At 45.6% G+C, this 57,671-nt stretch carries 60 protein-coding genes and 1 tRNA gene (1 of these 61 running past the window's edge); 18 read left to right on the forward strand and 43 right to left on the reverse strand.

Features of this window, described 5'->3' with window-relative positions; genetic code table 11:
* Positions 1-288 precede the first annotated feature (288 nt).
* Complete coding sequence (locus K0A89_03480; GenBank protein ID MBW6517545.1) at positions 289-1,281, forward strand: trypsin-like peptidase domain-containing protein; 993 nt, start codon at positions 289-291, stop codon at positions 1,279-1,281.
* Positions 1,282-1,291: 10 nt separating this feature from the next.
* Here K0A89_03480 and K0A89_03485 read toward each other — a convergent pair whose 3' ends face one another.
* Genes K0A89_03485 through K0A89_03495 form a run of 3 tightly spaced genes read right to left on the reverse strand, consistent with a single transcriptional unit; the run spans position 1,292 to position 4,810 of the window.
* The gene (locus tag K0A89_03485; GenBank protein ID MBW6517546.1) at positions 1,292-2,179 is read right to left on the reverse strand and encodes a DMT family transporter; all 888 of its coding nucleotides are present in this window, start codon (positions 2,177-2,179) and stop codon (positions 1,292-1,294) included.
* Positions 2,180-2,226: 47 nt separating this feature from the next.
* Complete coding sequence (locus tag K0A89_03490; GenBank protein ID MBW6517547.1) at positions 2,227-3,087, reverse strand: 2-oxoacid:ferredoxin oxidoreductase subunit beta; 861 nt, start codon at positions 3,085-3,087, stop codon at positions 2,227-2,229.
* Positions 3,080-4,810: a 2-oxoacid:acceptor oxidoreductase subunit alpha gene (locus K0A89_03495; GenBank protein MBW6517548.1), complete on the reverse strand. Its 1,731-nt coding sequence runs from the start codon at positions 4,808-4,810 to the stop codon at positions 3,080-3,082. The genes K0A89_03490 and K0A89_03495 overlap by 8 nt, the downstream gene beginning before the upstream one ends.
* 201 nt (positions 4,811-5,011) lie before the next feature.
* Here K0A89_03495 and K0A89_03500 point away from each other — a divergent pair, with 201 nt between their 5' ends.
* From K0A89_03500 to K0A89_03510, 3 genes are all read left to right on the forward strand, one after another.
* A complete protein-coding gene (locus tag K0A89_03500) occupies positions 5,012-5,560 on the forward strand; it encodes a nitroreductase family protein (GenBank protein MBW6517549.1) in 549 nt (182 codons plus the stop codon).
* Between the two features lie 165 nt (positions 5,561-5,725).
* Positions 5,726-6,202, forward strand: coding sequence for a hypothetical protein (locus K0A89_03505; GenBank protein ID MBW6517550.1), 477 nt, complete (start codon positions 5,726-5,728; stop codon positions 6,200-6,202).
* A gap of 437 nt (positions 6,203-6,639) precedes the next feature.
* A complete protein-coding gene (locus K0A89_03510) occupies positions 6,640-7,398 on the forward strand; it encodes a hypothetical protein (protein ID MBW6517551.1) in 759 nt (252 codons plus the stop codon).
* A gap of 179 nt (positions 7,399-7,577) precedes the next feature.
* Here the strand turns inward: K0A89_03510 and K0A89_03515 are convergent.
* From K0A89_03515 to purD, 3 genes are all read right to left on the reverse strand, one after another.
* A tRNA-Leu gene (locus tag K0A89_03515) sits at positions 7,578-7,662 on the reverse strand.
* Positions 7,663-7,772: 110 nt separating this feature from the next.
* On the reverse strand, positions 7,773-8,699 hold the full coding sequence (gene argF, locus K0A89_03520; protein MBW6517552.1) for an ornithine carbamoyltransferase: 927 nt from the start codon (positions 8,697-8,699) through the stop codon (positions 7,773-7,775).
* 35 nt (positions 8,700-8,734) lie between these two features.
* A complete protein-coding gene (purD, locus tag K0A89_03525) occupies positions 8,735-10,042 on the reverse strand; it encodes a phosphoribosylamine--glycine ligase (GenBank protein MBW6517553.1) in 1,308 nt (435 codons plus the stop codon).
* A 250-nt stretch (positions 10,043-10,292) separates the two neighbouring features.
* On the opposite strand from purD, the gene K0A89_03530 reads away from it, so the two are divergent.
* Positions 10,293-10,622 carry a hypothetical protein gene (locus K0A89_03530; protein MBW6517554.1) on the forward strand — a complete coding sequence of 110 codons (330 nt, stop codon included), beginning with the start codon at positions 10,293-10,295 and terminating at the stop codon, positions 10,620-10,622.
* A gap of 15 nt (positions 10,623-10,637) precedes the next feature.
* Here the strand turns inward: K0A89_03530 and K0A89_03535 are convergent, their stop codons facing one another.
* Positions 10,638-10,943: a hypothetical protein gene (locus K0A89_03535; protein MBW6517555.1), complete on the reverse strand. Its 306-nt coding sequence runs from the start codon at positions 10,941-10,943 to the stop codon at positions 10,638-10,640.
* A gap of 99 nt (positions 10,944-11,042) precedes the next feature.
* On the opposite strand from K0A89_03535, the gene K0A89_03540 reads away from it, so the two are divergent.
* The gene (locus K0A89_03540; protein MBW6517556.1) at positions 11,043-11,330 is read left to right on the forward strand and encodes a pro-sigmaK processing inhibitor BofA family protein; all 288 of its coding nucleotides are present in this window, start codon (positions 11,043-11,045) and stop codon (positions 11,328-11,330) included.
* A 50-nt stretch (positions 11,331-11,380) separates the two neighbouring features.
* Here K0A89_03540 and K0A89_03545 read toward each other — a convergent pair whose 3' ends face one another.
* The 3 genes from K0A89_03545 to K0A89_03555 all read right to left on the reverse strand — a co-directional run bounded on the left by K0A89_03545 (position 11,381) and on the right by K0A89_03555 (position 13,425).
* Positions 11,381-11,878: a hypothetical protein gene (locus tag K0A89_03545; protein MBW6517557.1), complete on the reverse strand. Its 498-nt coding sequence runs from the start codon at positions 11,876-11,878 to the stop codon at positions 11,381-11,383.
* Between the two features lie 12 nt (positions 11,879-11,890).
* Complete coding sequence (locus tag K0A89_03550; protein ID MBW6517558.1) at positions 11,891-12,310, reverse strand: DUF22 domain-containing protein; 420 nt, start codon at positions 12,308-12,310, stop codon at positions 11,891-11,893.
* Positions 12,311-12,375: 65 nt separating this feature from the next.
* Positions 12,376-13,425, reverse strand: coding sequence for a hypothetical protein (locus tag K0A89_03555; protein MBW6517559.1), 1,050 nt, complete (start codon positions 13,423-13,425; stop codon positions 12,376-12,378).
* A 430-nt stretch (positions 13,426-13,855) separates the two neighbouring features.
* On the opposite strand from K0A89_03555, the gene K0A89_03560 reads away from it, so the two are divergent.
* From K0A89_03560 to hisG, 3 genes are all read left to right on the forward strand, one after another.
* On the forward strand, positions 13,856-14,494 hold the full coding sequence (locus K0A89_03560; protein ID MBW6517560.1) for a DUF116 domain-containing protein: 639 nt from the start codon (positions 13,856-13,858) through the stop codon (positions 14,492-14,494).
* Positions 14,487-15,107 (forward strand): DUF116 domain-containing protein, encoded by a 621-nt coding sequence (locus K0A89_03565; protein MBW6517561.1) that lies wholly within the window; start codon positions 14,487-14,489, stop codon positions 15,105-15,107. The genes K0A89_03560 and K0A89_03565 overlap by 8 nt, the downstream gene beginning before the upstream one ends.
* 125 nt (positions 15,108-15,232) lie before the next feature.
* Positions 15,233-16,108, forward strand: a complete 876-nt coding sequence (gene hisG, locus K0A89_03570) for an ATP phosphoribosyltransferase (protein ID MBW6517562.1) — start codon at positions 15,233-15,235, stop codon at positions 16,106-16,108.
* A 37-nt stretch (positions 16,109-16,145) separates the two neighbouring features.
* On the opposite strand, the gene tpiA is transcribed toward hisG, so the two are convergent.
* From tpiA to K0A89_03585, 3 genes are all read right to left on the reverse strand, one after another.
* A complete protein-coding gene (tpiA, locus tag K0A89_03575; GenBank protein MBW6517563.1) occupies positions 16,146-16,814 on the reverse strand; it encodes a triose-phosphate isomerase in 669 nt (222 codons plus the stop codon).
* 230 nt (positions 16,815-17,044) lie between these two features.
* Positions 17,045-17,500 (reverse strand): hypothetical protein, encoded by a 456-nt coding sequence (locus K0A89_03580; protein ID MBW6517564.1) that lies wholly within the window; start codon positions 17,498-17,500, stop codon positions 17,045-17,047.
* Between the two features lie 204 nt (positions 17,501-17,704).
* The gene (locus K0A89_03585) at positions 17,705-18,115 is read right to left on the reverse strand and encodes a hypothetical protein (GenBank protein ID MBW6517565.1); all 411 of its coding nucleotides are present in this window, start codon (positions 18,113-18,115) and stop codon (positions 17,705-17,707) included.
* A gap of 451 nt (positions 18,116-18,566) precedes the next feature.
* On the opposite strand from K0A89_03585, the gene K0A89_03590 reads away from it, so the two are divergent.
* Entirely contained in the window at positions 18,567-20,054 is a 1,488-nt protein-coding gene (locus K0A89_03590; GenBank protein MBW6517566.1) for an indolepyruvate ferredoxin oxidoreductase, read from the forward strand.
* Positions 20,055-20,090: 36 nt separating this feature from the next.
* On the opposite strand, the gene K0A89_03595 is transcribed toward K0A89_03590, so the two are convergent.
* Positions 20,091-21,254 carry a homocitrate synthase family protein gene (locus K0A89_03595; GenBank protein MBW6517567.1) on the reverse strand — a complete coding sequence of 388 codons (1,164 nt, stop codon included), beginning with the start codon at positions 21,252-21,254 and terminating at the stop codon, positions 20,091-20,093.
* Between the two features lie 190 nt (positions 21,255-21,444).
* On the opposite strand from K0A89_03595, the gene K0A89_03600 reads away from it, so the two are divergent.
* Together K0A89_03600 and K0A89_03605 are read left to right on the forward strand one after the other, a co-directional pair.
* Complete coding sequence (locus K0A89_03600; GenBank protein MBW6517568.1) at positions 21,445-22,686, forward strand: 3-isopropylmalate dehydratase large subunit; 1,242 nt, start codon at positions 21,445-21,447, stop codon at positions 22,684-22,686.
* Positions 22,687-22,750: 64 nt separating this feature from the next.
* Positions 22,751-23,038 (forward strand): signal recognition particle protein Srp19, encoded by a 288-nt coding sequence (locus tag K0A89_03605; protein ID MBW6517569.1) that lies wholly within the window; start codon positions 22,751-22,753, stop codon positions 23,036-23,038.
* A 114-nt stretch (positions 23,039-23,152) separates the two neighbouring features.
* Here the strand turns inward: K0A89_03605 and K0A89_03610 are convergent, their stop codons facing one another.
* Positions 23,153-23,761, reverse strand: a complete 609-nt coding sequence (locus K0A89_03610; GenBank protein ID MBW6517570.1) for a class I SAM-dependent methyltransferase — start codon at positions 23,759-23,761, stop codon at positions 23,153-23,155.
* 68 nt (positions 23,762-23,829) lie between these two features.
* Here K0A89_03610 and K0A89_03615 point away from each other — a divergent pair, with 68 nt between their 5' ends.
* Positions 23,830-24,174, forward strand: a complete 345-nt coding sequence (locus tag K0A89_03615) for a hypothetical protein (GenBank protein ID MBW6517571.1) — start codon at positions 23,830-23,832, stop codon at positions 24,172-24,174.
* A gap of 2 nt (positions 24,175-24,176) precedes the next feature.
* On the opposite strand, the gene K0A89_03620 is transcribed toward K0A89_03615, so the two are convergent.
* The 14 genes from K0A89_03620 to K0A89_03685 all read right to left on the reverse strand — a co-directional run bounded on the left by K0A89_03620 (position 24,177) and on the right by K0A89_03685 (position 42,189).
* A complete protein-coding gene (locus tag K0A89_03620; GenBank protein MBW6517572.1) occupies positions 24,177-25,586 on the reverse strand; it encodes an NAD(P)/FAD-dependent oxidoreductase in 1,410 nt (469 codons plus the stop codon).
* A gap of 23 nt (positions 25,587-25,609) precedes the next feature.
* Complete coding sequence (gene scpB, locus K0A89_03625) at positions 25,610-26,716, reverse strand: SMC-Scp complex subunit ScpB (GenBank protein ID MBW6517573.1); 1,107 nt, start codon at positions 26,714-26,716, stop codon at positions 25,610-25,612.
* Positions 26,713-27,453: a segregation/condensation protein A gene (locus K0A89_03630; protein MBW6517574.1), complete on the reverse strand. Its 741-nt coding sequence runs from the start codon at positions 27,451-27,453 to the stop codon at positions 26,713-26,715. The genes scpB and K0A89_03630 overlap by 4 nt, the downstream gene beginning before the upstream one ends.
* 65 nt (positions 27,454-27,518) lie before the next feature.
* Complete coding sequence (gyrA, locus tag K0A89_03635; protein ID MBW6517575.1) at positions 27,519-30,224, reverse strand: DNA gyrase subunit A; 2,706 nt, start codon at positions 30,222-30,224, stop codon at positions 27,519-27,521.
* A 43-nt stretch (positions 30,225-30,267) separates the two neighbouring features.
* Positions 30,268-32,160 (reverse strand): DNA topoisomerase (ATP-hydrolyzing) subunit B, encoded by a 1,893-nt coding sequence (gene gyrB, locus K0A89_03640; protein MBW6517576.1) that lies wholly within the window; start codon positions 32,158-32,160, stop codon positions 30,268-30,270.
* 31 nt (positions 32,161-32,191) lie between these two features.
* Positions 32,192-33,289 (reverse strand): DNA topoisomerase IV subunit A, encoded by a 1,098-nt coding sequence (locus K0A89_03645; protein ID MBW6517577.1) that lies wholly within the window; start codon positions 33,287-33,289, stop codon positions 32,192-32,194.
* Positions 33,282-35,153, reverse strand: a complete 1,872-nt coding sequence (locus K0A89_03650) for a DNA topoisomerase VI subunit B (protein ID MBW6517578.1) — start codon at positions 35,151-35,153, stop codon at positions 33,282-33,284. Before K0A89_03650 ends, K0A89_03645 begins: the two co-directional genes overlap by 8 nt.
* Before the next feature lie 116 nt (positions 35,154-35,269).
* Entirely contained in the window at positions 35,270-35,500 is a 231-nt protein-coding gene (locus K0A89_03655; GenBank protein ID MBW6517579.1) for an Lrp/AsnC ligand binding domain-containing protein, read from the reverse strand.
* 646 nt (positions 35,501-36,146) lie between these two features.
* Positions 36,147-36,722 carry an imidazoleglycerol-phosphate dehydratase HisB gene (gene hisB, locus K0A89_03660; protein MBW6517580.1) on the reverse strand — a complete coding sequence of 192 codons (576 nt, stop codon included), beginning with the start codon at positions 36,720-36,722 and terminating at the stop codon, positions 36,147-36,149.
* Between the two features lie 84 nt (positions 36,723-36,806).
* On the reverse strand, positions 36,807-37,532 hold the full coding sequence (locus K0A89_03665) for a 1-(5-phosphoribosyl)-5-[(5-phosphoribosylamino)methylideneamino]imidazole-4-carboxamide isomerase (protein MBW6517581.1): 726 nt from the start codon (positions 37,530-37,532) through the stop codon (positions 36,807-36,809).
* 235 nt (positions 37,533-37,767) lie between these two features.
* The gene (locus tag K0A89_03670) at positions 37,768-38,535 is read right to left on the reverse strand and encodes a DUF1828 domain-containing protein (GenBank protein ID MBW6517582.1); all 768 of its coding nucleotides are present in this window, start codon (positions 38,533-38,535) and stop codon (positions 37,768-37,770) included.
* An 8-nt stretch (positions 38,536-38,543) separates the two neighbouring features.
* Positions 38,544-39,008, reverse strand: coding sequence for a hypothetical protein (locus tag K0A89_03675; GenBank protein ID MBW6517583.1), 465 nt, complete (start codon positions 39,006-39,008; stop codon positions 38,544-38,546).
* 159 nt (positions 39,009-39,167) lie between these two features.
* On the reverse strand, positions 39,168-40,853 hold the full coding sequence (locus K0A89_03680; GenBank protein MBW6517584.1) for a hypothetical protein: 1,686 nt from the start codon (positions 40,851-40,853) through the stop codon (positions 39,168-39,170).
* Positions 40,854-40,938: 85 nt separating this feature from the next.
* Positions 40,939-42,189, reverse strand: a complete 1,251-nt coding sequence (locus K0A89_03685; GenBank protein ID MBW6517585.1) for a magnesium transporter — start codon at positions 42,187-42,189, stop codon at positions 40,939-40,941.
* 64 nt (positions 42,190-42,253) lie between these two features.
* Between K0A89_03685 and K0A89_03690 the strand changes: the two genes are divergently transcribed.
* On the forward strand, positions 42,254-43,462 hold the full coding sequence (locus K0A89_03690; protein MBW6517586.1) for a potassium channel protein: 1,209 nt from the start codon (positions 42,254-42,256) through the stop codon (positions 43,460-43,462).
* Positions 43,463-43,638: 176 nt separating this feature from the next.
* Here the strand turns inward: K0A89_03690 and rpl12p are convergent, their stop codons facing one another.
* The 8 genes from rpl12p to K0A89_03730 form a co-directional block, all read right to left on the reverse strand.
* Positions 43,639-43,947 carry a 50S ribosomal protein P1 gene (gene rpl12p, locus K0A89_03695; GenBank protein MBW6517587.1) on the reverse strand — a complete coding sequence of 103 codons (309 nt, stop codon included), beginning with the start codon at positions 43,945-43,947 and terminating at the stop codon, positions 43,639-43,641.
* A 45-nt stretch (positions 43,948-43,992) separates the two neighbouring features.
* Complete coding sequence (locus K0A89_03700) at positions 43,993-45,012, reverse strand: 50S ribosomal protein L10 (GenBank protein ID MBW6517588.1); 1,020 nt, start codon at positions 45,010-45,012, stop codon at positions 43,993-43,995.
* A 1-nt stretch (position 45,013) separates the two neighbouring features.
* Positions 45,014-45,655, reverse strand: coding sequence for a 50S ribosomal protein L1 (locus K0A89_03705; protein MBW6517589.1), 642 nt, complete (start codon positions 45,653-45,655; stop codon positions 45,014-45,016).
* A gap of 112 nt (positions 45,656-45,767) precedes the next feature.
* Positions 45,768-46,244 (reverse strand): 50S ribosomal protein L11, encoded by a 477-nt coding sequence (locus tag K0A89_03710; GenBank protein MBW6517590.1) that lies wholly within the window; start codon positions 46,242-46,244, stop codon positions 45,768-45,770.
* A gap of 42 nt (positions 46,245-46,286) precedes the next feature.
* Positions 46,287-46,757 (reverse strand): transcription elongation factor Spt5, encoded by a 471-nt coding sequence (locus K0A89_03715; protein MBW6517591.1) that lies wholly within the window; start codon positions 46,755-46,757, stop codon positions 46,287-46,289.
* Positions 46,758-46,812: 55 nt separating this feature from the next.
* Positions 46,813-47,010, reverse strand: coding sequence for a protein translocase SEC61 complex subunit gamma (locus K0A89_03720; GenBank protein ID MBW6517592.1), 198 nt, complete (start codon positions 47,008-47,010; stop codon positions 46,813-46,815).
* Positions 47,011-47,137: 127 nt separating this feature from the next.
* A complete protein-coding gene (gene ftsZ / locus K0A89_03725; protein MBW6517593.1) occupies positions 47,138-48,253 on the reverse strand; it encodes a cell division protein FtsZ in 1,116 nt (371 codons plus the stop codon).
* A gap of 29 nt (positions 48,254-48,282) precedes the next feature.
* Complete coding sequence (locus K0A89_03730) at positions 48,283-49,698, reverse strand: hypothetical protein (GenBank protein ID MBW6517594.1); 1,416 nt, start codon at positions 49,696-49,698, stop codon at positions 48,283-48,285.
* Between the two features lie 433 nt (positions 49,699-50,131).
* On the opposite strand from K0A89_03730, the gene K0A89_03735 reads away from it, so the two are divergent.
* Positions 50,132-50,353: a hypothetical protein gene (locus K0A89_03735; protein ID MBW6517595.1), complete on the forward strand. Its 222-nt coding sequence runs from the start codon at positions 50,132-50,134 to the stop codon at positions 50,351-50,353.
* Between the two features lie 36 nt (positions 50,354-50,389).
* Here the strand turns inward: K0A89_03735 and K0A89_03740 are convergent, their stop codons facing one another.
* The 5 genes from K0A89_03740 to K0A89_03760 all read right to left on the reverse strand — a co-directional run bounded on the left by K0A89_03740 (position 50,390) and on the right by K0A89_03760 (position 54,740).
* The gene (locus tag K0A89_03740; protein ID MBW6517596.1) at positions 50,390-51,148 is read right to left on the reverse strand and encodes a hypothetical protein; all 759 of its coding nucleotides are present in this window, start codon (positions 51,146-51,148) and stop codon (positions 50,390-50,392) included.
* Positions 51,149-51,283: 135 nt separating this feature from the next.
* Positions 51,284-52,276: a porphobilinogen synthase gene (gene hemB, locus K0A89_03745; GenBank protein MBW6517597.1), complete on the reverse strand. Its 993-nt coding sequence runs from the start codon at positions 52,274-52,276 to the stop codon at positions 51,284-51,286.
* A gap of 15 nt (positions 52,277-52,291) precedes the next feature.
* Positions 52,292-53,560: a glutamyl-tRNA reductase gene (hemA, locus tag K0A89_03750; GenBank protein MBW6517598.1), complete on the reverse strand. Its 1,269-nt coding sequence runs from the start codon at positions 53,558-53,560 to the stop codon at positions 52,292-52,294.
* Between the two features lie 38 nt (positions 53,561-53,598).
* Positions 53,599-54,285, reverse strand: a complete 687-nt coding sequence (locus tag K0A89_03755; protein ID MBW6517599.1) for a bifunctional precorrin-2 dehydrogenase/sirohydrochlorin ferrochelatase — start codon at positions 54,283-54,285, stop codon at positions 53,599-53,601.
* Positions 54,282-54,740, reverse strand: a complete 459-nt coding sequence (locus K0A89_03760; GenBank protein ID MBW6517600.1) for an AsnC family transcriptional regulator — start codon at positions 54,738-54,740, stop codon at positions 54,282-54,284. Before K0A89_03760 ends, K0A89_03755 begins: the two co-directional genes overlap by 4 nt.
* A 97-nt stretch (positions 54,741-54,837) precedes the next feature.
* Here K0A89_03760 and K0A89_03765 point away from each other — a divergent pair, with 97 nt between their 5' ends.
* Positions 54,838-55,212: a hypothetical protein gene (locus tag K0A89_03765; GenBank protein MBW6517601.1), complete on the forward strand. Its 375-nt coding sequence runs from the start codon at positions 54,838-54,840 to the stop codon at positions 55,210-55,212.
* Positions 55,213-55,225: 13 nt separating this feature from the next.
* Here the strand turns inward: K0A89_03765 and K0A89_03770 are convergent, their stop codons facing one another.
* Positions 55,226-55,684 (reverse strand): cytidine/deoxycytidylate deaminase family protein, encoded by a 459-nt coding sequence (locus K0A89_03770; protein MBW6517602.1) that lies wholly within the window; start codon positions 55,682-55,684, stop codon positions 55,226-55,228.
* 115 nt (positions 55,685-55,799) lie between these two features.
* Between K0A89_03770 and K0A89_03775 the strand changes: the two genes are divergently transcribed.
* Positions 55,800-56,735 carry a protein translocase subunit SecF gene (locus tag K0A89_03775; protein MBW6517603.1) on the forward strand — a complete coding sequence of 312 codons (936 nt, stop codon included), beginning with the start codon at positions 55,800-55,802 and terminating at the stop codon, positions 56,733-56,735.
* Positions 56,732-57,671, forward strand: partial view of a preprotein translocase subunit SecD gene (locus K0A89_03780; GenBank protein MBW6517604.1) — the 5' portion only. 707 nt of this gene lie beyond the right edge of the window; only the first 940 of its 1,647 coding nucleotides appear in the window; its start codon is at positions 56,732-56,734; its stop codon lies off the right edge, out of view. The genes K0A89_03775 and K0A89_03780 overlap by 4 nt, the downstream gene beginning before the upstream one ends.

Genomic DNA, 57,671 nt, shown 5'->3' on the forward strand with positions numbered 1-57,671 from the left:
ATAATGCTGAGGCAAACGGCGTTGTTGCCGGACTGGTCAGGGATATCAAAAATCTCAGGCCCCTGATGGCCGGTCCTCTCGAAGTATCATCTATGGTGGAAAGTATCACTCCCCTGCTGGTCAATCTCGCTATGTACAATAAGATGAAACACCTGGGCATAAAGTGTGTATAGTTGGACACATTTTATCCTTTTTTTGATATTCCATCGATTACGAGATGTCTGGGTAATATTAATAACACCTCGCCACCGATGTTTAAAGTACTAACACTCAAGGGGTCAGTTCATTATGTTCAATTTTGACGAGACAGTCACATCAGCAGTAGATAAAGTAATACCCAGCGTGGTCAACATCAGCGAAGTGAAATTGATAAAAGACGCTCATCTGCACATTCATCCTGTGCCGGGCGTGGGTTCGGGTTTCATAATAGACGAGGCCGGGTGTATCCTGACCAATGCGCATGTGGTACTTGGCTCGTCTGAAATAAATGTAACACTGGACGACGGCAGGACCCTGCCCGGTGTACTCAAAGGTATTGATACCATGATGGACCTGGCAGTCATCAATATTGATGCCGACGGCCTGCCTGTGCCTGAGATGGCAAAGAACAACAAGCTCAAGATAGGACAGATGGCCATAGCTATCGGAAGCCCGCTGGGTCTGGTCGGCGGCCCCACGGTCACTGCCGGGGTCATCAGTGCATTGAATCGCTCCATCCAGACCGAGATGTCATACATGGAAGGACTCATCCAGACCGATGCAGCTATCAATCCAGGCAACAGCGGAGGACCCCTCATCAACAGCCAGGGCGTGGTGGTAGGCGTTAACAGCGCCATCATACCCTTTGCCCAGGGCATCGGGTTCGCCATACCCATTGCTTCCGCCCTGTGGGTCGCAGAACAGTTGAGGGAGCACGGGGTCATCGTGAGACCCTGGATCAGTATCAATGCAGTGGACGTGAACCCGAAACTTATGGCATATTACAGTCTGCCGGTTGACAAAGGCGTGGTGGTCACCAGAATAGTGCCACAGAGCGAAGCCGATAAATCCGGTCTGGAAATGGCAGATATCATAATCAGGATAGATGATATCCAGATAAACACCGTGCAGGACATGATAAAGGTCATCAATAAACACAAGGTGGGAGATAACGTGGAAGTAGAGATATTCCGTGGCCAGGAGAAGATGCTTCTTGAGACCGTGCTGGAGAAGGCACCCACGCCACAGCTTCCCCCCTTCCCGCCGGCTGAGTCGGGTCAGCAAGGAGCGGTCCTGCCCTGAAAAAGGCAGGTCATTTTTGGACGCACTCCACACCCCGCTCCCTGCTCACCAGCATCGCACCCACTAATATCAGCCCGCCGCCCATTATTGTAGTGAAAGTGACCGGTTCGCTAAGGATGAGAAAGGCAAAGACCACAGCACTGACCGGTTCCAGCAATGCAATGATACTGGCGCTTTGTGCCCTGACATGCTTGAGAGCGCTGAGGTAAAGAATGAGAGCGGCGGCCGTTGGCAGCAGCCCGAACAGGATGAGCAGATACAGGTTATCCAGCAATACCTTGCCTGGTACGGCGATAGAATATGGCAAGAAGAGCACCATGGTTATGAACAACGCCCAGGTAGCCTGCGTCGTGCCTGTATAAGAATCCCTGAGCTGCCTGGATGTCATGATTATCGAAGCATAACACAGTCCCGATACCAGCCCCGCGGCCAACCCCATGACATACAGGGTATCCACATTCCCAAACAGGGTAGCTGGCTGAATGACCATGATAACCCCTGCGATAGAGATACCAAGAGCAAGAAGGCTGCTGCGGGAGATATATTCTTTTAGAATTATGGGCGAAAGCAGGGTAACATAGACCGGTGCCGTATAAAGCAGCAGGACAGCTATGGAAACCGACGTGTATTTTACCGAAATGAAATAAGAAAGCATAGTGCCTGCCTGGAATATTCCCAGCAGCAGGACAGAGAGCTTTTTATCCACCAGACGAAGTTCACTCAGCCGGCCACAGCATCCGAAAAAGAGCGTGATGGCAACCAGGCCGAACAGCAGCCGGTAGAAGATAATGGAACCCAGGGGCATCTGAGTTGTGAGCTTTATGAAAATACCAATAAGGCCGAACAGTGTAGCTGCCGAAGCTATCTGTATCTGGCCTTTGAAAAGCGGGGGGTGCATGGGTGATATATTGGGAATGATAGTATTTAGGAGATGGGAACGATGAACTACAAGAACTGCTCCATGGTCTTTGTAATATCCACACCTTCAACCGGCCTCTTCACCAGCGGCATATCACGAATGGTAACCACCTCATCCTCATACGTGGGCCTGCTTTCCCGATAGAACAACCCGATGGGTATCTTTTCACCCCATTCCAAAGCCCGCTCATAGGCTGCCATTTTATCAGCGGTATCGTAATTCCCGTCCTCATCCAGTTTGTACACCCTCTCCTTGTAGAATGTGTTGGTGTTCACATGATTGAAGGTAACACAGGGCTGCAGTACATCAACCAGCGCAAATCCCTTGTGAGCAATGGCATCGGCGATAAGTTTTCGCAGGTGTGGGGGGTCACCGGCAAAGCCCCTGGATATGTACGTGGCTCCTGATGACAGGGCAAGGGTCAGCGGGTTCACCGGTATCTCAATAACCCCGAAGGGGGTGGATTTGGTTGGGCGGCCCTTATCAGTGGTGGGAGAGGTCTGGCCCGTGGTCAGGCTGTACAGTTTATTGTTATGCACGATATGTGCCATGTCCATGTTACGCCTCATGGCATGTATGAAATGGCCCATGCCTATACCGTAGCCATCACCATCTCCCGCCATTGCCAGGACGCTCAGTTCATGGTTGGCAAGGTGGATACCTGTAGCAACAGGAAGTGTCCTCCCATGGATTGAGTGGAAACCATTCGCATTGACGTACTGGGTAACTGCACCATGGCACCCGATACCTGAAACTATCATCACCTGGTGAGGTTCATACCCCGAATCCGCCAGAGCGCCACGCAATGCGGTAAGTATCCCGAAATTACCGCATCCCGGACACCAGACTGGTTTTTTATCCATCCTGAAATCCTGTATCTCAGCCATGTCTAACCACCTCAGCCACACGGTTTGCAATCTCCTCTGGCGTGAAGGGTCTCCCGTTATATTTGAGTATTTTCTCGTCCACCTTCATTCCTGTATATTCCCGGATCATCCCGGCAAGCTGGGCAGTCTGGTTATTCTCCACGTCAATGGTCAGTCTGGCACTTTTGATTATCCTGGTCACTTTTTCCCTGGGGAACGGGTACAGGTTCAGTATCTGCAGGAAATTTACCGTTATATCACTGTTCTTGAGCAGCATCATTGCCTCAAGAATGGGACCCTTGGTTGAACCCCAGCTCAGCAGCGTAAGATCGGCCGTCTTTGGCCCGTACAGGTGTGGTTCTTCCAGTTCGGCTGCAAGATGTTCCAGTTTTTTCATCCGCTTGTCCATCATGGCAGTCCTGTTGAGGGGGTCTTCAAGGTAGCGCCCGTGCTCGTCGTGCTCATTGCTATTGGCTATGAAGACCCCCTTTCTATGGCCGGGTATGATCCTTGGTGAAATTCCTGAATCGGTCATTTCATATCGCTTATAATCTGTAATATTGTCCAGGTGGGCATGGTCCAGCAGCTCTCCTCTGTCCACGGGCACGGGTTCAAAACCATCTACCGTTTTATGGCTTTCTGTCAGGAACTTGTCAGTAAGAATTATCACCGGTACCTGGTATTTTTCAGCCAGGTTGAATGCATGACCTGCTGCCTGGAAACATTCCTCCGCGTCCCCTGGTGCCATGACCACCCTGGGAAAATCTCCCTGGGAAGCATGCATCACGAATCTCAGGTCTCCTGCTTCGGTACGGGTGGCCAGTCCGGTACTGGGTCCGGGACGCTGGGCTTCCATTACCACCAGCGGGGTCTCGGTCATGGCTGCAAGACCCAGGGCCTCTACCATAAGCGAGAAACCTCCTCCAGACGAAGCTGTCATTGCTCTTACCCCGGCATGGGAAGCGCCGATCGCCATGAGTATGGCAGCCAGTTCATCCTCGGTATGTTTGACAACAAGGTTATGGTTCCTTTCCTCGGCAGCAAGAAAGTGCAAAAGACCTGATGCGGGTGTCATTGGATATGCAGAATAGAACCTGCAGCCTGCTGCAAGGGCACCAAGACCTACCGCCTCATTCCCACTCACTACCATCCTTCGGAGACCATCAGCAGGTTTCACGATAATTCCCGAACCTCCTGGATGGTTGTTCATCATAAAATCATACCCGGCCCTGGCAACATGGATATTGTCCCGGACCACATCTTCGCTTTTATGTTTGAACATGTCGGCAAGCAGGTTCTCAAATAGGGACAGGTCATATCCTATAAGAGCAATGGTGGCACCAATGGCTGCCGTATTTCGCATGATAGGTTGTCCGCCCAGGTCCTTCACAATGTCGCCAAGGGGTATGGGAAACAGGCTGATATCTGCATGGACCCCGAACCGGTCTTCCGGTTCATGCATACCGTCAAAGAGTATGCATCCGGTTGGGGCCATTTCTTCTTTATGCAGGTGGATGGTCTCTTCGTTCAATGCCACCAGCATATCAATATATCCGGTATGGGAATGGACTTCCCTGCTGGCAGTACGTACCATATAGGTGTTATGGCCTCCCCTGATAAGGGAGGGGTATTCTATGGCATCGAATACATGAAGCCCTCCGCGCGCAAAAGTTTTAGAAAGTGTGAGACCCGAGGCCATTATCCCAAAACCTGCTTCCCCACCTATCATCCATGAAAATTCCAAGTATTATTCCTCCATTTTATGAATGGACTCTATCCCGATGTCCCCGGTACCCCAGTCCCGTAATTTGATACTGGATTATTCCCAACTTCCCCGGTTGGTCACGTGTGCATTAATGGAACAATGTCCCAAAGATTAATTAAATGATAAAGGTAATATGACGTTAAATAATTTTTCAATGGAAATTAAGGGAAAGTGGTACTTTTGGAAATTGCAGATGCAATTAAACAGCGACGTGTGATCAGGGAATTCAAGCAGGACCCTGTACCTGATGATATTCTGTACCGTATCATAGATTCGGCACGCTGGGCTCCCAGCCCGTTCAATACCCAACCGTGGGAGTTCATAATAATCAGAAATAGTAAAACGCTCAAGAAATTAGCTAAATGCGCTCCCACGATCGAATGCAATGCGCCTATGGCCATCGCGGTGGTCATTCTTCCCATCACAGCCAGATACCCGTTCCACCAGCAGGTAGGTGAACCCGGGCATGCGGGGGCCATGGCTGTCCAGAATATCATGCTGACGGCATGGGAGCTGGGCATAGGTACGGCGTGGACCACTATTGAGAAGGACAAGGTCAAGCAGATACTGAACATACCAGAGGAATTCGATGTGCTGACGGTCATACCCATGGGCTATCCCATGGAAGAACCGCCGATGCATAAAGAAACTGACCGACTGCCGGTGGAAGACCTGATGAACTTCGAGAAATTCACCGGATTATCTGAAGGCAGGATAATGGTATATTAGTACGGTTGATTGGTGTGAAGAGGAGGAAAAACACCAGGGACATTCATAATAGTCTTTGAGGATAGGATGTTCATCTCCGCAACATACTAAAAAAACACGCTTCTGCCGATAACATTATTAGGCAAAAATATAATTATCAACTTAATAAATAGGAGTGATGAGAATATGGTTAGAACAGTTTTGATTTCATTGTTGATTATCTTATTAGTATCAATGTCCTGTGTTCCGGTGGCTTCAGCAATAACTGAAGATGAGGCAATGCATTTTTTCCTGAATATCTATAATCCTCTTCTGGATAAAATAGTCAAGGATATTCCACTTATTGATACGGTATTCGGAGGACAGGTCATCCATATAGTGGTCGAAAAACCTGAAGGGAATATCGAGCTGGGAGCAGTGACCAATTCGGATGGATATATCACTGAATTGACCAGCGGTAAACCGGATAATCCAACCCTTCGGTTGATTTCGACCGAAGCTGTCGTAGAAAAGGTCAGAGCATCTGATGACCCGGTTGCAGAAACGAACAAAGCGCTAAAGAATGGAGATATTTATTACGAAGGAATCGGCGTCAAACAGGAGATAGGGGTTACCATTGTAAAAGTAGTATTCTTCTTTGCAGACCTGTTTGGTATCATTTGATTATGGGTGAATATTAAGGGATGGACATACTATTTACCATCTCATCTTTTTTATACGCCTGTTCTCCAGTAAGAACATCAAATACCTATATAGGTATGATTTTCTTATTCAATTCAAGAGAGGATTTCGATAAAACTCACAAGAACGTTTACTCTTAAATGACATGCAGTATCGGCAGTTTTGTATCGGATTAGTAGATTATTATTTTGAATTGAAAATATATTGCGGGCATAGACCAAATATATATACTATTAATAAAATGAATAATTACTAAAAATAGAATTAATAACCATAAAAGTAAGTTATTAAAACAGGCCTCTTGTAAATAATAATTAGAATAAAATATTATTTGCCAGATGTTTGTTTTAATATCTCATTTTTATTATTACTGGTTCTTTTTGTTTTTTGATTTATTTCAAAATACACGAGGAAAATATATGATATTGAATAATGACTTAACGGTAAGAGATGAAGATTTAGAAAAATTTCAAAATATAATTGGTATCAAGTTTAATAATCCAAAATATTTGATACACGCTTTGCTGCACGGATCAACATTTAGTGGAGACAAAACGCGATTAGAACATTTTAAAAATATAAATAATCTCGATGCTGACAATTATGAAAAACTGGAATACCTTGGGGATTCAGTTTTGGGTTTGATTGTAGCTGAATATTCGTATAATCAAAATGAAATTGAAGAATACGCAAACATAAACAACAAAACAATAGAGGGCGTTTTAACTGAGGTTAAGAAAGTACTGGTATCCAATGATAGTCTAAAATCTCTGGCAGACACAATACAACTTGATAAATATATAATATATGGCAGCGGCCTGGTAAATATTGATACTATATATCCAAATGTAATAGAAGCGCTTATTGGTGGTATTTATCTTGATCAGGGGTATCCTGAAGCGAAGAAATTTGTCTACAAATATTTTGACATAAAAGGCGCTTTAGGTAAAATAGGTGACTCAAATCCCATCGGAAAATTTCAAGAGGAAGCAGTTAAAAGAGGTTATAATAACCCGATATACAGAGAAATAGAACAATGGGGCCCTGACCATGACAAACATTTCAAACAAGGGTTATATTTGGATGGCAATAAAGTAACTGAAGGGGAAGGAAGTACTAAAAAAGAGGCAAATAAAAAAGCTGCTGAAATTGGACTGATAAAAATGGGATTTTCATAATTTTTTCTCATTCCTTGCCCGAGCAGAATCTTTTCATCCCGCAGGGTCCGACCCCGTCATGTAACAGGCGGGGCATCGGGATGATTGACGGGTCACCGGTATATTTAGACAAACTGTCCAGGGCCTGTATAGCCATTTCAGGATCATATCCCGTTATTCCCAAAAATGAAGTAAGATTATGCGGGGGAAGGGATTCGAACCCTCGAACTCCTACGAGACTAGGCCCTGAACCTAGCGCCTTTGACCTGTCTGGGCGACCCCCGCATTTTGTTTACTTATTATGTTTATGTATTTGTCCATACTGTGCGCTTGAGCGCAAGCACCAAGCTGTCAATGGATACGGAGTCTGAATATCGCTAATTAGATTTAAGCCTTTATGTTGAACCCATCAATTTTATCAACAAAGCTTTCTGTGCATGCAACCTGTTCTCAGCCTCATCCAGTATAGCAGAATGGGGGCTGGTAAGCACCTCACTGGTAATCTCCTCGCCACGGTGTGCGGGCAGGCAGTGCAGCACAATAACATCATCCTTTGCCACATCCAGCAATGCATCATTGATCTGGTACGGCCCCAGGTCGCGCATCCTCTGTTCCCGCTCATCCTCATCGCCCATGGAGACCCACACATCAGTGTACAGGATGTCGGCATTCAGGGCAGCAACCTTCGGGTCCGATACTATCTCGACCGAGCCGCCCAGCTCCCGGGCACGTTCCACACTACCATGGTCAGGCTCGTACCCTTCAGGACAGGCCACGCTCATCTGCATTCCGGTAATGGCTGCAGCGAGTATCGCAGAATTGCACACATTGTTCCCATCCCCTATCCAGGCGAACTTCAAACCTTCCAGCTTTCCCTTATATTCCCGGATGGTCATAAGGTCCGCCAGCAACTGGCACGGGTGTTCCAGGTCTGACAGGGCATTGATAACAGGCACACTCGCATAGTGGCCCAGTTCAACGAGAGTATTGTGACTGTTCACCCTTGCCATAATCCCGTGCACATACCTTGACATCACCTGGGCCGTGTCACCGATGGTCTCTCCTCTTCCAAGCTGAAGGTCACGGTAGTTCAGATACAGGGGGTGCCCCCCCAGTTCATTCATTGCCACTTCAAAGGAAATGCGGGTCCTGGTCGAGGATTTTTCGAAGATCATGGCAAGGCTCTTGTTCTTGAGCTTTTCCACCACCAAACCACCGGCTCGTTTGGCTTTCAGTTCGTCTGCCATATCCAGCAGCTCAATAATCTCAACACGCGACAGGTCACTCATGGATAATAAATGGGACAAAATATCACCTTTCATTTAGTAAATCACAGTGTCAACAAGTCTATTTATTATTATCCCCTCAGGCTCTTCATGTGGTCCACACGCTTTTGTATCAATGCCTGGGTACCGATATCATGCCTGCTTTCCAGCTGACCTCGCAGGCTGTTGAGAGCCTGCTCGGCAATCTGCTCGGCTTTTTCAATGGTATCGGCAATGCCCACAACAGCAGCAGCCCTTGACCCGGTCGTATACACCACGCCGTCCTTTTCATAGACACTGGAATAGAACAACAATGCATCTCCGGTATCGCCTACCTGAATGGGAGCATCTTTTACGGGATTCTCAGGATAACCAGCAGGTACCGCATATTTGCATACACTGGCCTTAGTGGCAAATTGCACATCAATGGTGTCAAGAGTACCGGTGGTCATGGCCTGTATAATATCGATAAAATCAGTCTCCAGCAGCGGAAGCACATTCATAGCCTCCGGGTCTCCGAAACGGGCATTGAACTCTATCACCCTGATACCACTGGCAGTAAGTATGAACTGGCCATACAGGATACCGCGGTACTCCACCCCGGTCTCTTCTCTGACCCTGACCACAACATCATTCATGATCTGCTTTGCCTCTTCGTAATCCCTCTCGTTCATAAAGGGTAACAGAGGTCCTGCATCATTATATGACCCCATACCACCGGTATTGGGGCCAAGGTCACCCTCATACGCCCGCTTGTGGTCCTGTACTGACGGCGCAAACGCGAGATGGCTGCCGTCCACAAAGGCATGGACCGTTACTTCCTCTCCCTTCAGGTTCTCCTCAATGACCACAACGTCCCTGGCCAATAGTTCACAAACATACGCCCTGGCAGCATCCCTGTCTGGCAGCTGGTCCCCCATGACCTTTACCCCTTTACCACCGGTCAAACCTGCCGGTTTCACGGCTACATCACCAAGTTCATCCACATACCTGAGTGCTGCATCCTCCTGGGTCTTGTTAAATATCCGAAACTCGGGAAGCCCGCAGATGCCGTATTTTTTCATGAAACTGCGCGTCCATGCCTTATCGAATTCCAGTTTGGCAGCCGCGCGTTTTGGTCCGACAGAAGGGATACCTGCAACGTCAAGAGCATCTGCAAGTCCCGCTGCCAGCGGGCCCTCAGGGCCGATAACAGCAATGTCTATGCCGTTCTTTATAGCGTATTCGGTTACTTTTTCCACTTCGGTTTCCGCATTGATGAGGAAATCCTCACAGAGCCCTGCAATTCCCGGATTCTTTTTCGACATCACTGCATACAGTTGATAATCGTGCTTACTTCCGGAGATGGCATGTGCAATAGCATGTTCACGCCCTCCTCCGCCAACTAATAGTATTTTTATCATTCCAAGTCCTCGATATGAATCCGTTCAAAAATTGTATAGACACTGATTCAATAATATCCATTAATAAGGTTGTGGTTTTTTGTTCTCAATGCCCAAATGACCGGATAGAACTGTCAGAACTGTATGAACATCCGGGAATAACGGGCAGCCATTGAACGTCTTATTCTATCATTTATCGTATTTTTTGTAAAGGTTTATTACCTGTTACGTAACATAAGCGTATAATGCTTAGCGGAGGTGATGGTTAATGGAAGCAAGAGATATTATTTTTTCAGTAGGTATGATCGTGTCAGCCTTTGTATTGACCACAAAATGGATGAGCAGGTTCTCTTCATCAAATTATGCTGCAGATGCGATAGTGGTGCTTGCGGCAATGGTCTTGATCGGTTCCCTGGCAGCCATGATTCTTTCCGTAGATATGAGGATGAGACGGATTGAAGCTATGTTAGAAGCGAAAGAGCGCTCATTAAGGATCAATATCCAGAGTGTTGAAGATAATCTTGATAGAAAACTGAATTCAGTGCTCAACAAAACCAACAGTTCAATGGAAGAAATGTCACGAAGGTTGTACCGATAAGACACGTGACATTACCTAATCCAGAAAAGCCAAACTGACTATCGACTCGACACGGTTCATGGCATCGGCAGCATTATCCACATTGGTCACCCTCCTCACATCTATCCGTCCTTTGCGGTATACCATGACCTGCCAGTCTTCAAGCCTGAACCTTGCAACCCCCAAACGAATGGAACAGCGTCTCTCCGGTATATCCAGCTCATCCAGTATCCTGCAAACTATCTCCATATCCAGGCTACGGCCGAAATGTGATTCTGCTATGAAAAGGCTGGGGTCTTCTACACAGGGCCTGGCAAGTACTATATCTCTTGCTGCACACATACCTGTCTACTATATCTCAAGGAAGGTATATTATTATAGGGGATAAGGACTAAATAATATTATTTTGATAAACTAAAAAGTGTAAGGAGGACAAAAACCATGCCTTTGGATTTTATAACAATCAACGGATTGGCAATCCTTATTGTTGCCATTGCAGCATTCATAGCTGTGTTCTACGTGCTTAAAGTAATTAAATACCTGATCGTAAATTCCGTTGTGGGGCTGATATTACTTTTTGCATCAAATGTTGCGATCAAAATGTTCGACCTGGGATTTTCAGTCGATATCAACTGGGTTTCTGTCATGATATGTGCCCTGGCTGGAATACCAGGGGTTCTCATCGTCATATTACTGGGAGTTTTCAATATCCCACTGGTACCGGCATAAATTCCCAAAGAGAAAAAGAACTGGCAGGGGACGATGTGCCCCTGCATAATTTATACAAGTTTGGGGGAGTAATATTTCTTTATCACCGTACTGCACTGGTCACATGATATCATGAGCCAGTCACCCACGTTCTCTGTCTGGAAATGATAGAATATGGACGATTTGCAGCCCGGGCATACATAGTATTCCTTGAAATAGTAGTTATAGAACTCAGGAGTGTTCTTTAACCATTCCAGCGTCTGCAGCATCAGTTCAAGGTACCGCTGTTTCGGTCCCCCCGATTCCAGTTCGCTACGCAACCGGTCACCGACCTCCTGTATCTGGTGTTTTGAATCACGCTGGATCTTCTTGTAATCTGATACATACTTGCTGCTGGATTCAAGGTATCTCTGGTATCCTTTGTGGACGTCAGTTCCCTTTTGCTCTATGGTCCTGAGGAAATATTCGCTCATCAGGTCTTCAAGCAGGTCATGGCAGGTTGTGCAGATATTATATTTTGGAAAATATTTTGTATCCTGCAACTCACCGCATATCTCACACGTTTCCATATGTTCCATCTCCTACTTGACCTTCACGGGAACTGAAGCGTCCCGGGTGAACATTATCGGGAATACGTTGATAACCGCAAGCAAATCACCTTTCCTGACCTCACCTGAATCAATCCCCAGGACGTAGGCTGAATCTACCATACGGTCGAATTCCACAGGCGCAGAACAACCCCCTTCACCCCCTATTTTCACCACTGACACCAGTGCGTGGTGATTAAATGCACAGGGCAGAGCAAGGGTATCCTTTTGCATATGGATTTTCTTGATCTTGATCTTTTCAAATTTTCCCTTTCCGATAGTCATGTTCTCATCGGCGACCACCATCTCCCATTTAGCCCGTGTGGCCATAGTAAATTCGTATGGCGATGCCTGGATCTTCATGGACAGTATTTCACTATCTTTCTTTGATACTATGTTTACGATTTCTGCCATATTTATCACCTCTGAACGATATGATTTTAAGTTATTTAAAGTATATCATGTTTAATCATTATAATTTACTGCCGATCACGTATCCCTTCGAGTATTACCAAACTGGCAGAACATTTCGCACTACAATGATGCCCGTTAGATTCCAGAAGGTATAGATAGAAATCGGTTAATCGCCTTATGGCGTCTTCATCTTTGTAACCATGGTATATTTTTATGGTTTCCATATCTGAATATTCTATTTTTTCCACGAGTCCCATGTTTTCGTGAAGCAATTTTATTGTCCCAAGAAATTCCTGAAAAGGGATATCAAATATGTGTTTCTCTACAAATGATTCAATTGTGCTGGTGTTTTTGAAGGGTTTATTTGCCAGGATGTCTGCGAAATTATCGCGACCCATAGACACGATATTATAATTTGTTACCATGTGGACCCTAATCAGTGTTCGCCAGAATGTTGGCTTCCTTAATAGCTCATTTACAACCTGGTTGTTATAGCCAAAATAGTTCTCCAATCCCCTGAATCTGGTATTTAATTCTATTTTTCTAAAATCTACCCGCATGGAAGTGGCCCGAAGGTGTACGTTCTCAACATCAAGGTTCAACTTATATGCAAAAAACTGGGCAATGTGCAGGGCTACAAACTCACGCAATGCTTCTGAGCCGTCGCTGACCATAAGAGTTACGGACTCAGGTTCAAGATTATCCATTGAGAACAATGAAACTTTTATCTGCCAGCCGAATTCCTGGCAGAGTTCATTCATTTTCTGGTCAAGTTCTGATATTGTCTCAATATTCAGCGGGTCCAATACTTCTTCCAGTATTGCCCTGTCCATCAAAATGCCCCGGGAGTATTTCAGGAACCATAGCAGGGTCGGATAACTGATTACCACATTTCGACCTGACTGAATGGTTTCTTCCAGGCGAGATAATTCACGTTTGGTCTCAGTAAGGTGTGTTTTTGCCTCTTTCAGTGTCCCGAACTGGTTGATCGCCGAATCAGCAAAATCAATGGCATCCCTTACGGCAGCACTGAGATTATTGTCATTTTTCTGCAGGAGTGGTTTGAGTTTATTCAGATGTTGAGGTTCAAGTGCTATGTTCTTTCTTATTACCATATTCTTTCCTATAATCGTATACCGATTAATACTTAGTGCTACTCAATACTGCAAGAGGATATTTTATCCGGCAAAGGTTCAAGTATGTACACGATTTGTCAAGTATTTTTAATTTAAAAGTTAAATTATTACTAAATAATGCATATATATTAAAAAAAATCAGATATATACTATAAAAAACGATTTAAAATTAAATTTAATAGCCATTCCTATTACTACTATCTTCACATCTGGAGATTTCAAGTGCTACTATCAATGAATTGTTGTTCAAGTATTTTGACCATACCATTAGCAGGAAAATCCCCCTATCAGTCAGATTTACCTGCGTATTTAACGTCATACGTTAGATACAATAAAAAGGTACCATAGATTCCATCAAAACCGCTCAACCCGCGACAGTCTTAAATACCGATATAACTGTTTTCATTTGATGCTTTTCTCCTATGAACTTCTTGGCAAACTGTTCGTATTCTTTGTATTCACAGCTGCAATAGTGACTGGTGCCGCATTACTGCTTGGTGCATATAGTATCAGGAGACACAGGATAATATTTCCAAATTTTATCTTATTTATGCTCTACCTCTTTTATTCGCCTTCAAAATGGATGTGCAGGATTTTTTCCATAAAAGAAGAAATTGTTGACGAAATATTAATTGAGGTCAGGAACGCGGTGATGCTTGAAAAGTTCATAAAAAAAGCCGACAGACGCGCTCTTATCCTCCCCCAGTGTATGAGGCATCCTCAATGCAGGGCACGTTGCGATCCCATAATGGGCTACGAGTGCACTAAATGCGGTAAGTGTGACATTAAAGATATTGCCGAGGCGGCAGAGAAGCATGATTTCAAAGTTTTTATTGTTCCGGGTGACAGCTTTGTCAGGAAGATAATAAAGTCATATAATCCGGATGCATGTCTTGGAGTCGCATGTTATGTGGAGTTGACCGAATCTATGCAATCAGTTTCAAAATTCATGCCTGTTCAAGGCGTTTGCCTGATAAGGGATGGATGTTTTGATACAAAAGTAGATGTAGCAGAAGTAATTCACAAGATGGAGATATGCGATGTATAGATTGATCGGGATTGCACTGCTCACCATTGTGGTTATATCCGTCTTCCTGGCCCTTTTTGCTTTGTGGATGAGCCGGGCCAGCCTGTGCAGGAATATCTGGCTTGCAGGTTTTTTTACGGATGTTCTTGACTTTTTCTATCTTCCGATAAAATTTTTCTTCCACAAGTATTCTGATACTGAAAAACTGGAACGATGGATGGTCTCCCTCAAGAATATGGCACACATATCTGCCTTTAAAAAGACCACACACCGTTTGCTGCTGGCCCCTCATTGCATGCGTGCACTTGATTGTCCTGCAGCGTCAACAAAGTTCGGGATCGAATGCATATCATGCGGGAAGTGCATCTTCTCAAAGATAAAAACAGACGCTAAACGGTTTAACTACACCCTGTATATTGTTGCGGGGTCATCATATGTCAGGCATATCATCAAAAAAGAATCAGCTGACGGCGCACTTCTATTAGCATGCAATTACGAGCTTAACAAGGTCATGCGCTCTTTAAAAAATAAGAACATAAAGACGTATGGCATTCCTCTTTCAAACGATGGTTGTTATGCTACTGAGATCGATTACAATAAACTGCTGGAAGAGATGGGAAATTTCAGCAAATAGGATATTATCTCCCTCATTATTATGGATGGTATGGCATGAATAACATTATATCAGTTTCACCTCAATTTGACAGAAACGTTAATATCCACTGATAAATATTGTAACCCAAAACCTGAGGATTTATTATGATAGATATAGTTATACCAAAAGGTAGTCTGGAAGAACAGACATTGCTGCTGTTCAAACAGGCAGACCTTCCTATAAAGAAAACAGACAGGGAATACAACCCAAAGATAAACGACCCCCGAATAAGCAGGGTGAAGATATTGCGGCCACAGGAAATAGCCAAATATGTGGAACAGGGATATTTTGACCTTGGTATCACCGGCCGGGACTGGATACTGGAATCCAACAGTGACGTCGTAGAGGTTGCTGACCTCCCGTACAGCAAACAGGGTGCCGGTAATGTGAAGATCGTTATCGCAGTTCCCCAGCAGGACGATTCCATTAAAAGTGCTTCAGATATCAAACCGAACAGCCGGGTATCCACAGAATATCCCAACATGACGAAAGAATTCTTCGATAAACTGGGGATACCTGTGGAGATATTCTTTTCCTATGGTGCGACCGAAGCAAAGGTACCAGAACTGGTTGATGTAGTGGTTGACCTCACCGAGACCGGGTCCACGCTCAGGAAGAACAATCTTAAGATAGTGGATGTGATCGCCGAGTCCTCTACCAAGCTCATTGCTAACAAAAAGGCATGGAAAGACCCAAAAAAGCGAAAGGCTATTGAGGAGATCAAGACCCTGCTCCTTGCCGTAATAGAAGCAAGGGGGAAAGTGCTCATCGACCTGAACGTGCATGAGGATAATCTTGACGCTGTTGTTAAAGCCCTTCCTTCCATGAAGAACCCGACCGTGAGCAAACTCTATAAGTCAGATTTCTATGCAGTTGAAACTGTGGTCGATAAAAGTGAAATAAATATCCTTATACCAAAACTGAAAAGCCTGGGTGCTGAGGATATACTTGAACTGGACATATCGAAGATAGTCCATTAGATCCACACGTAAACTGATACAACTGATAAACGGGCATTCAGATGCCGCTTACCAGTTCATAGAGAGCAGCTTTTGGGTCTTTGGCTTTGACAATCCCCGAGGCCAGGAGCACACCCACACTGCCCAGTTCCAGTGCAGATTTCAGGTCCTCCCCTTTGCTGATCCCTGCACCGCACAGTACTTTTACGGAGGGGTTCACCTGCCTGACCGCTTCCACCGAGCCCGAGACCACTCCAGGGTCTGCCTTTGATACTGGTATGCCCGACCCTATAAGTTCAGGTGGTTCAACAGCTACGTAATCAGGTCCCAGTGCCGATGCTGCCCGGGTGGTGGCGATATTGTTGGTACACACGATGGTGGTCAGTCCCACGTGGCGTGCCGCAGACAGGGATGCGTCGATATCTGCCAGCCCCAACCTTCTTTCTGAATGATTGATAAGCGTACCTGTGGCGCCAGCTTCTTTTATGGTTCCTGCCATGATATGGCCGGTGAAACTTCCTGCCCCAATACCGTCGATGTGTTGCGAAAAAACAGGTATATCCACGGCAGATGCCACGCGGTGTATATCAGGTAATTGGGGTACAGCTACGATATTGGCTCCGGTATCGTTAGCAACATCTTTGCATGCCTGGGCAATTGTGACAGCATTGGCACCTGTGCCTTCAGTATATGTCTTGAAATTCAGTACTATTAAAGGTCTATCCATTGTATTTCCCCCATGAATGGTTGGTAATAGTAAATCGCCTTATAAGGTTCTTATCATTTTTGGTTATGTTGCGAGAAATACCAATATTGAGTGCGAATATTTAGAGATATGTTTACAAGATATTCTTTGTATATGGCACTTTTAAAAATTTCAATGTTGCCATTATTATCTGCGAATCGACCAATGACTCTGACTTTTTGATCCATACCTCGCATAAATTGGGCTTCATATTATTCTGAAGGATAAATAAATCCCTTTTTAACAAGTCTCCGGACTTCTTCCACTGGAAGAAGAGTGCCATTTATAGTATCTAATTTTGGGTTTGCAGGGTCAACACCATATTTCTGAATATATGTCGCACGTGCCTCTTGTTCAATTGTCATCATCTCATCCATTGTTATTACAGCATCATAATCCACCCCTTCTACTGACCCTTCAGGTGGTTCTCCAGTTTCAGTGACTATGACTCTTGTTTTTCCATCTAAAACCGTTCCATCCTTGTAGTGAGGCAACTCACCGTTTGCAAACTTGATATCATTCTCAGTTATGTTATATTTCAGGTATAGTTCATTTAACTCATTTGGTGTATAGTGAGGGAATTGAGACGTTTTATCCACACTAATTGAGTATGCAATTGTGCTTAAAAGTAATAATACAATAATTATCAAGGCAATTTTTATCTTCATTTGACTTTCACCTGCGATTCCATCTTCTTAATCCTTAAGTACTTGTGTAATATGTTCACTCGCGTCATAATTTTTCACTTCGAAATTCAAAGGTTCCGTCAGAGAATAATTTATATTATAAAAGTCCACTTTTTTTTATTATTTCCACTAATAAGCTTTGAGGTATGATTGATTTATTCCAGGACACGGTCGCCAATTTTGTGGTTAATTAGTAAATTGTAATATCCGTATGGGAACATTTTTTCCGCCCTCAGATCCGCATATTTTTCCGTCCTCATATCCACATAAAAATATACTAACCCTCCCGAATTCCTTTTTTGATATAATTGTGTCAGTAATATTATCATCTAAACGAACTTTAAATAAATAGTCTCCTCTTTTGTCAACGATTTTTTTAGAATTTATCGGAATTCCGGGGCTTGACATGTACGTTTCATTGAATATCAATTTCCCATCAGTATCAAATATTACTACAGTTACCTCATGGTTCTCAACATCATAATTAGTAATAGCAAATTCCAATGGTTTATACATAAGTAAAGGAGTATAAATTATAATCATCAATCCAATAACTACAATTCCTGCACATATGATTATTTTTTTGTTTCTTTTCATATTATCATTTCCTCTTTATTCTTTTACTCCGGAAGCATAACCAGCAATCTTTAAAAACCTTCAAATCACACCAATGCTATGCCTTCGGGTACAGTGGGATTACGGCCCGATAGATTGTCACAACGTGTCGAAACTCCCACATCCAATTTATTTGCACTGAATTGTAATATTTGTGCAATGACAACAATAATACGGAACTGTATATAAAACTATCGAGATTCATATAATATCTGTGGTATGGATATATATAAATATTAACATTTATCAATACATCGTAAAGTATAAATGTGATCTAATTATACTGATTAATAGTGAGCATATCAGCGAATTAAGACCTATGGGCTACAATGCCTGGAGTGGGCCAAATGGGGGATTAAATATCCCCCTTTCATATAATCAATGAAGTCTTTTTGACTATCCTTAAATATTACCAGCAATAAATAAACGCACGATGTCAAACTCATGTACAGGGGCCCAGGCCCTTGTGTTCGGTATCCTTGACTCGGGAGTAAGCCTTGCCACCGGTGTCCCCGGATTCCCTATTTCAGGAATAATGGAACTTCTGAAGGATTCCGGTATAGAAGCGCGCTGGTCGATAAATGAAAAAGTAGCACTCGAGGCAGCACTTGGCGCTTCAGCAGTAGGACGCAGAGCAGTGGTTATTGTAAAACATGTCGGTATGAACGTGCTTGCGGACCCGCTGGTCACATCAGTCACCCACACTATAGGAGCCGGGCTGGTAATTATTGCAGGTGACGACCCCGGAATACAGCAGAGCCAGAACGAACAGGATTCCCGGTACTATGGGTTGCTTGCGGAAGTGCCGGTCTTTGACCCGCGCGACCCTGCTATCGTTTATAGCAGCATGTGCCAGGCGTTCAAGCTCTCTGAAGAGGTGCACACACCGGTGATAATCCGCATCACTGACAGATTGAACAATGAGACTGGTTTTGTAGAAAGAACCAAGCCAGAAGTAGTGGAACTCCCAACATTTGATAGGAATGTATGGTCGTATACTATGAAAGGAAAACATCAGTTGTTCCACACCTCATCATATCCCCGGATGCAACATGTTTCTGCAGAATCTGAATTGAAAGTACGTTCTGAACGTGGTAAGAAACGTGGCATAATATCGTCCGGGTATCTTTCCACTCTGGTCGAGCAGATAATATCGGATGGAAAAGAAGATATTTCACATCTGGCACTTACGATTGTTAATCCGCTGCCGATAAAGGGAATCAATTGTTTTATCAACCGGCATGAAAGGACCTTGGTAGTGGAAGAGAGCGAAAGTGTCATAGAAAATCAATTATCCTGCAGAGGAGTGCTGGGAAAATTAACCGGACACATAGGATATGGAAAGGTAGAGGCTTCTGACATCATTCAGGCACTAAACAAGATTGACTGGGATACTATCACTCCATCGATTTCTCCTGAGACCATCGAAAGCAGGGGTTTCTCCCGGAATATATGTGATGACTGCCCCTATCATGTCCTGTACCGGGTGCTTGGAACAATAGATATACCTGTTGCAGGAGATCTGGGTTGCTCGGTCAGGACCGCCCCCCCGCCCATGGGAGTGGTGGACCTGGCATATTCACTGGGGTCATCCATTGCCACTGCTACAGGATTTGATAAAAAAGGTATAGCCCTCATAGGCGATTACGGACTGGTACATACCGGATTGCAGGGACTTATCGAAGCCGTTCATCACCATAAGGACGTACTGGTGGTGGTGCTCCAGAATACTATTGCTGCCCTTACAGGCGGGCAGGAAGTACCTGACATGACAGACGTGGTGCGGACACTGGTACCCGATACTACCCTGCTTGATATTGAGAATATTTCAGAACCGGAACTTGCCACGCTCCTTACTGCTGAACTTGAAAAGAGCGGTGTATCAGTACTCCTGGTACGCGGCAAGTGTACCATGTATTGACATGGTATGTTGCGGTATGGCTCCGGAGCCATAACCTTAATCCGGCATCAGGATCTCCTTGATAAACTCGTCCAGGCGTTTGCAGGGTATGCCTCGCTTGGCCTGGGTGCAGTCCTTCACTTTCGCAAGCAGTTCGCATAACTGGTCATGGTTCAGGTTGTACCCCATGCTCAACACAATGCCTTTAAGTGCCTTGGTGCCGGTGTGTTTCCCGATTATCAGGCTACGTTTACCGCCTACGATCTCAGGTGAAAATAGTTCATAGGTACTGGGTTCTTCCATAATGGCAGCCACGTGGATACCACTCTCGTGCGCAAAAGCAAAATCACCGACAACCGGTTTGTTCTTTGCCAGTTTCACTCCTGAGTATTCCACGACCAGCTTTGAAAGTTTGGCCAGGTTCTGGGTATTGTACCGTTCAATGCCATACTGTACCATCAGTGACATCAGTACCTCTTCCAGCGCAGCATTGCCTGCCCTTTCCCCGATACCGTTTACAGTAGTGTGGAGTTGCTTTGCGCCGGCTTCTGCTGCGGCCAGGGTATTTGCAGTCGCCATGCCCAGGTCGTTATGGCAGTGTATGCAGATGTCGGTCTTGATATCTTTCTTGATCTCACTGACAAGGTAATACGCTGTGGCAGGGTTGAGTATTCCCACTGTATCGGCAATGCTCACGTAATCGGCACCGCGCTCCTCTGCCATTTTGAATATGCTCTTCAGGGTGCCGACATCCGTGCGCGTGGCATCCTCTGCAGCGAACCGCACCGTTAACCCGTGGTCCTTGGCATATTCCAGGGCATCCATAGCACAGGTTGTGGCTTCGGCGCATGTCTTGTGATATTTATATTTCAGGTGCAGATCAGATGTGGCAATAAACATGCTCAAGATATCCACTTCACAACCAATGGCAACATCGATGTCGCTGATTATTGAGCGTGACAGGCAGCAAACCTTTGCGTTCAGGCCCATTTTTGCAATTTCCCTGACCGTATCCCGCTCGGTTTGGGAAACAATGGGGAAGCCGGCTTCGATGACTTCGACGCCGATGCTGTCAAGTTCCTGTGCCATACGTTTCTTTTCGTCAGACGTGAAGGCGGTTCCGGGGGTCTGTTCTCCGTCCCTGAGTGTGACATCACATATTTCGAAGTCACCGGGTTTTCTTCCAACAAGTTCGACCAGTTTGTTTCTGGAATACTGCATGTTATCACCTATTTATGGGTCATTAGTTATCCACATCATAAGTAAGGTTTTCTGCCAAAACGTTAATATTAATAATTATAGATATATCATTCACCTTAAAGTATTGCAGGTAACTTTCTGCTGATTCGTGCAGTTACCCTTATCGCAATATAAATAAAAACTTACCCATAAGTAACAAGGAGTAACGGTTTTGGCGACTATCAGTGAAAAGATATTTGGCAGGGCATCGAATTCCGATGTCCGTGCAGGTGATTTCGTGATTGCCGATGTGGATTGTGCCATGGCGCATGATGGTACAAGTGTACTGGCAGTGAAAGCATTTCGGGAAATGGAGGTCCCGAATGTCTGGGACCCGGCACGGATAGTCATCCCGTTTGACCATATTGTGCCTGCAAGCACTGATGTGGCTGCCAACCTGCAGTACGACATCCGGCAATGGATACGGCAGCAAGGTATCCCGAACATGTATGATGTGGGTGAGGGAATATGCCACCAGGTACTCCCAGAGCAGGGGTTTGCCCTTCCTGGCAGGCTGATAGTGGGCGCAGATTCCCATTCATGTACCTATGGTGCCTTTGGTGCCTTTGGTACCGGTGTTGGCGCCACTGACATGGCCGAGATATTTGCATCAGGCAAGCTGTGGTTCCGGGTGCCCCAGACCATGAGGGTCACTGTTGAGGGAAAACTGGGGGACCGGGTATCTGCGAAGGACCTGACGCTTAACGTGATAAAGCATATCGGTGCTGACGGCGCTACCTATAAGGCCATGGAATATTACGGTTCGGCCATTGAAGAGTTGAGCATCGCGGGCAGGATGACGCTGTGCAACATGGCCATTGAGATGGGCGGGAAGGCAGGGATCGTGCCGCCTGACACCAAGACCGATGAGTTCCTGAAAGGCCGGGCTGTGGATTCGTATACGCCGGTCTTTGCTGATGAGGATTCCGGATATTGCGAGGAGATACATATTGATGTGGGTGACCTTCCTCCGCAGGTGGCCAGACCCCACAATGTGGACAATGTATGTGATGTGGATGAGGTAGCGGGAACGGCTGTTGACCAGGTGTTCATCGGTTCGTGTACGAACGGCAGGCTGGAAGACCTGGAGGCTGCGGCACGTATCCTGAAAGGGCGCAGTGTAGCGGTACGCACCATCGTGATACCGGCATCAAGAACAGTCCTGCTTGAGGCTATCGAATTGGGATATATCACTTCCCTCATTGAGGCAGGGGCAACCCTTGGACCACCGGGCTGCGGGCCGTGCCTGGGTGCTCACCTGGGCGTGCTGGCCGAGGGAGAGGTGTGTGTGTCGACGTCAAACCGTAACTTCAAGGGCAGGATGGGCAGGGGCGGACTACTGTACCTGGCATCACCCGAGACTGCCGCTGCATCGGCGTTGAAGGGCGAGATCGCCGATCCCAGGCTGGTCTGAAAGGAACAGTTCTGTCTTTGCGGTGTAAAAACGTTCATGTTGTATGAATGATATAACTGGAGTTATGCTCCGCGACAGGGATAAGTATGTGATATGGCCCGCCTATATCGATAAAGGCAACAGCAGAAGCGGAGGGCGCATCATTTCAAGGAAGCGCTCTGTGACATCACCCGAGTTGAAGGAGATTGACCGGGCCGCAAAGGAACTGGGCCTGAATCCGGTGGTTGAGAAGGATAAGGCATATCCCAAATACTGGTGGGAGGTCAGCGGGCGGGTGCTGGTGGATAAAAAGGGTGGGAAGTCAAGGATTGCACGGGATATTGCGGGCAAGATAGGGGAGATGCGCGGGTAGCTATAAACAAGAAAATCCTCCCTGTGGTCGGATAAACTTGAGTACAAAAAGTTATACTTTATGTACTATTAAAAGGAGATAATATTTACAATTTTTCCATCTACCATTGTTTTTTTACTTCCTCCCCCACACCAGAGCCACCAGCCCGAACATATCCAGCTGAATATTGAACCCATCAACCGCCCTGAAAGCATCCTTTAACAGCGCTATATCCACATAGTTCGCAGTCCGCATCTCCACACATGTATGGAATATCTCAAGCAGTATCTTCTTTGAAAACCTGGTCTGCTGCACCACGTCCATCACAGCAATCTCACCACCAGGCCGTAATACCCTGAACATTTCACCCAATACTTCTCCGGGCCTCCCCACCTCATGCATAGCAAAACTTGAAACAGTACCATGGAACACCCCATCCTTGAATGGCAGCCTGTGCGCATCAGCCAGCACAAAATCCCCTTTCGCCTTGGCTCTGGCCCGTTTTAACATATGCACTGAAATATCGGTGCATACCAGGTCGACAGCACCCATCCTTTCAGCCAGGTAACCAGTGCCGGACGCCATATCTAATATGCGCCTGCCTTTCTTGAGCTCGACCTTACCAAGTAACTGCTGCCTTAAACGTTCATACTGGCCGAACATGGCCACCCTGGCACCAAAATCATAGACCGGCGCCAGAAATTTGAAAAAACTGTGACTTTTTACCTCAACCATTTTTCTCATCCCGTTGAGATAATTATACTGCATAAATATAAATACATTTCATACCGTAGATATTCCGGGTCGTTGAAATGAAAAAAAGCAAAAAGATGTATTACCTTATTCTCCTTGGTCTCGTGTTCCTGCTGGGAGGCATAGTGATGAAGAGTGAAACCGGCGAACCATCACCATACATTTCTTTCGGCGTCGGAACACTGGTTGCCACCGCTCTTTACTACGGTATTGTAGAAAAACGCCCCCAGATCGCAGCATTCATCATCGGTTTGATCGTACTGCATTCCGGTATCCTGCTCATAATAAAAGGTGAGTTGACATACCCTCTTGAATTCGGACTGGTCACCTTCATAAGCGGCATCCTGGTATTGCTCAATTCAGGTTTCTCGGAATATATGCGGGACCGCAAAAAGAACAGCTAAATTCACTTGATGTGCTGCTCATCCCTCATGACCTTCAAGAGTTCCAGTACTGAATACCCTGCCCTGGTTATTCCCATACTGCGCGGGTCAGTATCAGTACCTGCCAGATACAGGTTTTTTATCGGTGTCCTGGGCTGTGCAAAATAACCGTTGATGGTCACTGCCGCCTTCTCCGGAATGGTGGTCTGGGAATGTTTCATCTCAATATGGTCCTCGATTCCTGGTAATGCCCCGAGAATGGTATTGTACATCCGCTTCTTGTCCTCATCAATGGGTACGGATCCGTCTGCAATGAAAGTAAATCCTACCAGCTGCTTCCCTGGCGGTGCCAGTTGTGCATCATAATTGCTGATGGGCATGGCCCAATAAGCTCTTGGTTTGAACCATATCTCAGAACCTTTATAATCAAACTCAGGTAACCTGGAATCAAGACCAAGCCAGATAGTAACACTACGGGTCTGAACAACCCCTTCAAGTTCATGGATATATGATGCCGGCAGGTTATCAACCACATCAGGCATATCCTTTATAAAACCAGTATACACCACCGCATCAGCAGTATATGTGTCCTGATCCGTCATCACCCCTTTCGCCACACCTTCCCTTGAAAATATCTGTGTCACTTTTGATGAAGTCTTTATTTCCACTGCATTTGATAGGGAATACAATACAGCATTGAGGAAACTTTTCAGTCCACCACGAGGGTATGCCTGTGAATATCCGATATTATTCACTGCAAGTCGCGTGAGTACTGACAGATGTTCCTTTAGTTGTCCTCCGGACAGGTGGTTCATGAGCAGGGCCCTGTACGAGTAAGCAATTTCCTCATCCTCCCAGAAGTTCTCAGGAACACTATCCCGCATAAAACTGCTGCCAGTCATTACTCTATGCACCGAGGTCTCCTTCATGGACCTGCCTGACAATGAATAACAGATAGCATCGATAAAGTCCAGGGCATCCTGCGATAGACCTTTTGGCAGGTAATCATACATTGATTGGTGAGTCAATTCAGTACCCAGGGTAGTCTGGGTAATTGCCTTTGTAATCGTCTGGCTCAGTAATAACCGATCCATTTTTGGAAGCACGTCAAAAGTAGCGAATTCCTTTAGCGTGGATGGTATCTTAGAAATACCTTTATGGGTTCGGACATGATAGGTCCCGTGGTCCAGTAATACAGGAGTGTAATTAAAATACGTATCTATAAGCCTGCGCAGCGGTCCTTCCCTGAGGTGTGTGATAGCGTGCACTCCGGTATCTACCTGGAACCCGTCAACCATATAACTGTTGCAGTTACCTCCAACATTTTTACGTTTTTCCAGGACAAGCACTTTTTTTCCGTGTTTGGATAGTGTCATGGCAGCCATCAGGCCACTGATGCCGCCACCAACAACTATTACATCATAATCTGCCATATTCTATTGATAACTTATATCTATCAGAGTTTAAATTCCTTTGCAGCAATACCGTTGAGTATTGCCTCATACCGCTGGCATACACGCTCCACGATATCATCGGAAGCGTTCCTGTGTGTGGGTACCAGTATATCGGCATCTCTGGATACATCCACTCCATCCGAGGAAAGCCCGTAATCGGGCGCCACCAGCATTCCCTTAGCGGACACGTTGAGCTTCATATCGGAAACAAGCCGTGAAACCATATCAGTACCTGGTTTTACCCTGGCAGACACGCCCATGGCCCGGGAAAGGTATTGACTTTTCAATATCTTGATTTTTTCAACAGCTGCATTGACCTTATCCTTTGTACCCAGATTAGACAGCTTGTCTATGGTAGTTAGCAGGTCATCAAAAGTGACGGCCTGAATCTCAATGATCTCACCATTGAAATACTCTGCAGCCTTTTCACCATATCCTTTTGCGATTACCAGTCTGCTCAGGGAATTCATTCGTTCGATTTCACTTTGAGTGGGATGGTAAGGTTCAACAACTTTAAAGTCCTCGATACCAAGCAAGAACATCAGGGATAGGTATCCCCTGGTCACGCCGATGGGCCTTTTCACACCCAGCCATTTGTCCAGCCCGACCTGGCTGTCATGTGATACCATTTCAATTATCTTCTGCTTGACATATTCAGGTTCACTGGACTCAAGTCCGAAATATTCGGCAAATCCATGTGTGGTAGAAAGCATCATACTCCTGCCTTGTGGAGTGCGTTTTATCAGCCCCCGCTCTTCCAGTTCCCTTACATGGTCGTACGTGGCATTACCCCGCTTCTCAACCAGGTCACTCTGGAGCAAAGGCTGGTGATACGCTATCATGGAAAGTGTACGGAGTATAGGAGATGGCAGTTCCCTGGGTGCAACGCTGCGGACATGTTCGGCATATTCAGGTTTGACCTGCATCACGTACTTGCCTTCCAGTTCAATTATTTCAAGCCCGGTCTGGCGTTGCCGGTACTCCTCTACCAGCGACTCTATAATAGCAGGAACCTTATTGCGCTTGCTTACCAGTTCCTTTAACGCACCCGATTCTACCGGTCCACCGGCAGCAAACAAAGCTGCTTCGATTATTTCGCGGTCCCCTATGAACATACCCCCGAATCTTCGGGGTACCGGATATATAATTCACCAAAGAGCTCTTCCTGTTCAAGCCATACTTCCTTCATGTTTGCCAGGAATAACAGCGAGATGTAGGTCATAAGTTTATTTGAACGGTCACCCGTTAATATTTCACCAAGTAAAATGTAATTTCTATCATAAAGCAACTCTGCTATTAGAGTCCGCAGGTCTTTCACTCTGCCCTCGATATCCTCTTCGTGGGCTATCCCCAGTACCTGTTCAGTAGTATGACGGGTAAGTTGCAGATGTTCCTTTGTCTGGTGGCGCATACTTCTGCGTCTTTCCACTACTTCGGCTTTTTCCAGTTCCATAATGAGTTCGTTCAGAGTGACCGACCTGTGGGAATGGCGGCGCACAGGTGGTCTGGGAATCGGATACTCATCCACTTCAAAGAAATCATACTCATCGACCCATGAATCGTCCTCTATCACCGGTACTTCCACCAGGGCATTGGACTTCATGCGAAGCAGGATAGCAGCGTAATGCAGCGTCCTGCCAGATATCCGCAGGTCCATGCGTTCCATTTTCTCAACGTGCCTGAAAAACTTGTCAGTAACGTCAACTATATCGATATTCCAGGGATCTATCTCCCCATCCAGTGCCAGTTTTACCAGTATCTCCACCGGTTCCTCAAACTCACCAGGGTCCATCTGGCCCGATAAGATGTTTCCATTCAAAGTCGGCATTGCGACTAATTCTTGCATATCAGCATCATCCCCTCTAATTTCAAGAATTCTTAAATATATTCATGCTTTAATAATATATTATCTTATTCAATACTGGTATCCTCAATACTATCTTTCTCAATGCTAGTATCCTCAAAACCATTATTATCAATGGTACTATCTTCAATACCACTATTCTCAATGGTAGTATCCTCAAAACCATTATTATCAATGGTACTATCTTCAATACCACTGTTCTCAATGGCAGTATCTTCAGAACCATCATTCTCAATGGTAGTATCTACAATAGTACTATCATCACGTACAACCCGGGCAACACCCATCACTTTATCTGCGCCCTGTACGTTCATGATCTTCACACCCTGTGTATTGCGCCCCTGTATCCTGATATCTGATACCGGTACCCGGATAATGATGCCGCCGGAAGTGGTCACCATAAGTTCATCAGATTCGTTCACTGCTTTTACATCTACCACAAGGCCATTGCGAATGCTGGATATGATGGTTATGACACCCTGGCCGCCCCTGTTGATGTTGCGGTATTCTTCAAACTCGGTCCGTTTCCCGAATCCGTTCTCGGTAATGGTCAACAGGGTTGCGTCATCCCTGACGATATCCATCCCGACCACATGATCATTATTGACAAGCCGGATACCGCGAACGCCCCTGGCGCTGCGGCCCATTGTGCGAACATCGGTCTCAGAGAACCGGATCGCTTTGCCGTGCCGGCTTCCAATAATAATGTCCCTGGTACCGTCTGTGAGTTTAACGGTCTGGAGTTCATCCCCTTCATCCAGCGTTATGGCTATAATGCCTCCGCGTCTGGGATTCCTGAACGCTGACAGGTCGGTCTTTTTCACTACACCGCACCTGGTTGCCATGATAAGATAATACCCTTCTTCAAACGACTTTACCGGTATCTGGGCAGTGACATTTTCACCGGTCTCCACTTCGATAAGGTTGACTATGGCTTTACCACGACTTTGTCTTGACGCGTCAGGTATCTCATAGACCTTGAGCCAGTGGACGCGTCCCCGGTCTGTGAAGAACAGGATATAATCATGTGTAGATGCCACGAACAGGTCCTCCACGAAATCGGCTTCTTTGGTATCCATGCCGATGACGCCGCGACCGCCCCTGCGCTGTTGTCTGTACGTGTCAATGGGCATGCGTTTGATATACCCGCCATTGGAGATAGTGACCACCACCTCTTCCACTGGTATCAGGTCCTCATCCTCCAGGTCTACTGCACCCTCGATGATCTGGGAGCGCCTGGCATCACCATAACGCTGCTTGATATCAGTCAGTTCTTCCTTAATGAGGTTCAGTATCCTGGCCCGGTCAGCTAACAGCTCAAGCAACCACTGAATGGTTTTAAGCAGTTCTTTATGTTCGTTATCGATCTTCTCCCGTTCAAGACCGGTGAGTCTTTGGAGCCTCATATCAAGTATGGCTTTAGCCTGCTCCTCACTGAGGTCGAAATTAGACATCAGTCCGTTCCTGGCCTCGTCCACGGTCTTGCTTGCCCTGATAAGGGTAATGACCTGGTCGATATGGTCCAGTGCGATCTGCAGACCTTCCAGGATATGGGCGCGCTTGCGGGCCTTCTCAAGTTCGAACTGGCTGCGCCGGGTGATAACCACCACACGGTGGTCAATGAAATGCACAATGAGTTCTTTGAGGGTCAACACCTGGGGCTGGCCGTCCACCAGTGCCAGGTTGATAATACCAAAAGAGGACTCCATCTGGGTATGTTTATACAGCTGGTTCAGAACCACATCTGCATTCGTACCACGGGCCAGTTCAATTACTACCCTGATGCCATCCCTGTCAGACTCGTCCCGCAGGTCGGTAATGCCAAAAATCTTCTTTTCCTTGACCAGTTCGGCGATATTCTCGATGAGTTTGGCCTTATTAACCTGGTAAGGCACCTCATCAATGATTATCTTCTCTTTATTCTTACTTTCCTCAATACTGGTCTTTGCCCGCATCTTCACAATGCCTCTCCCGGTCTGGTATGCACTGCGAATCCCGCTGCTACCAAAAATATAAGCACCGGTAGGAAAATCAGGGCCCTTGACCACGCCCATCAGGTCCTGGATCTCTACATCCGGATCATCGATGGTCATGTTCACCGCATCCACTATTTCATTGAGATTATGAGGTGCCATGTTGGTAGCCATACCTACGGCAATACCAGTCGAACCGTTCACCAGCAGGTTGGGCAGTCTGGAGGGCAGCACCAGCGGTTCTTCCAGGGACCCGTCATAGTTGGGTATGAAATCTACCGTGTTCTTGTCAATATCAGCCAGCATCTCCTCAGCGATGCGGTCCATGCGAACCTCGGTATAACGCATGGCTGCAGCCGAATCTCCATCAATGGAACCGAAGTTTCCCTGTCCATCGGCCAGTGGATAACGTAAATTGAAATCCTGGGCCATCCTGACCATAGTGTCGTAAATGGCTGCGTCGCCGTGGGGATGGTACTTACCCATGACATCACCCACGATCCTGGCAGATTTCTTGTAGGGCTTATCGCGGGTCATACCCTGTTCCTGCATACCGAACAGGATACGCCTGTGCACAGGCTTCAGGCCATCACGCACATCGGGCAGGGCCCTGCCAACGATTACGCTCATGGCATAATCGATATACGAGGTCTTCATCTCGTCCTCGATGTTCATGGGTATGATCTTATCTACACTACCCTTGCCAGTATCGCCGGTAGGACTTACTTCTTCATCCTCACCGATATTCCTTTCAGTGCCTTCACCAGTATCTTCGGCCATATTTTCCTCGTTATCGTTCAACTTTTCATCCCCGGGAAGCTCATCAGACATCAAGGTTCTTCACCTCCCTTGCATGCCGTTCAATAAATTCCCGCCTGGGCTCCACCTTATCGCCCATAAGTATTGTAAAAATCTCATCCGCTTCCATGGCATTGTCCAGCGTGACCTGTATAAGTGTCCTGGTCTCCGGATTCATGGTGGTATCCCACAACTGGTCGGGATTCATCTCGCCCAGACCCTTGAAGCGCTGCACTCCGACTCCCTGACTACCCAGCTCTTCCACTAATGTATCTTTCTCGGTATCAGTGTAAACGTACTGGGTGACCTTTCCTTTCTTTATGCGGTACAGAGGCGGCTGGGCTATGTACACATATCCCAACTCTATCAACGGCTTCATGTAACGGTAGAAGAAAGTAAGCAGTAGTGTCCTGATATGGGCACCATCCACATCGGCATCGGTCATAATTATCACCTTATGGTATCTGGCCTTCGCTTGATCGAAATCATCACCAAGACCCGTACCTATTGCGGTTATCAGGGCACGTATCTCATTGTTCTTGAGTATCTTGTTCAACCTGGCCTTCTCAACATTGAGGATCTTACCCCTCAGCGGCAATATTGCCTGGGTCTTACGGCTCCGTCCCTGTTTGGCCGAACCACCGGCACTGTCACCCTCTACCAGGTACACTTCGCAAAGACGCGGGTCCTTCTCTGAGCAGTCAGCCAGTTTGCCCGGCAGTGAAGACACTTCCAGAGCGCTCTTACGCCTGGTCAGTTCTCTTGCCTTGCGGGCAGCATCCCTTGCCTGGGCTGCCAGCACCGATTTGCCTATGATAGTATCTGCTTCCTTGGGATGTTCTTCCAAAAACTCCCGCAACCCCTCACCTACCAGGGTCTCCACAATACCTTTGACATCGCTGTTACCCAGCTTGGTCTTGGTCTGCCCTTCGAACTGGGGTTCAGTGAGCTTCACACTGATAATGGCGGTCAACCCCTCCCTGATATCCTCACCAGAGAGCTTTTCGCTGCCTTTTACAAGCCCGCGGTCCCTGGCATAATCATTGACGGCACGCGTCAGGGCCGCCTTAAAGCCGCTCAGGTGTGTACCGCCTTCGTGGGTATTGATATTATTGGCAAATGAGAACACCGTCTCTGTATAACTGTCATTATACTGGATAGCTATCTCCACCTGGGTGCTGTCCTTGGTCTTCTGGAAATATACCGGTGGTTGGTGTAGTGAATTCTTGTTCTTGTTCAGGTGTTCTACAAAAGCAACGATACCGCCTTCATAATGGAACAGTTTCTCATCGCCTGTGCGTTCGTCCCTGATATTGATCTTAATTCCTTTGTTCAGGTATGCCAGTTCCCTCAGGCGTTTGGATATGGTCTCGAAACTAAAATCAACCGTCTCGAAAATCTCATAATCTGGTTTGAAGGTGATTTTGGTGCCTGTCCTGTCAGTATCCCCCCTCACGGCAACGTCACCCATGGGCTTTCCGCGCTGGTACCGCTGGAAGTGCACGTTCCCCTTGCGGTATACTTCGGCCTCCATCCATTCGGACAGGGCGTTCACCACGGAAACACCAACACCGTGCAGACCTCCTGAAACTTTATACGACTCGGTATCGAACTTACCGCCGGCATGGAGCATGGTCATGACCACTTCAAGAGCGGATTTATGGAATTTCTCATGCATATCCACGGGAATGCCACGTCCATCATCCAGTACACTCACCGAGTTATCCCGGTTGATAGTGACCTCAATATTTTCGCAGTACCCTGCAAGTGCTTCATCGATACTGTTGTCAACCGTTTCATATACCAGGTGGTGAAGTCCGCGGGTGTCTGTGCTGCCTACATACATGCTGGGGCGCTTGCGCACTGCTTCCAGTCCTTCAAGTACCTGTATCTTACCAGCATCGTATTGTTTATCCATCATTAATGGTCTCCAAAAATTATTAACATTATCAAATTATCCCCATCTCAGTAAGCCGCTCGGGCAAATACCGCTGGGTCACAAAGTCCAGACCCTTCCCTGCAAAGGCCTGTTGTTCTGCCTTTTTGCCGATGTCAAGTTGTAACTGTATCTGGGTCTTCCAGTACTCAGAATCGAACCTGGGGTCACTCAGTTCACTGTGCAGAGCTTTGATATCCTGGTCGGTCAGCTTGTCAGTGGACAGGTCGTACTCCACAATATCACTGGGCTGTACGCCAATGAACTTCGCAGCGGGTGTTGCCATGAATTCTGACATGTGTGCGCTTTTTATAGCACCATACGCCACGCTGGCAAATATCCGGTAACTCCACGGGTCACCATCAGTGAACACTACCACCGGGAGATCCAGTTCTTCATTAAGCCGTTTTAACATGCGGCGGGTACTCCTGGCTGGCTGGCCCTTAAGGTGCACCAGAATAGCATTGTGGTCTTCATCAAAACCGTTTTCGATAAGCCTGGCATGCATACCGCCTGTCTCAATAGCGATAATGAATTTTGCATCGTGTTCGAGGAACTCTACGTTCTCAACATTGAACGGTATCTGGTAGCCACCTTCGCCCACATCGTCACGGCAGTGTATTATCCGCTCGCCCCTCTTTGTGGTCTCCTTGAGCTTCAAGGACCCGAACAGGGTTGCACCGTCCTCTTCAGGCCTCATGTGGAAATATTCCCGCTGCAGGGCACTTATTATCTCAAGGTCCTCGATCATGCGGTCGCTTTCTGGCTGCTCATTGAACTTGGCTATGTCCCAGTTCTCTGAGATGTAATACAACTCCCTCAACGTCGAGCCACGGTTGTTCTCAAGATGTTCCTTGATAAGCAGTTCCACCACATAGGACATCTTCAGTATCTGGTTTGCACCTTTTACGGTCTTAGCACTGCGGACGCTGGTACTGTCCCCGTACACCCACACTTCGCTGTCATTGTTGTACTCGATATTGGCTTTGGTACGCGTGGGCATCACGATATTGGGCACCTTCTGGTGCTCGAACTGGTCATAGAACTGCTCTATTATGCCCAGAAGCGCTTTCTTTGCCACTTTATCACGCTGCTGTTTTTGTTCACTCATCTACATACCCTCTTACGGCTTTGGCGCCATTGACCATTGCTTCATCCGCACCTTCAACTATCAGGCCGGGCAAGGCGTTTGCTTCTTCTTCAGATACAAAAGGCAGGTGGTATCTGATGGTCTCTCTTTCACCAGCTTTCAGGTTCAGTTTCCAGGTATGGTCACTATCCCTGCCCATGGAAATGGTTTTTGGTTCAGGATGGGCATCTCTTACCGGGTACTGGTGGGTATCATGCAATTTGATTGCAAAAGCTGCATCACCGTAGTTACGGATATCAATCTCTACCTGGTAACCGTCACCATTTTTGGAAACTCTGCGCTGTACGAGCAGATTACCCATAACCTTGGCCACGATAGGTGTGATGTCAGGTGTGGGTTTGTCAAGCACCTGTGAGACCTTCGCTGCTATTCTTGGCAGTAACTTCTTGATGATCTCTTCTTTCTCCCGTCGCCTGGACAGATGCTGTTGCTTTGAGAGGAATATCTTGAGCTTGCGCCCCACATCCTTCAGGGCAAGTTCGACCTCGGCCATGATCTCGGGAACGTCTGCCACAGCATCCTTGCTCTCAGAAGTGAATGGTATATGGGTGGAAGCCACGTGAACTATTATGACGGCTGGACCTGCAGGTATACTGCCACCAGGCTGGTTCAGGGAATAGTTCTTCCACCTGATATTCTCAATTGCATGGGTGATACCGCACCCACCCTGCTGGTACAGCAGAGGGACACGGTTTGCAAACCTTAAGATATTGACCCTGTCCTCCTTACCCAGGCTGCCGCCATACGCAATACCTGCTTCCACCAGGAAAGGATGACCTGAGTGCACAGAAGCCGCGCGGCTGACCGTGGCAATAAAATCTACACTGTATTCTTTTTCCAATCCCTTGTAGATAAGGGATTCAGTGATGGGGGAGAGGCAGTCGGTAGGAGGTGCCGATATCTTCACTTTTTTAAAGACATCAATGATTTTTTTTGCATCTGCCAGTTGAAGGTTGTGCGGGTCACTTTCGGGGTCAAGGTGTGCAACTTTGCATATTTCCTCTGCGGTCTGCAACCCGATACGGGAGAAACTGTATCGCAGGAACGGGGCCAGTTTCTGCCTGTCAGTGTAGCGCAGCATCTTGATGAGCGTACCCAGTTCAATACCCTCGGGATGGGGTAATATTTCCTGTGCAGGTTCGGGGATGATGTCCACGGCCCTTTCAAATACAATGGTATTGCCGTCCGGTTCTACCAGGGTGAGCCTCGCATGGGTGTTGACAATAGCAGTGCTCTTCAAGTATTCAAGCACGCTCTGGCGCCGCCCCTTGACATAGGACGCTTTCATCTCCAGTTCTACCCGGGTACCTCTGGAGCGGTCCCAGTCCACTATCTTTTCCTCAAGTATCTCGGGTTCATTGGTACTGGTGTTGATTATCAGTTCATAGTAATAGGCCGGTTTGTCCCTTGCTATCTTGGATATGATACGCGTGGCCCTGCCCGTGGTCAGCTGGCTGTACAGCACGGCAGCTGATATACCGATACCCTGCTGGCCGCGGCTTTGCTTAATGGCATGGAAACGTGAGCCGTACAGGAGTTTGGCAAATATCTTGGGTATCTGTTCCTTGACTATGCCGGGACCATTATCCTCGATGACAAGGCCAACATTCTCCCCACCGGCATCCTCGATACTGACCATGATATCAGGTAGTATCCCTGCTTCTTCACAGGCGTCCAGCGAATTGTCCACACCTTCCTTCACTGCGGTGAGCAGGCTGCGGGGTGCAGAGTCGAAACCCAGTATCTGCCGGTTCTTTTCAAAGAATTCGGCGATACTTATGGCACGCTGTTTTTTTGCAAGCTCTTCTGCTATTGGTTGTGCCACTAAATTTCCCCTTCTCTTTTTTTAGAAATTACTATCCGTTTTTACGACATGGAGTATGTCACTTATCAAATATGAGATTTTTGATTTAATCTGCCGCAGATGAAAACAGGAAGTGTTCAGAGTTCTGCCCCTACTACCGTTTGAGTGGCGGTGACGTTCTCACTTTCGCGTATTGTGTCGACCAGTTTGTTCAGGGTACTCAGGCCCTCCACTTCACTGATAACGACAAAATCAAATTCTCCAAACACATGATACATATCCTTGATACCATCAATCTTCTGGAGTTCGTTGTATGCGGTCTTCTCCTGACCCGGCACCACATTGACCATTATCACACCTATTACCATAAATTATCACCGTTCCGATTTGTGATGTTTCATGCTCGTATAGAACATGACTCTCTATGCTCAAGTCCATCCCGCCAATAGCGAGGATTTGCCTGTGCTTTTGATGGTCCTTCTATTGGTTTTAATCAGCATTAAAGGTATGGATTTATTCAGTTTCACGCACGTAAACCGAAGAATATCATGATTACCAAAGAGAGACAAAATAGGAATTATCATTCAGAACAGTATGCAACAAAAGAAATGAATAAACCGGAACCACATCCAGTGCGTCCCCTCAAAAACGCATGTTTTGAATGTGGTCCCGTTTTTCTTACTGGAGGATATTTTTCATCGTTACGTTATTACTGCTTTTTAGAGCGTTTCCTGAGCAGCACCATTACCACCGTGTTTTACAATGTTCCATCAACTTTATCCATTGCTATAATTATTATAATAATGATGATGTACAAGGTACATCGGATTACATTATATATATATTTTCCGGTAATTCACCAATATTGGAACGAAATCATTGTAGAATAACAACTCACAGGAGTTATTATTACAGTCTGGCTGGAAAAAAAAACACGTTAGTTACTATCGAACCCAACGATAGAAGTAAAGGTGAGATCTTCCAGGGAACAGAAAATCCCACATTCAAATAGTATTACAGTACACCTTTTGTGCTGGGAACACTATCCCCGCCCACAACCAAAGCTCGCCGCAGTGCTACCGCAAATGCCTTGAACAGTGCCTCGACCTTATGATGGTCGTTCTCACCCTGCACCTTCATATGTACATTGATACCCGCGTTGCTAACCAGTGACTCGAAAAAATGCCGGGTCATCTGGGTCCCGAAATCTCCCACCTTAGGGCTCATGAACCTGGCATCGAAGGTCAGGTAACTCCTCCCTCCCAGGTCAAGCGCTACTTCAGCCAGTGCTTCGTCCATGGGCACCCGTGCCTCGCCGAATCTGGCAATACCCTTCTTATTCCCCAGCGCTTTGTCCAGTGCCGTACCCAACACTATACCTACATCCTCGATGGTATGGTGCTCATCAACGTGGACATCACCCCGGGCCTGTACTGTGAGGTCAAGTCCACCGTGCCGTGTCATGGAAGTTAGCATGTGGTCAAAAAAAGCCACACCAGTATCTATATCTGCCAAACCACTCCCATCCAGATTGAGTTTTAGTTCAATGGACGTTTCCCTGGTCTTCCGTTTCTCTTTTGCAGTTCTCATATCCCGACTTCCGGATGATTATATTGATTGAATAGAATATATAGGAATGTCATATCACTGATGCAGTATAAACTGGTAGGTTTCCTACCTCTTGGCAGCCTGAATGGCCTCGGACAGGCTCAGCCGTCCCGTATATAACGCACTTCCAACAACAACCGCAACAGCACCCGTATCCTTTATTATCCTCACATCATCGGCAGTGGTAATGCCGCCTGATGCCACTACCGGGATGTTCACTGCTTCGACCAGGTTACGGGTGGGTTCGGGGTCCACACCTTTTAGCAGTCCTTCACTATCGATATTGGTGAACAGGATACTGCCCGCACCCATATCTTCAAGTCTGCGGCCCAGTTCAGGCGGGGTAAAGTCAGATGTCCTGGCCCACCCGTGAGTGGTCACTTTGCCGTTCCTGGCATCCAGGGAGACCATGATATGTTCTTTTCCGTATCTATCAGACATCTGCTGCACAAAACCCGGGTCGTTCACGGCAGCCGTACCGATGATCACCCTGTCCACGCCAAGCCCCAGCAACGCCTCCACATCACCTGCAGTCCTTATGCCTCCGCCCACTTCAATAGTGACATCAGTGGCGGCTACAATTTTTTCGATAGTAAGAGCGTTTATCCTTTCGCCCTGGATGGCGCCGTCCAGGTCGATGAGATGCAGCGTTTGTGCTCCTTCATCCACCCATCTAAGTGCCTGAGCAATAGGGTCATCCAGCGAAACCATCTCAGTCCCGGGCACACCCTGCACCAGTTGCACACATTTTCCACTTTTCAGGTCCACAGCAGGTATCACTTCAAAACTCATGGTGCTATATTCCAGCCGCTGTAATGTATAATTTTCGGAAAATTCCGGGAGAACAATGCCATTGCCTCATCTACAAGGGCGGCGCGGCGGTCGGGGTAATTCCACGCTGGTTATCGGTAAAGTTAGGGGACCCGGGACCCAGATACTGTACGGGGTATACCGTGATTGCGGAATGGGGGATTTTTGCTCCCTTTTTAGATTTGGCATGAGCAAAATTTGCAATTCCCATGAGTATTTAAGATAACATATGAATCTTACTAAGATAATCGGGTAACCGTTCTTTGGATGAGCTCAAACTTGAATATTGTTTTTCAATTATATCGCTAAATCTCGCAAGTACTTTCTTATTAATGTCTTCTTGATTCTCGAATATACCTATAGAAGTAAAAGAAGATCCCCACCTTTCAAATGTTAGGCAGGTAATCATTGCATCACGACATTTATCATTATTATATATACCAAAAATAAATAATGGCATCTCATTTTCAACATAACAGTCTACAGGATACTTTCCACTAGAGTCTTTACTAGATTCTTTGTAGTCAAAATTACATTTATCTCCAAAAAGCCCCACTAAATATTCTTGGAATTCTTCGTAAAATAATGATCTAATACGTTCTCTTTTAGTAAAGGCAATGTCTGTTACTTTAATTAGTCCCTGGATAAAAGTGTAAAATCCATCACTGAAATAATTATCTTCAACAAAACATTTTAATTCCCCACTATCATTTTCAAGATCATGAGTCTTGAGGACCGAATTGATTATTTCTTTCCTTTTACCTCTCTCGAAATCTAAATCATCATAAGATAGATGCATGAAAGTATGTCCTTCATCAGTAAAATACCATCCGTTCCCATTCTTTTTAAGAACTATATTTAAAAAATCTCCATCTTCAAAGGTAAATGGAGCTGAAATTATAAACCTATCTTTACCTTCAGGGAACATTTCAATTTCATCACAAACTTTTTTTCTGAATTCTTTTTCAAGTGATTCGATGTCCATATTACCACCTAATTAAAATTATTTAAGAAAGAAATATCTCCCTTAAAATTGCAATCAATTAGCATTTTTGTGAGAGCATCTTTCCAATTGTTGTATGCATCTGTTACTTCAGCATATCCATCAATTCTGAACCCAGCCTCTGGGTATCTCTGGGTTGCTTTATGTATATGGAAATCTCTGAATTTGTTCTTTTCAATTTGATTCTTATGAATATGCTTTCCATTATATCTTCTCAATATGTGATATTTTCTTTTTTCATCTACATAAATCAATATCACGGAAAAGTCAAAGACGTTTAATGTATTTTCTCTTATTCTTAGCCTAAAATTTTTACCAGAATTTGACCTTACATCCAAATCATATTCTCTATATGCGCGATTTTCTTTGTTTTTGAGTCGTATTTCATTCAAGTTTTTTGAAGAGAAAAGTTTAACATCATTAATTAAGACTTGAATTTCGGAATCTGAAAGCATAGGTCATCACAATAAGTCGATTACATTTTGTTTATTAGTGTATATATAATATTCTAAAATTATTTAATTTATCTAACATTGATTTGAACTAAATATTTTACATATTTAAATTCCATTCTAATGATAGAATTCCTTTATAATATCATTTATGCTAAATAGTCAAATCCTTTTGGTAAGCAGACTGAAAGTAATCAAATTGAGCCCCATTGGAAATAAATCGAGCATCAACTTAGATGCCTCAACCAGGAAATGACCGCTGCCCATAGCCGGGTCCAGTACCTTGATATCCAATATGTCATGCAAGAACGGACGCTCACCCAGACCCTTTTCAGACCAGGCTTTCCGCTTCTCCTCAAGTACAGGGCCAAGGGTATTGCGCACAATGTACTTCACAATATAATCAGGTGTATAATACGAACCAGTAGCCTTGCGCTCACCTTTGTCAGTGCCGAGACATATAGAACCTGCCGTAACTTCATCAAAGGTCTTCTTACCCTGGGCATCCTTTTTGGCTATCCATTTCTCCTTCCCCTTCTCCTTAATAGCCACAAGGTCTTCTTCAGCCACCTTCAGTTTATATTCAAGCAGCCCCTCGTAAATAGAGCCAAGCTGCCTTGTCCCAAGTGTGGAATAATCTATAAAATCGCCATCATCCCTTGCCATCAGGTTAATTGCTCTGGCAAGATAATCATCACCGACTTTGTGGGTGTGCAGGAAAGGATTTTTATCAGGGTCGAACAGGCCGCCATTGTAAGCTGGAATATAAAGGGTTTCTTTTGGAAGCCCGAACCTTTTTGATTCGCTGCCTTCATTGATCAATGCAAAAAGAGTATCCAGTTTATTCCAGTAATCTGTAGTGACAGGTAAGATAAGTTCCCTGTCATCAATTTTCCCGGCAACATCATTTTTAACAGATTCGAGACTGAGGGCACTATATGCCTGGTTACCAATATCAAGAAGTTTCCCGCTTTCAGCATAGAAAATAAATAACAATCTATAAAGCAGTCTCAACGTGTTTTCCTGGACTTCCTTTAACATATGTTCATCAGGAACAAGGTTATTCTCAGACCGGGCAAAAAACCCCTCAGAGATAACCTTCATGGCTTCATAAACATTCCTCTGGAGACTGTCTCCCAATTCCTTTGCATACTTAACGCTGTCATCATATACCCGGTCCAGGAAATTCTTGCCGTCAAGCTCTTTTACAAAAGCATCCCGCCTGAAAAACAGGTAGAAATACTTGAATCCCTCTACATCACCTATCTCGAAGATCGTAACAAGGTCAACATCGTAATAACTATCCAGCTTATAACTGGTCTCATTATAGTATATCCTCCAGTGATGCCCGTTGGTAAGAATGCCCCACTGAACCTGGGTCTTATGCAGATACTGGTCGATCTGGTAACTCGGGTTCTGGTATTTAAATTCACTACTGCCCCATTTATCATTTTTATCCAACGATACTTTCCATCTTTTTGCATCGCCCACCGCAATGGCTTTACGATAAAGGTCATCACTCCCTTTACGTTCCAGCGCCTCGCTTAAGGCAGTATCGTTTTCAAAGAACGCATAATCCGGCCTCCTTGAACCTTTTTCGACCCTGGCCTGTGGAATATAATGATGCCCGAGAACTTGCTCCAAAATCGGTTTAATTAAGAATTGCTCAAGCATTGATTCATCCAGATTTTTCCAGCTATCCTTCCGGCTGCGGTAAATCTCCTTTGCTCGATTGAACGTCTCTGTAATATCTTCCTGCCATACAGGTTCATCTACTATTAGCGACTCAAGATAATGATTGGAAAAAAGATTCCGGTTTTGTAAATAATTGAGTGTTGTTTGTGTCAATTTCGGTCCTTTGAATTTATTTAATAATTTATCAGGCGAGACAAAATATAATTTGTGATTTTTTTTAGGCTTACAACTATTGATATTACACCATATTCGTCATCATAAGTACAGCCACAAGACAAACAGAACCAGATGCATCAACAATACTGGACATCATGGGTATGCTATGGTTATCAGGGTCCAGCCTGAACCGGTAAGCTGCAACAGCAACATAATACCCCACAAGGTTTACAATAGTTACAGCCATCAGGCCTGCAGCCGTGCTGATAAATACAAGAGTCCATACATCCGAGGTAGCAATCCCAATAAACATGCTTGCAACGAAAGCCGATATCCCGACAAGCGGGAACACCACCAGCGAGTAAAGATATATCAGCAGGAAATTTGGCAATATCTGTTTTCCGGGCAACAGGTTTGGTTTGAACATACCGGTGTGAAGCATTGAGGACAACCTTGATGTAAGAATGCCTCCCAGTGCATTGTTATCTTCCAGGAAGAGTGGAACCATAACAAGCAGTGCAGGCAATAACAGGAAACCATCCATTTTTGAGTTGATTATCAGGCCGGCAATGGTGCTCATAAAACCTGCAATCAACAGAATGGGGATGCTCTCATACACGATCCGCTTCATAATATCCGGCCCTGAACGAACGGTAAGCCAGATTATTGCCAGTACTATTACGCTAAACAGGATGAACAGAATAGTATGAAAACTCGCCCCAACCCAGCTCATCACTATAACAGCAAAGAAAAGGGCAGGCAAGGTAACCATATCACCGGCAGCCGTGATAATGGGCGCACTCATATTATCAATATCCCATCCCCGGTTATGCCCGGTAACTGCAACGCCCACAGTAATGAACAGGACGAAAACACTTGAAATAATTCCCCCTATCATTGATATTAATACAAACTCAATCAGACCGATACTGTTTATACCCAGTAGTAACGCCAGCACCCTTGCCATCACACCCAGGGCAAAGGAAACAAAAAATGTGTTGACCATAGACGCAAAGATGTTCTGGCTAAGTATGCTGTTGGACTTTAATGACGTGGAGAAAATACCGGTATGAAGGGCTGTACCTAACCGGGAACCCATAGCCCCGAAGATGTTACCCCTCATACCGATAGCAGGGGTGATAAGGAGTATCAATCCTGGCATGGTTTCAAGCACGTCTGTCATCATACCAAGAACCATTCCAGCTCCCAGACTCATGATGCTCATTAATAAAAGACCTGAGAACCCTTCCTTCAGGGTAGAACGGGTGATTTGATATTGCAGGGATATCCAGAATGACATATCAGTGAAAGTATCATCTTCAAAATCTGTCATTTCAATCCCTCATCGGTGGTTTTATGTATCGTTAACATAAATAGACTGCTATTCAGGTAGATTTATTATGCCACGAAAAATTGAACATTGTTCAAAGAATATGAAAGAGCTCCTTGTAGGGATGAAAGATACTTCTGAACTTATGCTTGACCTGGCATATTCTGCTGTTATCTATGACGATGAAGACATAGCAGAAGAAGTACTTCGCCTGGAAGAAAAAGTGGATACTCTTGAATATTACATGAAGATAACGGCTATGCAGGCTGCCCGCAGTATCGACGATGCCCACCAGTTATCCGGAGTCCTGAAAGCAGCATCAGCAGCAGAGAATATTGCCAATGCTGCAGGTGATATTGCAAATATCGTGTGGCTCAAGATGGGCATCCCGCCTGAACTCAAGGCAGATATTCGCGAAGCCGAAGAAACAGTTACGCGGGTAACAATAGAACCAGATAGCCCCATTATCGGTAAGACACTGGGTGAACTAAAACTTGAAACCGAAACCGGTATGGGTGTCATAGCCATACGGCAGGGTTCGTCCTGGATATATGACCCTGAATGGGATACATCTGTTCTGGCAGGGGATATCCTGTTCGCACGAGGTCATGATGAAGGACTACCCCTTTTTACGGAATTGGTCACAGGAAAGCCTTTTGTAAAACGTGAGTTCAAATCCACCGGGACCATTGATGACCTGGAAAAAGCTGTGGATATCGTAATAGAGATGAAGAACAAATCAGAACTTTCGGTAGGTCTGGCCTATTCCGCTGTACTGTTCTATAACAAGGAAATCGCAGATGAGGTCCGGATACTGGAAGAAGAGATGGACCAGATGAAGTACGACCTCCAGCACTGGGTGCTTGAGAGTGCCAAGCATATGGATGATGTTGACCAATTAAGGGGTCTGTTACATCTTGCAAACGCTTCGGAATATATTTCTGACGCCGCTTATGAGATTGCTGAGATTGTACTCCGAGAGATAGAACTGCATCCTATCTTCATGATGGCAGTCCGAGAATCGGATGAAGTGATATCAATGATCAATGTATATGACTGTTCGCCCATTGTTGGCAAGACCCTGGGTGAACTGGAACTTACTACCGAGACCGGTATGTATATCATGGCGGTGAAACGAGGCAGCCGATGGATATACCGACCCAGTGCAAGGACCAGGATTATGGGCAACGATGTGCTCATTGCAAGAGGTTCCCATGAAGGTGAAGCCCATCTCCTTGAAATGACAGCCTGTCCGGTAGAGTTGAAGAATAACTGACATTGGATCAATTATTTTACACAAAGGGTAACTGTATACATAACCAATAGATGATTGTACAGGGAACGAATGGTTCTTGTATAAATGCCGAAAACTAATTCTGCAGGTCACTAAAAATAAGTAGTAGGGCTGGAACGTTCAACCCAGCCCGTAAAGTTTGAACTATGGTATTATATTTAACCGAACAGTGCGCCAAGTCCTTCCATTCCGCTCTCTTCTGCCTCTTCAGCAGTTTCCTCAGCTGTTGCTTCTTCTACTGCTGCCGGAGCTGCGACTGAAGCGGTGGGTGCTGCTGCAGCTGGTGCTGCGAACGCGGCTTTCTCGATAGCTTCTGTAATATCAATATCTTCTAACGATGCTGTCAGGGCTTTTACCCTTACTACATTGACTTCTACACCTGCAGACTCAAGTACGGCTGTGATTGCTTCTTCCGTGACTTCTTTCCCTGCATTGTGCAGTAATAGTGCTGCATAAACATATTCCATTTCTTATCACCTTTTATCAATTGTTGACTGTAATTTATTCAAATTCTATCCGAACAGTGCACCAAGCCCTTCGGCGGCATCCTCTTCGGTTACTTCTTTCGCTGATTCTTCTGCGACCTCATCTGTTGGCTCTGCTTTTTCTTCGGCTTGTGGCTGCCTTGCCGTGGCTTGTGCACCCAGCAGACCTTTCAAATCATCGTCCAGTGCTTCATCTGACAATACAATCGCCAGAGCTAACATCTCACTTTGGGCTTTGTACATCAATATATCCATCACATCAGGACTATATATTACTCCATTGACCGCCAGGTTCCTTGACTCTGAAACTGCCTTCGCTATCAGGGCCTTTATTGTAGTACTGGTCGGATATGCCGCATTGACTGACAGGTTGAATGCCTGTCTGGCAGCAGATATAAAGTTCTGTGTGTATAATGCCTCATCAATTGCAAGTTCAGATCCTTCAAACAATGTACCTTCCTCGAACGTTGCCCTCAGGTCCAGTCCCAGCTCAAGAGGAAATATCTCCAGACGGTTTAACATTGCCGCCAGTTTTTGAGAAACCACTTCTCCCTGTTTTGCTACAACCTTTGTTTCCCTGATAACAACCTTTCCCCCTTCAATACCGGCAGGTATTCCAGCCGTTTGCAGGTCACCGACAATCGGGCCAGGAGGGAAAGAGGTCGGACCTTTCTCAACAACAATATCTTTTGGTGACACCATGCCGCCCTTTATTGGTGATGGGGTCTTGCTTGAATTGAGGAGTTTGAATATTCTGAACGAGTTCGTATTGGAAAATATCAGACCGGTTTCCTGGTCAATATACTTTTCCAGGGATTTGATCCCATCAGAGGACTCTTCCATTGCCCTTTGTATCAGAGTGTTCTTGCATACCTTGATATGCACCGAATCTCTCAGGCTTGAGCGCATCTGCTGGAACTGTTTTGAAGGTAGTCCGTGGATTCCTATCAGTCCGACAACAGGATACTCATTAATCTTAGCCTTGATTTCCTCGATCTCGTCCTTCTTCCACCTGGGTATATGTTCGCTGTGGTGTATTTCATCCATATTACATCACCTTCACTGCGGGTCCCATAGTGGTCTTGACATAAACAGACCTGATATTATGTTTGCCCTTCTCAAGTTTATGTTCGATCCTGTCAATGACCGACTGCACATTTTGGGCAAGTTTTTCAGGGTCCATATCCATGCGTCCAACGGGAAGATGGAACGTGAGCCTGTCCTTGCTCCGTACCCTGATAGAGTTCTTTGCCTTTTTGATGATATCCTCTATATTTTTATCAGGGGTCAGTGGTTCTGGCATTTTACCCCGGGGACCAAGAACAGGTCCGAGAGATTTGGCAATGATAGGCATATACGCCACATCCGATATGAAGAAATCGATATCATTTGCCAGCTCGCGTGCTTTATTCTTGTTATCCTTAAGACTTTCTATCTCTTCAGGGTCCAATATCATATCTGCGCCGGCTTTGGTTGCCCTATGGGCAATATCGCCCTTTGCAAAAACAGCAATCTTAATTGATTTACCCAGCCCGTTTGGAAGGATGATCTCTTCATCCACACGGTTTGCGGGCTGACTCATATCAATATTCTTAAGATTAAATGCAATGTCAACGCTTTCAGTGAATTTGCGCTCGGGCGCTGCTTCAAGCGCCTGTTTTACTGCTTGTATTGTATCATTTAACGTCATACATACCTCCGTAGTATTTGCGACATGTGCAACCGACCGTCAGGTCTGCTACGGTTGTTTAGGGAGTACCTTTTACTGCACGATAAGTACTTTAAACTATCGGTCGAATCGCTTATGATTCGAGCCTGTCGTTGAAATCCCCGTTCTTTACTGCTTTTTGTGCTTCCCGGGGGTCCATACCTTCCACGGTAACACCCATAGGTACACAGCTGCCGATAATTTCATTTACTGCAGATTTAAAATTCGTAGCCAGCAAACTATCACGTTTCATCCGTGCCACTTTTGCAGCCTGTTCAATGCTCAGATTGCCTACCATATCGGTTCCAGAATGTCCTGAACCCTTCTCAATGCCCAGTTCTTTCAATATCAGCGCGGATGTGGGAGGTGTCCCAATCTCGATAGTATAATTCTTTTTAGCATCAAAGATAATCTTCACAGGAACCTGCATACCGTTAAAGTCTGCAGTTTTCTCATTAATGCTATCCACGATTTCCTTAATATTAACGCCCAGAGGACCAAGGGCCGGACCCAGAGGGGGACCGGGATTGGCTTTTCCACCAGGGACTAATGCTTCAACAACTTGACCCATCTTCAATACCTCTTATTATAATACAAAATACTGGACATAATCCTAATCTTCTTCACGTTTTAGCACCCTCACATTATCACCACGTACCGTGATGGGTATGGGTACCATTGCCTCGAACAGTTCAACAGTGATTTCTTCGTGGGTCTCATCAACTCGCTTGACCCTGGCCTTCTCTCCTTTAAAGGGACCCGAGATAAGTTCTACAATACTACCTTCAGTGATGCCGACCACTGCAGTCTTTGGTGTCAGGAAATGTTCCACTTCAGTAAATGTGGATGCTCCTTTGATAAGACTTCTGGCATGGGGTAGTGTCTGTATGGCATGTTCCACCTGTTCGGGTGAAGGGGCCTCAACCAATATGTAGCCTTTCAACTCATCAGGTGCAAGAACTGCCCGGACATCAAGATGCTCTTTTTCTGCCATCTTGGCAATGAGACCTGCAACCGAACGCTCCTGGTTGGCCGTAGTCTTTACCACATATATCTCAGTATCTTCAATTACATCCTCATTCATGTGACTGCTCACTTCCCCCCATAAGGTCTGGTTCATATAATAATCTTTGGTTGAATCATACCAATTTTGGAACTTCGGTCAGGAAGAAATATATTATAAACCCGATCAACCCAATTATCAGAATACCTGCACCTGATACCTTGGCTATCATTGTAAACTCCTCTCGTGTGGGTTTGCGGGTCAGTTTCAATATCCGCGTATATTCACTGAGTTTTAACGGTATTGTAGGTGTAGATTTTATTTCCTTTACCAATTGGTTTCACTTCCTGTATATATGATCAATAATCAGTCCTGTTGAGATGAAGTTTCCTCTTATCAGGCCCGGTACTAAAAAAACCTTTCGATTGACAGGAGATTACCTGTCAATCAAGATGATACTTTCATTTTACGAAATCAATACCAAAGCGACTGGTAATGTTCTTGCCACTGCCTTTACCATAGATCTGAGCAGATTTCACACCTGTCACTACCAGCATGGTACGGATTGAATTCTCCAGTGCGGGATCTACCTGTGCACCCCAGATGAGACGTGCTTCGGGATCGATCTTATTGTAGACCTCCTGAACCACACTCTCTGCTTCTGAAATGGTCATATCAGGTCCGCCCACCACATTGACAAGTGCTGAAGTTGCTCCTGAAATGTCCACATCAAGCAGGGGACTCCGCAGTGCCTTTTGTACAGATTCGACAGCTTTATCCTCACCATCGGCTTCACCAAGGCCTATCATCGCGACACCACCCTTTTGCATGACGGTCCTTACATCAGCAAAGTCCAGATTGACCAAACCGGGTTTCGTGATGAGTTCAGTAATACCCTTCACTGCCCGCATCAACACTTCATCCGAAACCTTAAATGCCGCTTGCAGAGGCAATCTTGGTACTACTTCCAATAATCTGTCATTAGGTACAACAATGACCGTATCGGCCACATCCCTGAGACGCTCCAGGCCGGCTTCTGCATTCGTGCGCCTGACTGAACCCTCCACGGAAAATGGCAAGGTGACCACGGCAATGGTCAATGCACCTACCGCGCGTGCATGCTCGGCAACTACCGGCGCTGAGCCAGTACCTGTACCCCCGCCAAGGCCGCAAGTAATAAATACCATATCTGCTCCCTCGACCGAGGATTTGATATCATCCTCACTCTCTTTTGCAGCTTCTTCACCAATCTGAGGCAAACTGCCGGCACCCAATCCCCGGGTCTTTTTCTGGCCTATCAGTATCTTTCTGCTGGCATTGATATGTAAAAGATGCTGTGCATCCGTGTTGAGTGCATAAAGTTCTGCACCCGATATACCTTCTTCGGTCATTCTCTGGATGGTATTCGAACCGCCACCACCGCAACCGACCACGCGGATGTTTGTTTTCAATTGTTGAAGAACCGCTTCCAGCTCTGCATCGGTCTGCCCCACATCCTTACGTGTTTTTAGTAACGCTTCCTGGTTCCTGCCTTCCAAATTTGCCCTGGTGATGGCTTCTTTAATAATGGATTCCATCCTTTCATCCCTCAAACATTTAAAACCTTTTAGTTTATATTAATGGTCCGAACTTTTATTGGTCTTTGATTCGTTTCATGAACCATTTCTGGACTTATCGTCCTTTTGTCTACTGTTACGGTCTCTCCTCTTGCCAGCGCACCGAACATGAGCCCGGAAGTTATTCCAAGTTCCCTGGCAAGTTCCGGATTGAACTTTTCAGTAATGAGGTATAGCATACCCTCATCTCGGTCGTACCGTATATCGTAGTGTTCTTTTAGTATATTAATGCATTCATTTGTCAAATCATCAGCCACAAGACGGGCGCAGTCGTCATCGATTCCTATGAGTACATGTGAGAATTTGCCATTCTTGTGTTCAAGGTATGCTATGCTATGGGCTGCGAGGAACTCCTCAAGCCTCGACCGGCCCAGTTTTTCAGCTTCCTGCAAGAGTTCCGGACTGATTTTTGTTACTTTTACTTTTGGACACGCGCATCCATGGCAGGCATTCTTGAACTCGCATTTTATTCCTTCCGTTATATGTGCACGACCTGATGGACAAATATCATTCATCCTCCTGCGCAGTTCCTTGCACAATTGCCATGGCACCCCGTCCATTTCCCTGATGTCACTTTCCCTCAGCACTTCAAACCCAAGCCCCTCAATAATAGAGATCAGTCGGTTACGTTGTTTTGCACTCATTGATTTACGGTCCAGATAGGCGAAATCCGCACATGAACGCTCAAACGCCTGCCTGATGATTACTTCATCCAGTTCATCCAGTTTATAGGTAGGAAATATGTGCCCGAATGTTATCTCTGTGTCTTCCATCAGTTTGGTCTGGCGCGGAGCATAATGGTTACCTCCAAAGCCAATAGCTACAGGCACGTCATCACTGTCAAGCATAAGTATTGCATTTGCCACAATACGTCCTGCAAGCAAGTCCACCCATTCCTTTTCTGAACTTCCTATCTCCACGAACAGGGATGGCGTTTTGAGATCGCTGGGACCGTGATGTGTACTCTCGATGGACACTTCAAAATCCTCATTTTTACTCAATGTCCTGAGATTCATGTATAGGGAACGCATTGCCTGGGGTGCAGCCGAAGCCAGTTCCATTGGACTTCCACCCAATTTCGCTTCTTTTGTATTCCCTGTATGATGGACCGTGAGTATCCTTCGCCCATCTTTACTGCGATGCCTTGACGCAAATATAATAATATCAGAATCAAGCCCGCATTCTTCCAGTCGCCTGTCCAGCCCATCCTGGAAGATATGTAACCCATCTATCTCAACCATCGTGAATTTCTTGAACTCGAATGAGGTAATCACGGAAGGACAATCAACATTTATAGGTGACCAATCTCTGATATCCAGCAGGATATTCTTAATGTTCTGGCTGGCAAGATCTTCTTTTGAGATGATTATGTTTATTTTACCGGTTGAAACCTGGTTCGATCCTATGCTAAATACACCACCTGCTACAATGAAAATACTACCTGATAGTAGATATAAGTATAATCTATCATCGATATAAATTGATGTAAGTAAATCCTCCCTTGAGGTTGGAACAACTTGAGTATATTATCTCATAGATGATATACAACACGACACCACATACTGAAGTATAGATGTTATAGTATGACATCCATACACTGTAAATAATATCTCAAGAGAATCACCATCAATTATATATGTTATCATTTTAATAGTAATATTAGTTCGTCAAAAAATGAGGTAGGTACTTTTGGTTAGTTCAGAATTGGATTATGTGAATATTTTTATATGGCTATACAATATAGGTGCTGCATTTATAATTCTGTTTTTAATATTCCAGATACTGCTTATAACCAGGAAATTAGATACTGACATCATCCGCGCCCGTTTATTCTTAAACATGGATATCCTGAACGAAACCTGGAAATACATATCCATCGCCTCTGCTTGCTTTGCAGTGAATGCTGTTACAGGTTTTCTCAGATTCAATGTTGAAAAAAAAGTATTCTATCTCTGGGAGATTTCGGAGATAATTTTCCTGGCTGCTTTTATAGCAATGATATACCAGTGGTACCAGTTCGTCGGTGGAATGATAATTAGGAACAAAAAGGCAGAAAAATAGCTCATTATTACCATTCCTGTAACAAGAAAATCCTTTTTAATAGCGGTTTATTTCAATGCCATCAGATGTGAAGATATAATTGTACCTGCCCATTGCCTTCCCAGTGTACAGCAGATAATGAATAATAATCTTCCTTTCAGGTATATCGGCATCAAGGTTCGCCTTGAATTCAATAAAACCATCCATTATGAACTTTAACCTTTCAATTGTCCGCGCATCTATGCTTGGGTCAAGTGTGAAGAGCGCAACGTGTTTTTGCAGCCTGACGCGTCGCGTCATGGTCTCGATAAGGTTATTGAGTTCCTTAATTCCCTCGTCCGAAGTGTTCAATATCAAACCAGTGAGGGAATCAAAAACGATGCGTATCTCTTTTTTGGTAAGTTTCCGCTTTGCCTGATTTATCAGACTCGCAATGGTGGAAATGTTATGTTCAACCTCTATGAACCGCGTTGCATGCATTTTTTCATCTACATCGATACCACTTATTTCCATTGTTAATGGATTGACCAAAACCAGATTCTCCTGGGATTCATATTTCCGGGCATCAAGCCCGTTCTGTCCCATCTTGGCCCTCATATCATACAGGGGCAGCTGGGTGGATATATACAGTACCTGTTCTCCCTCTATAAGTCCGGCTCTTGCGAACTGGATACACATCGAGGCTTTACCGGACCCTTTTTGACCGTATAGAAGTATGTTGGTCTTTTTAGGGAAACCACCCTCAATGATCTGGTCCATCCCAGGTACACCGCTGGGGATTCTTTCGATATCAGTTAATCCTTGTATAATAACCACCTGTAAGAAGTATCCTGCATTAAAGTATAAATTTATTGTCTAATAGATATAATCATAGATATATATGGATAACAGGAGAAAGTTCCATGGAGTGGACTATACATATTCAGACTGAATGGTGTGTAGAATGCATATCTATTTTTTGAGTTTTGTCGCCACGTCCTTTGCAAAATAGGTGAGGATCATATCCGCTCCGGCCCGTTTAATGGAAATAAGTGATTCCATGATGGCCTTCTCATCCAGCCAGCCCTTATCCACGGCACCCCTTACCATGGAATACTCACCGCTCACATTATAGGCAGCCGTAGGCATTCTGAACTCGTGCTTTACCCGGTAAATGATATCCAGGTATGGCAGGGCGGGCTTTACCATAACAATGTCGGCCCCTTCCAGGATGTCCTGTTCCACTTCCCTCAGGGCTTCATCACTATTCCCGGGGTCCATCTGGTACGTTGAACGGTCCCCGAAACTGTATCCCGATTCAGCTGCCTCCCTGAACGGTCCGTAGAACGATGAGGAATACTTGGCTGCATATGACATGATAGGTGTATTGGAAAGACCACTCTCATCAAGAGCACTGCGGATAGCGGCCACCATGCCATCCATCATTCCCGAAGGTGCCACAATATCTGCGCCGGCCCGGGCCTGGCTCACAGCGGTCCTACCCAGGATGGGCAGGGTCGGGTCGTTCAAAACCTCTTCGGTCTCATAATCCACCATACCGCAGTGTCCATGGGTGGTATACTCGCAAAGGCACAGGTCGGTGATGACCACCATATCATCCCCCAGTTCAGCTTTGATATCACGGGTCGCATTCTGGACAACATCATTGTCACCGTGGGCGTGTGACCCTGTCTCGTCCTTCTCTTTGGGCAGCCCGAATAAGACCACTGCCGGAACTCCCAGGTCTGCCAGTGTTTTGGCTTCATCCGCCACACTAGAAGGGGTCTCCCGTCTGAACCCCGGCATGGACAGGATAGGCTTGGGAGCTTCCAGGTTCTCGTCTATGAACAGGGGTGCTATCAGGTCATCCACTGACAGGGTCGTGGCTTTGACCATGCGCCGTATTGCCGGTGTCCTGAGTCGTCTCAATCTTGTTGTGGGGAACCTGGTAGTATTTGTAAACATAATATCCCGTGCCTGTTAGTTGTTCTTATTATTCCTGTTACCATTAAGCCTGAACAGTTCGGCCACTGTGTCCAGGAACAATTCATTATCATGTTCAGCTGCATTACGCAAGATCTTTGTAGGCTCTGCCAGTATTTTGTTAGCGACTGAATGGGTCAGGTCGTTCAATACTTCAGTTTCAATCTCACCGATGGTATGGTAAGCTTTCAACTTGTTAATGGCCGCATCCCGCTCATGACACCGGATTTCGTTTATCATGCTATAAAGTGCCGAAATGATCCTGTCAGCCTGCTGGCGCTTGTATTGAATCCTTAACAGTCTTAACTCTTCATCAATGATATTTTCGACCTTTGATATCTCACTCTTGCGCCGCACAAGGTTCTTTTCACTGATACTTTTCAAGCTGTCAATGTTGAACAGCCTGACACCATCTATTTCTTTTGTTGACTCATCAATGTCCCTTGGATTTGCAATATCAATCAGCAGAATGTCTCTTTTGTGCTCTTTCATGACTCCTTCCATCATCTCTTTGGTGATGACCATGTGGGGTGCTGCAGTTGCACTGATAACAACATCAGATTCCCTGATATATTCATGTATCAGGTCATATTTAATGGCTTTTCCATTAAGTTCACAGGCCAGGGTCTCGGCCCGCTCAAAAGTACGGTTGGCTACATAAATAACCTTAATATTCTTATTCGCAAGTGCCCGTGCAACCAGTGACCCCATTTCTCCTGCCCCGATTATCATCACGGTCTTTCCGTCAAGATTTCCAAGGACATCGTCTGCTAATTCCACAGCAGCAGAACCTATCGACACAGAACCCCTGTTAATATCGGTCTCGTTGCGTACCCGCTTGCCCACCTGAATGGACTTGCTAAACACTGTATCCAGCATCTTGCCCGTGGTCCCGGTCTGCTTTGCGAGATTGTACAGGTCCTTTACCTGTCCCAGTATCTGGTCCTCACCCACTATCATGGACTCCAGACCGGATGTCAACCGCATGAGATGGCGCATCGACTCTTCGTGGTCAAGGAAGTCAACAATGAGGTTCGGGACTTTCATCATCCTGGCAAAATGAAAGAGTACTTTGCTGCCTTTGGGCGAAACTACATAGACCTCAACCCTGTTACAGGTCATAAGCACGGCACATTCTTCCACCAGTTCATGGGAATATAATCTTTCCAGTATTTTGTCAACGCCGCCATGCCAGGCATGAAGTTTTTCAATATCTTCCACATTGGCCTTTACGTGGGTAATAAGCATGCTTGAAATTTCAGTCATCAAAATCTCCTTTTTTTACCCCTGGTTTTTATATAAATTTAATTATTTCCATTTGATATATGTATTAGGGCGATTTCCAATGCCTGTTCATATGAATGTGTCAGTGCATTCCATACATCTTCATCTTCAAGAATTGCCCACAATATGCCTGCCCGTTCTCTCTGGTCGGGAATACTCGCTTTGAGTCGAACTCTCATCTCTTTTTGCAGTTGTGCCATGGTCTCGAACTCGGCAGGTATCACGGTTTCGATCTTTTTCCTCATATATTTTGAAAGGGCAGGACTGGCCCCCCTCGTTGAAATGGCAATGGTAATGTTGCCTCTTTCGACAATAGACGGTATTGCACAATCATCCAGTCCATCTACTGAATTTACCAGGCAGCTCCGTCCATGTGCAATGTTTGCGACCCTGATATTAAATTCCCTGTCGTTCGTAGTCGGTATGACCAGGAATGCGCCGTCGATGTAATCCAGTATCTCATCATCGGATAAGGTACCTGTGGTTTCAATGAGTTTTAACTCCTCTCCAGCCAGGTCTTGAAGCAAGGGGGTAAAATCGCGGCTGAGTACCGTGGTTGGAGCATATCTTACAAACAAAGCCGCTTTTCGCTCACCCACCTTTCCGCCTCCGAATATGACCACCTTCCGGTCATTCATATCTATCATCAACGGAAAGAGGTTAGGTTCACTATCCTGCAATAATTTGTTACCGGGTTTGTCAGTCAAAGCCTGACTCCTGTCTTTTTAAATTCCTTCTCACTGAATAAAATATTATAATCTTCGATACCAGTGGCATTGGATATCTGTTTTGCTACTTTCCTGCATTCATCCCTGGTATATGCATGAACCATGGTGAACAGGTTATAGGGCCATCCGTCTCGTCTAGGTCGTTCATAGCAATGAGTTACCTCTGAAAATCCAGCCATAATTGCACCCACATCTTCTACCCGGGAATCAGGTACATTCCAGGTACACATGGCATTTGCAGTAAAGCCAATGGCCCTGTGTCCAACTGATGCACCAAACCGCCTGATGATCCCGTCATGATGCAATTTACCTATCCTTTCCAGTACCTGGATCTCTGAAATCCCTAATTGTCTTGCGACTTTTTTGAATGGCCTGGAAGTTATCGGGATACCGTCCTGAATGGTCTTTAATAGTTGAGTATCAATTTCGTCCATAAAACCAACTTTCCTTTTTGAAGTTACGTAGATTGTTACATATTATTATATATAAATCCGATAGGTTTATGTATATTAATTTAACATTAGAAATAATATGTCAGGTCCAACATTCACGTTGATTGTCGATACGGTTGAATTCATAAATCATTATGCTATAATACCCCTGACAATTTTAACATTTTCCATGCTTATGTATTTCGTGATATACATAAGAATGAATGACCCTGATATCATCAAATCAAAACTGTTCCTGAGGTCCGATGAATTTAAAAATGCCTTCACGATACTTGCTTTTGCTGCATTTGTCCTGATATTCCATGTATTGTTCATCTACCTGCATAATTTAATTGATATGTCATCAATGCTCGATTTGCTGGTTATTCTTTCAAAAATACAGCAATTACTTGGATTGATACTTACAATCCTGCTTCTCTTTTTCGCCTCACGGTTATTCAAGTTAGTGAAATAAAGCATTATCCGGGTCAGTCCGAAGATACAGGAAAACTTACGATCTCCACACCTGCCTTGTCAAAAAATCTTATTGCCTCTTCATCAGGGTAATTGTTAGAGAATACGACTTTTTTAATATTTGAATTAATTATCATCTTGGCACATAATATGCATGGCTGGTGGGTACAATATAATGTGGCGCTCCCGATACTGACGCCATGTAAAGCAGACTGGATAATGGCGTTTTGTTCAGCATGTACTGCCCTGCACAATTCGTGCCTGGTACCTGATGCAATGTTCTGTTGCTGGCGTATGCAACCTATATCAAGACAGTGCTGCAGATTGCGGGGTGCGCCGTTATATCCTGTGGAAAGTATGCGCTTATCAAGAACAATGACTGCGCCTACCTGGTTTCTTAAACAGGTGGAACGCTTGGCCACTACCCGGGCTATTTCCATGAAATACTCATCTATTGTGGGTCTTTGAACCATGTTTTTTACCTTTCCTTTTGTGATGGTCTGTTAGTTAGGGGAGCAAAAGGTAAATATATTGTGATATATGGTATTCGCACGTGACCAATGTGTTACCTTTAATGCGGTGCTGCTTATGGAGACTAAAGACATAGATAGTTATATTGATTCATATCTGGGACGGTTCTCAACCAACCAGATGATAGGGATCCCACTGGTGATATTCTTCATATCACTACTGATACTGGGCTGGTCAGTTTATGCCCATGGAAGTCCTGTGGAGCTGGGCGTGGAATTTACCGGAGGAACTGTGCTCACCGTTGTTTCGGAATCGTCCTATAAAGAGGTTCAGGAGGAATTCACGTCCAGGTTCCCGGAAACACCACCATACAGTGCAAGGGATGCGGGCGGCGGACGTGTTATGTTGCAGTTCGGTCCAATGAACGAAGCCCAGCAGACGCAGTTGAACAATTATATCTCATCCACGTATGGCAAAGATGTTGCCCTGAAACATATGAGTGCAGTATATGGCGAAAATCTGCAACGCAGTGCTGTCAAGGCCGTATTATATGCATTTTTGGGAATGGCTGTGATAGTGTATTTAATATTCAAGTCTCCAGTACCCTCAGCAGCAGTGGTATTGTCTGCCGGGTCTGATATTATCATTGCCGCAACACTCATGGACCTGTTCGGTATTGCCCTGTCCCTTGGCACGGTGGCAGCATTGCTCATGTTGATAGGTTATTCAGTAGACAGTGACATCCTGCTTACTACAAGGTTACTCAAACGGAGGGGTGATACTGATGAAAAGATACGGGCTGCAATGAAGACCGGCCTTACTATGACCTTGACCACAATAGCAGCTGTTCTCGTACTTTTCGTGGTAAGCACTTTTGCCGGTCTAATTTCATCCTATTCCAGGATAGACATCATCAGTGAGATTTCAATCGTATTGATTTTCGGCCTGATCACTGACCTGATGAACACGTGGATGCTGAATACTGGCATCCTCAAATGGTATCTTGCACGAGGTACACCTGACAAAAAGGGCAAGAGGGGGCGAAAACGATGAATGGCGAAGACGTGGAGAGAGGATTGAGCAGCGACCCCAGGGTCATGTTGATGGTAGGTGCACTATTGATCTCATTGATCTTGTTGTTCCTGCCTGCTGTGTTTCCTGAACTTGGTGTCGGCGGGCTCAAGTACGGCCTTGACCTGGACGGAGGTTCGTGGCTCCACCTGAAACCTGAAGGCGCCATGGTGCAGGTGGATGCTGATATGGGGAATATCATCGCACATGATTATGGGATATTCCTGAATGAAACCGTGACAATCACCCAGCAGACCACATCTTCGGTGACCTTTGAAACCCACCGGTCCGTTACTGCCAAAGGGATAGAATCCCTGGGTTTCGGACAGGCAGCTGTATCCAGCAGGGGCGGTGTTTATTCTATTTTACTCCAGACTGATAAAAAAACAGCGATCACCAAATACCTGGAAAACCAGTACAAAACAGAAGTAGTGGTCTTTGATGACGGGGAGGGTATCAGGTATGAGATAAGAAAGAAAACCTCTCCGGAGGAACTTGCTGCCATACTGCAGCCGGTTGGGGGTTCAGTGACAGCATATGAAGACGGTGTATCAATAACTACCTTAACTGAGACCAAGGAGATCCTTGAGGATAAATTGAACCTGTTCGGGTTGAGCGATATTAAACCTGTCATCGTAGGGCGGGAATATATCCTCATTGACCTGGCAGGAATTGATATTGATACGGCAATGAAACTGGCCGCCACACCTGGTAAGTTCGAAATACGCGTACAGATAGCGAATAACGAGAGCGTGCATGCCGTATATGGCGAGGATGTACAGTCTGTTGGTTTCCATAAGATGGAAGACAATGTCTGGGGTGTGCCGTTCAAACTTACACAGCAGGGTGCTGATGCACTGAGACAGGTGGCAATTGAGACCAACGCGGTCGGTGACCCGGATAATCACGAGATCACCA

The sequence above is a fragment of the ANME-2 cluster archaeon genome, assembly GCA_019429385.1.
Classification (GTDB): Archaea; Halobacteriota; Methanosarcinia; order Methanosarcinales; family Methanocomedenaceae; genus Methanocomedens_B.

Bases quoted from the DNA above. Each gene is read 5' to 3' on its own strand.
- K0A89_03630 (MBW6517574.1), bottom strand. From the start codon at position 27,453: ATGCAAGAATTAGTCGCAATGCCGACTTTGAATGGAAACATCTTATCG.
- K0A89_03480 (MBW6517545.1), top strand. From the start codon at position 289: ATGTTCAATTTTGACGAGACAGTCACATCAGCAGTAGATAAAGTAATA.
- hemA (MBW6517598.1), bottom strand. From the start codon at position 53,560: ATGACTGAAATTTCAAGCATGCTTATTACCCACGTAAAGGCCAATGTG.
- hemB (MBW6517597.1), bottom strand. From the start codon at position 52,276: ATGTTTACAAATACTACCAGGTTCCCCACAACAAGATTGAGACGACTC.
- K0A89_03615 (MBW6517571.1), top strand. From the start codon at position 23,830: ATGAAAAAAAGCAAAAAGATGTATTACCTTATTCTCCTTGGTCTCGTG.
- K0A89_03590 (MBW6517566.1), top strand. From the start codon at position 18,567: ATGTCAAACTCATGTACAGGGGCCCAGGCCCTTGTGTTCGGTATCCTT.
- hisB (MBW6517580.1), bottom strand. From the start codon at position 36,722: ATGAGAACTGCAAAAGAGAAACGGAAGACCAGGGAAACGTCCATTGAA.
- K0A89_03545 (MBW6517557.1), bottom strand. From the start codon at position 11,878: ATGGAAACGTGTGAGATATGCGGTGAGTTGCAGGATACAAAATATTTT.
- K0A89_03535 (MBW6517555.1), bottom strand. From the start codon at position 10,943: ATGTGTGCAGCAAGAGATATAGTACTTGCCAGGCCCTGTGTAGAAGAC.
- K0A89_03700 (MBW6517588.1), bottom strand. From the start codon at position 45,012: ATGGATGAAATACACCACAGCGAACATATACCCAGGTGGAAGAAGGAC.
- K0A89_03595 (MBW6517567.1), bottom strand. From the start codon at position 21,254: ATGCAGTATTCCAGAAACAAACTGGTCGAACTTGTTGGAAGAAAACCC.
- K0A89_03665 (MBW6517581.1), bottom strand. From the start codon at position 37,532: ATGAGTTTTGAAGTGATACCTGCTGTGGACCTGAAAAGTGGAAAATGT.
- K0A89_03670 (MBW6517582.1), bottom strand. From the start codon at position 38,535: ATGGACATCGAATCACTTGAAAAAGAATTCAGAAAAAAAGTTTGTGAT.
- argF (MBW6517552.1), bottom strand. From the start codon at position 8,699: ATGAAAGGTGATATTTTGTCCCATTTATTATCCATGAGTGACCTGTCG.
- K0A89_03760 (MBW6517600.1), bottom strand. From the start codon at position 54,740: ATGGACGAAATTGATACTCAACTATTAAAGACCATTCAGGACGGTATC.
- K0A89_03685 (MBW6517585.1), bottom strand. From the start codon at position 42,189: ATGACAGATTTTGAAGATGATACTTTCACTGATATGTCATTCTGGATA.
- K0A89_03610 (MBW6517570.1), bottom strand. From the start codon at position 23,761: ATGAGAAAAATGGTTGAGGTAAAAAGTCACAGTTTTTTCAAATTTCTG.
- K0A89_03560 (MBW6517560.1), top strand. From the start codon at position 13,856: ATGCTTTTCTCCTATGAACTTCTTGGCAAACTGTTCGTATTCTTTGTA.
- rpl12p (MBW6517587.1), bottom strand. From the start codon at position 43,947: ATGGAATATGTTTATGCAGCACTATTACTGCACAATGCAGGGAAAGAA.
- K0A89_03770 (MBW6517602.1), bottom strand. From the start codon at position 55,684: ATGGTTCAAAGACCCACAATAGATGAGTATTTCATGGAAATAGCCCGG.
- K0A89_03675 (MBW6517583.1), bottom strand. From the start codon at position 39,008: ATGCTTTCAGATTCCGAAATTCAAGTCTTAATTAATGATGTTAAACTT.
- K0A89_03585 (MBW6517565.1), bottom strand. From the start codon at position 18,115: ATGAAAAGAAACAAAAAAATAATCATATGTGCAGGAATTGTAGTTATT.
- K0A89_03505 (MBW6517550.1), top strand. From the start codon at position 5,726: ATGGTTAGAACAGTTTTGATTTCATTGTTGATTATCTTATTAGTATCA.
- K0A89_03565 (MBW6517561.1), top strand. From the start codon at position 14,487: ATGTATAGATTGATCGGGATTGCACTGCTCACCATTGTGGTTATATCC.
- K0A89_03775 (MBW6517603.1), top strand. From the start codon at position 55,800: ATGGAGACTAAAGACATAGATAGTTATATTGATTCATATCTGGGACGG.
- K0A89_03645 (MBW6517577.1), bottom strand. From the start codon at position 33,289: ATGAGTGAACAAAAACAGCAGCGTGATAAAGTGGCAAAGAAAGCGCTT.
- K0A89_03710 (MBW6517590.1), bottom strand. From the start codon at position 46,244: ATGGGTCAAGTTGTTGAAGCATTAGTCCCTGGTGGAAAAGCCAATCCC.
- K0A89_03620 (MBW6517572.1), bottom strand. From the start codon at position 25,586: ATGGCAGATTATGATGTAATAGTTGTTGGTGGCGGCATCAGTGGCCTG.
- K0A89_03530 (MBW6517554.1), top strand. From the start codon at position 10,293: ATGGAAGCAAGAGATATTATTTTTTCAGTAGGTATGATCGTGTCAGCC.
- K0A89_03510 (MBW6517551.1), top strand. From the start codon at position 6,640: ATGATATTGAATAATGACTTAACGGTAAGAGATGAAGATTTAGAAAAA.
- tpiA (MBW6517563.1), bottom strand. From the start codon at position 16,814: ATGGATAGACCTTTAATAGTACTGAATTTCAAGACATATACTGAAGGC.
- K0A89_03605 (MBW6517569.1), top strand. From the start codon at position 22,751: ATGCTCCGCGACAGGGATAAGTATGTGATATGGCCCGCCTATATCGAT.
- gyrA (MBW6517575.1), bottom strand. From the start codon at position 30,224: ATGGCCGAAGATACTGGTGAAGGCACTGAAAGGAATATCGGTGAGGAT.
- K0A89_03485 (MBW6517546.1), bottom strand. From the start codon at position 2,179: ATGCACCCCCCGCTTTTCAAAGGCCAGATACAGATAGCTTCGGCAGCT.
- K0A89_03555 (MBW6517559.1), bottom strand. From the start codon at position 13,425: ATGGTAATAAGAAAGAACATAGCACTTGAACCTCAACATCTGAATAAA.
- K0A89_03580 (MBW6517564.1), bottom strand. From the start codon at position 17,500: ATGAAGATAAAAATTGCCTTGATAATTATTGTATTATTACTTTTAAGC.
- K0A89_03705 (MBW6517589.1), bottom strand. From the start codon at position 45,655: ATGACGTTAAATGATACAATACAAGCAGTAAAACAGGCGCTTGAAGCA.
- K0A89_03735 (MBW6517595.1), top strand. From the start codon at position 50,132: ATGGATATCCTGAACGAAACCTGGAAATACATATCCATCGCCTCTGCT.
- K0A89_03490 (MBW6517547.1), bottom strand. From the start codon at position 3,087: ATGGCTGAGATACAGGATTTCAGGATGGATAAAAAACCAGTCTGGTGT.
- hisG (MBW6517562.1), top strand. From the start codon at position 15,233: ATGATAGATATAGTTATACCAAAAGGTAGTCTGGAAGAACAGACATTG.
- ftsZ (MBW6517593.1), bottom strand. From the start codon at position 48,253: ATGGAATCCATTATTAAAGAAGCCATCACCAGGGCAAATTTGGAAGGC.
- gyrB (MBW6517576.1), bottom strand. From the start codon at position 32,160: ATGGATAAACAATACGATGCTGGTAAGATACAGGTACTTGAAGGACTG.
- K0A89_03765 (MBW6517601.1), top strand. From the start codon at position 54,838: ATGTCAGGTCCAACATTCACGTTGATTGTCGATACGGTTGAATTCATA.
- K0A89_03715 (MBW6517591.1), bottom strand. From the start codon at position 46,757: ATGAATGAGGATGTAATTGAAGATACTGAGATATATGTGGTAAAGACT.
- K0A89_03540 (MBW6517556.1), top strand. From the start codon at position 11,043: ATGCCTTTGGATTTTATAACAATCAACGGATTGGCAATCCTTATTGTT.
- K0A89_03655 (MBW6517579.1), bottom strand. From the start codon at position 35,500: ATGGTAATAGGTGTGATAATGGTCAATGTGGTGCCGGGTCAGGAGAAG.
- K0A89_03550 (MBW6517558.1), bottom strand. From the start codon at position 12,310: ATGGCAGAAATCGTAAACATAGTATCAAAGAAAGATAGTGAAATACTG.